The sequence below is a fragment of the Pseudomonas sp. SMV7 genome (assembly GCF_052041995.1).
GTDB lineage: Bacteria > Pseudomonadota > Gammaproteobacteria > Pseudomonadales > Pseudomonadaceae > Aquipseudomonas.
The window spans coordinates 57,010-112,957 of record NZ_JBKGGT010000015.1; the positions used below are offsets into that span (position 1 = coordinate 57,010).

Annotated in this window: 54 protein-coding genes, 4 tRNA genes and 2 pseudogenes (2 of these 60 running past the window's edge); 26 read left to right on the top strand and 34 right to left on the bottom strand. The window is 62.3% G+C overall.

The genetic code is table 11. The features are described 5' to 3' along the window. On the top strand, window positions 1–199 hold the final stretch of the coding sequence (locus ACLEJP_RS18235) for an aldehyde dehydrogenase (NADP(+)) (RefSeq protein WP_440808562.1). The gene continues 1,379 nt to the left of window position 1, outside the view; only the last 199 of its 1,578 coding nucleotides appear in the window; the start codon falls outside the window, past its left edge; its stop codon occupies window positions 197–199. A 2-nt stretch (window positions 200–201) separates the two neighbouring features. After that, window positions 202–1,449, top strand: coding sequence for an NAD(P)/FAD-dependent oxidoreductase (locus tag ACLEJP_RS18240; protein WP_440808565.1), 1,248 nt, complete (start codon window positions 202–204; stop codon window positions 1,447–1,449). A gap of 123 nt (window positions 1,450–1,572) precedes the next feature. On the opposite strand, the gene xenA is transcribed toward ACLEJP_RS18240, so the two are convergent. Beyond that, window positions 1,573–2,664 carry a xenobiotic reductase XenA gene (gene xenA, locus ACLEJP_RS18245; protein WP_440808567.1) on the bottom strand — a complete coding sequence of 364 codons (1,092 nt, stop codon included), beginning with the start codon at window positions 2,662–2,664 and terminating at the stop codon, window positions 1,573–1,575. 50 nt (window positions 2,665–2,714) lie between these two features. On the opposite strand from xenA, the gene ACLEJP_RS18250 reads away from it, so the two are divergent. Further along, window positions 2,715–3,050 carry an ArsR/SmtB family transcription factor gene (locus tag ACLEJP_RS18250; protein WP_440808570.1) on the top strand — a complete coding sequence of 112 codons (336 nt, stop codon included), beginning with the start codon at window positions 2,715–2,717 and terminating at the stop codon, window positions 3,048–3,050. A 167-nt stretch (window positions 3,051–3,217) separates the two neighbouring features. Here the strand turns inward: ACLEJP_RS18250 and mqo are convergent, their stop codons facing one another. After that, window positions 3,218–4,855 (bottom strand): malate dehydrogenase (quinone), encoded by a 1,638-nt coding sequence (gene mqo / locus ACLEJP_RS18255; RefSeq protein WP_225778847.1) that lies wholly within the window; start codon window positions 4,853–4,855, stop codon window positions 3,218–3,220. Between mqo and ACLEJP_RS18260 the strand changes: the two genes are divergently transcribed. Beyond that, window positions 4,848–5,087, top strand: coding sequence for a hypothetical protein (locus ACLEJP_RS18260; protein ID WP_225778848.1), 240 nt, complete (start codon window positions 4,848–4,850; stop codon window positions 5,085–5,087). The genes mqo and ACLEJP_RS18260 overlap by 8 nt on opposite strands. A 96-nt stretch (window positions 5,088–5,183) precedes the next feature. Here ACLEJP_RS18260 and ACLEJP_RS18265 read toward each other — a convergent pair whose 3' ends face one another. Beyond that, the gene (locus ACLEJP_RS18265) at window positions 5,184–5,375 is read right to left on the bottom strand and encodes a YhfL family protein (protein ID WP_046616491.1); all 192 of its coding nucleotides are present in this window, start codon (window positions 5,373–5,375) and stop codon (window positions 5,184–5,186) included. 372 nt (window positions 5,376–5,747) lie between these two features. Between ACLEJP_RS18265 and ACLEJP_RS18270 the strand changes: the two genes are divergently transcribed. From ACLEJP_RS18270 to ACLEJP_RS18300, 7 genes and pseudogenes are all read left to right on the top strand, one after another. Further along, complete coding sequence (locus ACLEJP_RS18270) at window positions 5,748–7,661, top strand: IucA/IucC family protein (RefSeq protein WP_440808573.1); 1,914 nt, start codon at window positions 5,748–5,750, stop codon at window positions 7,659–7,661. Continuing rightward, the gene (locus tag ACLEJP_RS18275; RefSeq protein ID WP_440808576.1) at window positions 7,651–8,868 is read left to right on the top strand and encodes an MFS transporter; all 1,218 of its coding nucleotides are present in this window, start codon (window positions 7,651–7,653) and stop codon (window positions 8,866–8,868) included. Before ACLEJP_RS18270 ends, ACLEJP_RS18275 begins: the two co-directional genes overlap by 11 nt. Before the next feature lie 12 nt (window positions 8,869–8,880). Next, window positions 8,881–10,989 carry a TonB-dependent receptor gene (locus ACLEJP_RS18280; protein WP_440808578.1) on the top strand — a complete coding sequence of 703 codons (2,109 nt, stop codon included), beginning with the start codon at window positions 8,881–8,883 and terminating at the stop codon, window positions 10,987–10,989. Window positions 10,990–11,543: 554 nt separating this feature from the next. Continuing rightward, a pseudogene (locus tag ACLEJP_RS18285) lies at window positions 11,544–11,806 on the top strand (hypothetical protein). Window positions 11,807–11,941: 135 nt separating this feature from the next. Beyond that, window positions 11,942–12,214, top strand: coding sequence for a DUF3077 domain-containing protein (locus ACLEJP_RS18290; RefSeq protein ID WP_440808580.1), 273 nt, complete (start codon window positions 11,942–11,944; stop codon window positions 12,212–12,214). A 126-nt stretch (window positions 12,215–12,340) separates the two neighbouring features. Beyond that, window positions 12,341–12,613, top strand: a complete 273-nt coding sequence (locus ACLEJP_RS18295; RefSeq protein ID WP_440808583.1) for a recombinase family protein — start codon at window positions 12,341–12,343, stop codon at window positions 12,611–12,613. A gap of 262 nt (window positions 12,614–12,875) precedes the next feature. Further along, window positions 12,876–14,369 carry a HEPN domain-containing protein gene (locus ACLEJP_RS18300; RefSeq protein ID WP_440808586.1) on the top strand — a complete coding sequence of 498 codons (1,494 nt, stop codon included), beginning with the start codon at window positions 12,876–12,878 and terminating at the stop codon, window positions 14,367–14,369. Between the two features lie 99 nt (window positions 14,370–14,468). Here the strand turns inward: ACLEJP_RS18300 and ACLEJP_RS18305 are convergent, their stop codons facing one another. The 6 genes from ACLEJP_RS18305 to dapA form a co-directional block, all read right to left on the bottom strand. Continuing rightward, window positions 14,469–15,329, bottom strand: a complete 861-nt coding sequence (locus ACLEJP_RS18305; protein WP_440808588.1) for a hypothetical protein — start codon at window positions 15,327–15,329, stop codon at window positions 14,469–14,471. Between the two features lie 280 nt (window positions 15,330–15,609). Beyond that, window positions 15,610–15,699, bottom strand: a tRNA-Ser gene (locus ACLEJP_RS18310). A gap of 91 nt (window positions 15,700–15,790) precedes the next feature. Further along, complete coding sequence (gene purC, locus ACLEJP_RS18315; RefSeq protein ID WP_004375217.1) at window positions 15,791–16,501, bottom strand: phosphoribosylaminoimidazolesuccinocarboxamide synthase; 711 nt, start codon at window positions 16,499–16,501, stop codon at window positions 15,791–15,793. Between the two features lie 30 nt (window positions 16,502–16,531). Further along, window positions 16,532–17,290 (bottom strand): MBL fold metallo-hydrolase, encoded by a 759-nt coding sequence (locus ACLEJP_RS18320; protein WP_440808590.1) that lies wholly within the window; start codon window positions 17,288–17,290, stop codon window positions 16,532–16,534. Then, a complete protein-coding gene (gene bamC / locus ACLEJP_RS18325) occupies window positions 17,291–18,412 on the bottom strand; it encodes an outer membrane protein assembly factor BamC (RefSeq protein ID WP_440808592.1) in 1,122 nt (373 codons plus the stop codon). A 15-nt stretch (window positions 18,413–18,427) separates the two neighbouring features. Further along, on the bottom strand, window positions 18,428–19,315 hold the full coding sequence (gene dapA / locus ACLEJP_RS18330; protein ID WP_440808594.1) for a 4-hydroxy-tetrahydrodipicolinate synthase: 888 nt from the start codon (window positions 19,313–19,315) through the stop codon (window positions 18,428–18,430). A 259-nt stretch (window positions 19,316–19,574) separates the two neighbouring features. Between dapA and ACLEJP_RS18335 the strand changes: the two genes are divergently transcribed. Continuing rightward, complete coding sequence (locus tag ACLEJP_RS18335; protein ID WP_013973793.1) at window positions 19,575–20,135, top strand: glycine cleavage system protein R; 561 nt, start codon at window positions 19,575–19,577, stop codon at window positions 20,133–20,135. 9 nt (window positions 20,136–20,144) lie between these two features. Continuing rightward, complete coding sequence (locus ACLEJP_RS18340) at window positions 20,145–20,618, top strand: peroxiredoxin (RefSeq protein ID WP_225778855.1); 474 nt, start codon at window positions 20,145–20,147, stop codon at window positions 20,616–20,618. A 117-nt stretch (window positions 20,619–20,735) separates the two neighbouring features. On the opposite strand, the gene ACLEJP_RS18345 is transcribed toward ACLEJP_RS18340, so the two are convergent. Further along, on the bottom strand, window positions 20,736–21,806 hold the full coding sequence (locus ACLEJP_RS18345; protein ID WP_289131102.1) for an AI-2E family transporter: 1,071 nt from the start codon (window positions 21,804–21,806) through the stop codon (window positions 20,736–20,738). A 19-nt stretch (window positions 21,807–21,825) separates the two neighbouring features. After that, window positions 21,826–22,065 (bottom strand): sulfurtransferase TusA family protein, encoded by a 240-nt coding sequence (locus ACLEJP_RS18350; RefSeq protein WP_225778857.1) that lies wholly within the window; start codon window positions 22,063–22,065, stop codon window positions 21,826–21,828. A gap of 122 nt (window positions 22,066–22,187) precedes the next feature. On the opposite strand from ACLEJP_RS18350, the gene ACLEJP_RS18355 reads away from it, so the two are divergent. After that, on the top strand, window positions 22,188–23,624 hold the full coding sequence (locus tag ACLEJP_RS18355; RefSeq protein WP_289131103.1) for a M48 family metalloprotease: 1,437 nt from the start codon (window positions 22,188–22,190) through the stop codon (window positions 23,622–23,624). Between the two features lie 108 nt (window positions 23,625–23,732). Here ACLEJP_RS18355 and nadA read toward each other — a convergent pair whose 3' ends face one another. Together nadA and ACLEJP_RS18365 are read right to left on the bottom strand one after the other, a co-directional pair. Then, window positions 23,733–24,791 carry a quinolinate synthase NadA gene (gene nadA / locus ACLEJP_RS18360; RefSeq protein ID WP_440808599.1) on the bottom strand — a complete coding sequence of 353 codons (1,059 nt, stop codon included), beginning with the start codon at window positions 24,789–24,791 and terminating at the stop codon, window positions 23,733–23,735. A gap of 214 nt (window positions 24,792–25,005) precedes the next feature. Beyond that, window positions 25,006–26,514 (bottom strand): YdgA family protein, encoded by a 1,509-nt coding sequence (locus ACLEJP_RS18365; RefSeq protein WP_440808601.1) that lies wholly within the window; start codon window positions 26,512–26,514, stop codon window positions 25,006–25,008. Window positions 26,515–26,956: 442 nt separating this feature from the next. Between ACLEJP_RS18365 and ACLEJP_RS18370 the strand changes: the two genes are divergently transcribed. The 5 genes and pseudogenes from ACLEJP_RS18370 (at window position 26,957) to ACLEJP_RS18390 (ending at window position 32,335) form a co-directional block, all read left to right on the top strand. Continuing rightward, window positions 26,957–28,309, top strand: a complete 1,353-nt coding sequence (locus ACLEJP_RS18370) for an APC family permease (RefSeq protein WP_440808603.1) — start codon at window positions 26,957–26,959, stop codon at window positions 28,307–28,309. Window positions 28,310–28,594: 285 nt separating this feature from the next. Next, window positions 28,595–29,581: pseudogene (locus ACLEJP_RS18375) on the top strand (PDC sensor domain-containing protein); the annotation flags it as partial. Between the two features lie 102 nt (window positions 29,582–29,683). Continuing rightward, a complete protein-coding gene (locus ACLEJP_RS18380) occupies window positions 29,684–30,439 on the top strand; it encodes a methyl-accepting chemotaxis protein (protein WP_440808668.1) in 756 nt (251 codons plus the stop codon). Window positions 30,440–30,593: 154 nt separating this feature from the next. After that, complete coding sequence (locus ACLEJP_RS18385; RefSeq protein ID WP_440808606.1) at window positions 30,594–31,553, top strand: cation diffusion facilitator family transporter; 960 nt, start codon at window positions 30,594–30,596, stop codon at window positions 31,551–31,553. A 77-nt stretch (window positions 31,554–31,630) separates the two neighbouring features. Then, window positions 31,631–32,335 (top strand): CatB-related O-acetyltransferase, encoded by a 705-nt coding sequence (locus ACLEJP_RS18390; RefSeq protein ID WP_440808609.1) that lies wholly within the window; start codon window positions 31,631–31,633, stop codon window positions 32,333–32,335. Between the two features lie 140 nt (window positions 32,336–32,475). On the opposite strand, the gene ACLEJP_RS18395 is transcribed toward ACLEJP_RS18390, so the two are convergent. The 18 genes from ACLEJP_RS18395 to ACLEJP_RS18480 all read right to left on the bottom strand — a co-directional run bounded on the left by ACLEJP_RS18395 (window position 32,476) and on the right by ACLEJP_RS18480 (window position 46,071). Further along, a tRNA-Lys gene (locus tag ACLEJP_RS18395) sits at window positions 32,476–32,551 on the bottom strand. Window positions 32,552–32,612: 61 nt separating this feature from the next. After that, window positions 32,613–33,287: a 7-cyano-7-deazaguanine synthase QueC gene (gene queC / locus ACLEJP_RS18400; RefSeq protein WP_440808612.1), complete on the bottom strand. Its 675-nt coding sequence runs from the start codon at window positions 33,285–33,287 to the stop codon at window positions 32,613–32,615. 19 nt (window positions 33,288–33,306) lie between these two features. After that, a complete protein-coding gene (queE, locus tag ACLEJP_RS18405) occupies window positions 33,307–33,954 on the bottom strand; it encodes a 7-carboxy-7-deazaguanine synthase QueE (RefSeq protein ID WP_440808615.1) in 648 nt (215 codons plus the stop codon). Between the two features lie 159 nt (window positions 33,955–34,113). Next, window positions 34,114–34,920 (bottom strand): tol-pal system protein YbgF, encoded by an 807-nt coding sequence (ybgF, locus tag ACLEJP_RS18410; RefSeq protein ID WP_440808617.1) that lies wholly within the window; start codon window positions 34,918–34,920, stop codon window positions 34,114–34,116. Between the two features lie 6 nt (window positions 34,921–34,926). After that, window positions 34,927–35,427: a peptidoglycan-associated lipoprotein Pal gene (gene pal / locus ACLEJP_RS18415; protein ID WP_015271469.1), complete on the bottom strand. Its 501-nt coding sequence runs from the start codon at window positions 35,425–35,427 to the stop codon at window positions 34,927–34,929. 53 nt (window positions 35,428–35,480) lie between these two features. Next, entirely contained in the window at window positions 35,481–36,752 is a 1,272-nt protein-coding gene (tolB, locus tag ACLEJP_RS18420; RefSeq protein ID WP_189665511.1) for a Tol-Pal system beta propeller repeat protein TolB, read from the bottom strand. A gap of 26 nt (window positions 36,753–36,778) precedes the next feature. Beyond that, a complete protein-coding gene (tolA, locus tag ACLEJP_RS18425) occupies window positions 36,779–37,888 on the bottom strand; it encodes a cell envelope integrity protein TolA (protein WP_225778867.1) in 1,110 nt (369 codons plus the stop codon). After that, window positions 37,888–38,340, bottom strand: coding sequence for a protein TolR (gene tolR, locus ACLEJP_RS18430; RefSeq protein ID WP_003254760.1), 453 nt, complete (start codon window positions 38,338–38,340; stop codon window positions 37,888–37,890). Before tolR ends, tolA begins: the two co-directional genes overlap by 1 nt. 14 nt (window positions 38,341–38,354) lie before the next feature. Next, window positions 38,355–39,050 carry a protein TolQ gene (tolQ, locus tag ACLEJP_RS18435; RefSeq protein ID WP_114169711.1) on the bottom strand — a complete coding sequence of 232 codons (696 nt, stop codon included), beginning with the start codon at window positions 39,048–39,050 and terminating at the stop codon, window positions 38,355–38,357. A 2-nt stretch (window positions 39,051–39,052) separates the two neighbouring features. Next, entirely contained in the window at window positions 39,053–39,505 is a 453-nt protein-coding gene (gene ybgC / locus ACLEJP_RS18440) for a tol-pal system-associated acyl-CoA thioesterase (RefSeq protein ID WP_440808621.1), read from the bottom strand. Window positions 39,506–39,630: 125 nt separating this feature from the next. Beyond that, window positions 39,631–40,677 (bottom strand): Holliday junction branch migration DNA helicase RuvB, encoded by a 1,047-nt coding sequence (gene ruvB / locus ACLEJP_RS18445; RefSeq protein ID WP_170031562.1) that lies wholly within the window; start codon window positions 40,675–40,677, stop codon window positions 39,631–39,633. Next, window positions 40,674–41,291, bottom strand: a complete 618-nt coding sequence (ruvA, locus tag ACLEJP_RS18450; RefSeq protein ID WP_225778868.1) for a Holliday junction branch migration protein RuvA — start codon at window positions 41,289–41,291, stop codon at window positions 40,674–40,676. Before ruvA ends, ruvB begins: the two co-directional genes overlap by 4 nt. Before the next feature lie 109 nt (window positions 41,292–41,400). After that, on the bottom strand, window positions 41,401–41,925 hold the full coding sequence (gene ruvC / locus ACLEJP_RS18455; RefSeq protein ID WP_004375291.1) for a crossover junction endodeoxyribonuclease RuvC: 525 nt from the start codon (window positions 41,923–41,925) through the stop codon (window positions 41,401–41,403). A gap of 138 nt (window positions 41,926–42,063) precedes the next feature. Beyond that, a complete protein-coding gene (locus ACLEJP_RS18460; protein ID WP_289131114.1) occupies window positions 42,064–42,810 on the bottom strand; it encodes a YebC/PmpR family DNA-binding transcriptional regulator in 747 nt (248 codons plus the stop codon). A gap of 114 nt (window positions 42,811–42,924) precedes the next feature. Beyond that, complete coding sequence (gene aspS / locus ACLEJP_RS18465; RefSeq protein ID WP_061304906.1) at window positions 42,925–44,700, bottom strand: aspartate--tRNA ligase; 1,776 nt, start codon at window positions 44,698–44,700, stop codon at window positions 42,925–42,927. A gap of 93 nt (window positions 44,701–44,793) precedes the next feature. Beyond that, complete coding sequence (locus tag ACLEJP_RS18470; RefSeq protein WP_003254776.1) at window positions 44,794–45,015, bottom strand: FmdB family zinc ribbon protein; 222 nt, start codon at window positions 45,013–45,015, stop codon at window positions 44,794–44,796. A 92-nt stretch (window positions 45,016–45,107) separates the two neighbouring features. Then, window positions 45,108–45,437 carry a ribbon-helix-helix domain-containing protein gene (locus tag ACLEJP_RS18475; RefSeq protein ID WP_440808627.1) on the bottom strand — a complete coding sequence of 110 codons (330 nt, stop codon included), beginning with the start codon at window positions 45,435–45,437 and terminating at the stop codon, window positions 45,108–45,110. 160 nt (window positions 45,438–45,597) lie between these two features. Further along, window positions 45,598–46,071 (bottom strand): Dps family protein, encoded by a 474-nt coding sequence (locus tag ACLEJP_RS18480; RefSeq protein WP_003254783.1) that lies wholly within the window; start codon window positions 46,069–46,071, stop codon window positions 45,598–45,600. A gap of 277 nt (window positions 46,072–46,348) precedes the next feature. Here ACLEJP_RS18480 and ACLEJP_RS18485 point away from each other — a divergent pair, with 277 nt between their 5' ends. After that, window positions 46,349–46,942, top strand: a complete 594-nt coding sequence (locus ACLEJP_RS18485) for a cold shock domain-containing protein membrane protein (RefSeq protein ID WP_440808630.1) — start codon at window positions 46,349–46,351, stop codon at window positions 46,940–46,942. A 77-nt stretch (window positions 46,943–47,019) separates the two neighbouring features. On the opposite strand, the gene ACLEJP_RS18490 is transcribed toward ACLEJP_RS18485, so the two are convergent. After that, complete coding sequence (locus tag ACLEJP_RS18490) at window positions 47,020–47,226, bottom strand: SlyX family protein (RefSeq protein ID WP_440808633.1); 207 nt, start codon at window positions 47,224–47,226, stop codon at window positions 47,020–47,022. Window position 47,227: 1 nt separating this feature from the next. Continuing rightward, entirely contained in the window at window positions 47,228–47,647 is a 420-nt protein-coding gene (locus tag ACLEJP_RS18495; RefSeq protein ID WP_440808635.1) for an HIT family protein, read from the bottom strand. A gap of 688 nt (window positions 47,648–48,335) precedes the next feature. Here ACLEJP_RS18495 and ACLEJP_RS18500 point away from each other — a divergent pair. From ACLEJP_RS18500 to ACLEJP_RS18510, 3 genes are all read left to right on the top strand, one after another. Beyond that, window positions 48,336–49,601, top strand: a complete 1,266-nt coding sequence (locus ACLEJP_RS18500) for an OprD family porin (protein WP_225778874.1) — start codon at window positions 48,336–48,338, stop codon at window positions 49,599–49,601. A gap of 160 nt (window positions 49,602–49,761) precedes the next feature. Further along, window positions 49,762–51,477, top strand: a complete 1,716-nt coding sequence (locus ACLEJP_RS18505) for a proline--tRNA ligase (protein WP_225778875.1) — start codon at window positions 49,762–49,764, stop codon at window positions 51,475–51,477. Window positions 51,478–51,497: 20 nt separating this feature from the next. After that, a complete protein-coding gene (locus ACLEJP_RS18510; RefSeq protein WP_440808637.1) occupies window positions 51,498–52,451 on the top strand; it encodes a hypothetical protein in 954 nt (317 codons plus the stop codon). Between the two features lie 74 nt (window positions 52,452–52,525). On the opposite strand, the gene dinB is transcribed toward ACLEJP_RS18510, so the two are convergent. After that, window positions 52,526–53,584: a DNA polymerase IV gene (gene dinB / locus ACLEJP_RS18515; protein WP_440808671.1), complete on the bottom strand. Its 1,059-nt coding sequence runs from the start codon at window positions 53,582–53,584 to the stop codon at window positions 52,526–52,528. A gap of 220 nt (window positions 53,585–53,804) precedes the next feature. Here dinB and ACLEJP_RS18520 point away from each other — a divergent pair. From ACLEJP_RS18520 to mprF, 3 genes are all read left to right on the top strand, one after another. Beyond that, window positions 53,805–53,881 (top strand) — tRNA-Met (locus tag ACLEJP_RS18520). A gap of 134 nt (window positions 53,882–54,015) precedes the next feature. After that, a tRNA-Met gene (locus ACLEJP_RS18525) sits at window positions 54,016–54,092 on the top strand. A 261-nt stretch (window positions 54,093–54,353) separates the two neighbouring features. Then, window positions 54,354–55,948 carry the 5' portion of a bifunctional lysylphosphatidylglycerol flippase/synthetase MprF gene (gene mprF / locus ACLEJP_RS18530; protein WP_440808640.1) on the top strand. 1,048 nt of this gene lie beyond the right edge of the window, so only the first 1,595 of its 2,643 coding nucleotides appear in the window; the start codon lies at window positions 54,354–54,356; the stop codon falls past the right edge of the window.

Consider the following 55,948-nt stretch of genomic DNA (forward strand, 5'->3'; position numbering starts at 1 on the left):
ATGCGATGCGATGGTCCACGGCGGGCCGTTCCCGGCCACTTCCGATGCCCGTAGCACCTCGGTGGGCACGGCGGCGATCCTGCGTTTCCTGCGCCCGGTGTGCTACCAGGACTTCCCCGACGCCCTGCTGCCGCAGGCGCTGCAGCAGGATAACCCGCTGCACTTGCGGCGCCTGCTCGACGGTAAACGGGAAAGCTGAGCATGCTCGATAACCGTGAAACCGATATCGCCGTGGTCGGCGCTGGCATTGTCGGTGTCGCCTGCGCCCTGCAACTGGCCCGCCAGGGGCGCCGGGTCATGCTGATCGACCGCCAGGCACCCGGCCACGGCGCGTCCTACGGCAACGCCGGGCACCTGGCTACCGAGCAGGTGTTCCCGATTGCCGACCTGTCGATCCTCAAGCGCCTGCCACGCATGCTGCTGGACCCGATGGGCCCGCTGCGCCTGGACTGGAAGTACCTGCCCAAAGCCATGCCCTGGTTCACCCGGCTGCTGCTGAACCTGCGCCCGGCGCCGTTCCAGCGCAGCGTGGCCGGTATCCGCCGGTTGAACGAAGGCAGCCTGGGCGCCTGGCAGCGGCTGCTGGGCTCGATCGGGCGCAGCGCGCTGTTCCGCGAAGATGGCTCGTTGCTGGTGTTCGAGCGGCCCGAATCGCGTCCGGCACTGGAGGCCTTGCGCGCCCGCATGCAACAACAGGCGGTGGCGGTGGACTTCTGGTCGGCGCAAAGCGTGCGCGCAGCGGCGCCACAGCTCAGCTCATCGCTGCTGGGCGGGCTGTTCTTTCCGCGCACCGGGCATTTCATCGACCCTTACCGGGTGGTGTGCGAACTGTTCGAAGCGGCCAGGGCCAGTGGTGTGCGTTTCGTCCAGGCGCAAGTCGAGGGTGGCCAGTTGCACAGCGGCGGGGTCAGCCTGGCCAGCGGCCAGGGGACACTCCGTGCGCGCCAGGTGTTGATCAGCTGCGGCGCGCATTCTGCCCGGCTGACCGCCGCGCTGACCGGCAAGCGTGTGCCGCTGGATACCGAGCGCGGCTATCACTTGATGCTGCCTGGCGAGCAGCAGCGTTTGCCATTTGCGGTCACCTCCCTGGAGCGCAAGTTCATCATGACCCCCATGGCCGAGGGCTTGCGCCTGGCGGGCACGGTCGAGTTCGCCGGGCTGGAGGCACCGCCAAGCATGCAGCGGGCCTGGCAGTTGCACCGCCTGAGCAAGGGCTTGTTCCAACGCGAGTTGAGTGCCGAAGGGGCAACCCCGTGGATGGGCTTTCGGCCTTCGCTGCCGGATTCGTTGCCGGTGATCGACCGGGTGTGCGATGGGCGGGTGCTGCTGGCGTTCGGGCATCAGCACCTGGGGCTGACCCAGGCGGCGCTGACTGCGGAATGGGTGGGAAGGTTGGCTGAGATGGCCGGTGGACCGGAGATGGTGGCTTACCGGTTGGATCGGTTTTAGCCTGTGCTGGCCTCGTCGCGGGTGAACCCGCTCCCACAGGGATCGCACAGGCCTTGAGGGCAGTGGAGACCCTGTGGGAGCGGGTTTACCCGCGAATGGGCTGCAAAGCAGCCCCTTCATGCCTCAGCGATAACGCTCGAGCCAGTGCGCATAAGGCGCCGGCAAGGTCCAGGCGGCTTTCTCCACCCCCAGTTCCTTCGCCGCAAAGTAGGCCCAGTGCGGGTCCGCCAGATGCGCCCGGCCTACCGACACCAGGTCCAGCTGGTTGGCCTGCAGCGCCGCTTCCGCCAGTTGCGGCGTACCAAAGCCCCACGCCGACGTCACCGGCAGCTTCGCCTCACGGCGCACGCGCTCGGCAATCGGGCCCATGAACGCCGGGCCCCACGGAATATGGGTCTCGGGAATGGTGAAGCCGACGCTCACGCTCAGCAGGTCGAGGCCGCCAGCCTTGAAGCGGCGCGCCAGCTCGATCGATTCTTCCAGGGTCTGCTCATCGCGGCCATCGTATTCCAGCACCCCGAAGCGCGCGGTCAGCGGCAGGTTCTCCGGCCACACTTCGCGCACTGCCGCCAGGGTTTCCAGAAGGAAGCGGCTGCGGTTGTCGAAACTGCCACCGTAGGCATCGGTGCGCTTGTTGGAATGTTCAGAGAAGAAGCTTTGCCCCAGGTAACCGTGGGCAAAGTGCAGCTCGATCCACTCGAAACCGGCCTCACGTGCACGCCGCGCGGCATCGACGAAGTCCTGCTTGACCCGGGCGATATCGGCCAGGGTCATCTCCCGCGGCACTTTCGGCAGGTGCGCGCCAAAGGCGATGGCAGACGGGGCGATGGTTTCCCAGCCGCGCGCGTCGTCGGCGGCAATGTGGTCATCACCTTCCCACGGGCGGTTGGCGCTGGCCTTGCGCCCGGCGTGGGCAATCTGGATGCCCGGTACGGCACCGGCGGCCTTGATCGCCTGCACCACCGGCACGAAGGCCTGGGCGTGGGCATCGCTCCAGATACCGGCGCAACCGGGGGTGATGCGCCCTTCCGGCGCCACCGCAGTGGCTTCGACCACCAGCAGGCCGGCACCGCCCCGGGCCAGGCCGGCCAGGTGCACATGGTGCCAATCGTTGATCATGCCGTCCTCGGCCATGTACTGGCACATCGGCGGAATGGCGATGCGGTTGCGCAGGGTGACGTCCTTGAGGGTATAGGGTTCGAACAGAGCGGACATGGGTAATCTCCCGGGCTATGTAATTACGCTTGTTCGATTCTAATCGAACTATGGCAATTAATGATAGCCCCGTTATCATGATGCCCATGCGAGCCTATCAACATCCCAATTCCGAAGACCTGACCCTGGAACGCCTGCTCTATGCCCTGAGCGACCCGGTGCGCCTTGGCATCGTGCGCCACCTGGCGGGCGTGGCCGAAGCCAGCTGCGGCGAGCTGGACGGCGGCCGGCCGAAGTCGAGCATGTCCCACCACTTTCGCGTGCTGCGGGATGCGGGGCTGGTGCATACCCGCAATGTCGGCACCACCCATATGAATTCGCTGCGCAGCGAGATGCTGGGGGAGCGGTTTCCCGGGTTGCTGGACTGCATTCTGCGGCAGCAATGATTTTCCTGTGCCGGCCTCTTCGCGGGTAAACCCGCTCCCACACGGGCCGCGTTGGCCACAGGCTTGGCGCTATCCCTGTGGCAGCGGGCTTGCCCGCGAAAGGGCTCGAACAGGCAACAAAAAAGCCACGAGGTTTCCCCCGTGGCTTCTTTCACAACGATGGCCGCTTACAGCGCCATGTCGTTCTCAGGCTTGCTTTCCGCCGGCTGGCTCGGTGCAACCGTGGTGCCGACGCTGGCGTCGATCACCGGTGGTTTCTCCAGCTGCAGCACTTCTGCGGTGTAGTTCCACTCTTTCTGCGTGGCGGCTGCCGAGTCGTTCAGCTTGGTGCCGTAGCTCGGCACGATCTGCTTGATCTTGGCCTGCCACTCAGGGGTAGCGACCTTCTCCTTGAACACGGTTTCCAGCACGTTCAGCATGATCGGCGCTGCAGTCGAAGCACCTGGCGAAGCGCCCAGCAGGCCGGCAATGGTACGGTCTTCGGAAGCGACCACTTCAGTGCCCAGCTTCAGCACACCACCCTTGTCTGCGTCACGCTTGATGATCTGCACGCGCTGGCCGGCCTGCCACAGCTTCCAGTCTTCCTTCTTGGCGTTCGGGAAGTAGGTGCGCAGGGCTTCGAAGCGGTCATCGTCAGACAGCATCAGCTGGCCAGCGAGGTACTCGACCAGCGGGTACTGGTCGATACCGACCTTGGTCATCGGCCACACGTTGTGCGGGGTGGTGGTGCTCAGCAGGTCCAGGTACGAGCCGTTCTTCAGGAACTTGGTCGAGAAGGTGGCGAACGGGCCAAACAGGATCACCCGCTTGCCGTCCAGCACACGGGTGTCCAGGTGCGGTACCGACATGGGTGGCGCGCCGGTCGAGGCGATGCCGTAGGCCTTGGCCATGTGCTGCATGGCGATGCTCGGGTTCTCGGTCACCAGGAACGAGCCACCCACCGGGAAGCCTGCGTATTCCTTGGCTTCAGGAATGCCCGACTTCTGCAGCAGCTTGAGTGCACCACCGCCGGCACCGATGAACAGGAACTTGGCGTCGGTGGCCGACTCGGTACCGTCCTTCAGGTTCTTGTACTCGACGTGCCAGGAGCCGTCCTTGTTGCGGGTGATGTCCTGCACTTCGCTGGACAGCTTCAGGTCGAAGTTTTCCTGGGTTTTCAGGTGGCCGACGAACTGGCGGGTGATCTCGCCGAAGTTGACGTCGGTGCCGATCGGCGTCCAGGTCACGGCCAGCTTCTGGTTCGGGTCGCGGCCTTCCATCATCAGCGGGACCCACTTGGCGATCTGCGCGTGGTCCTCGGAGTACTGCATCGGGCGGAACAGCGGGCTGGCCTGCAGCGCGTCGTAACGCTTCTTGAGGAACTTGATGTTGTCATCGCCCCACACGAAGCTCATGTGCGGCGTGGTGTTGATGAACGAGTGCGGGTTCTTCAGCACGCCCTGGCGCACCTGCCAGGCCCAGAACTGGCGGGAGATCTGGAAGGCTTCGTTGATTTCGATGGCCTTGCTGATGTTGACGTTGCCGTCCTTGTCTTCCGGGGTGTAGTTCAGCTCGGCCAGCGCGGAGTGGCCGGTACCGGCGTTGTTCCAGCCGTTGGAGCTTTCTTCGGCCACGCCGTCCAGGCGCTCGACCATTTCCATCGACCAGCTTGGCTCCAGCTCGTGCAGCCACACGGCCAGGGTGGAGCTCATGATGCCGCCGCCGACCAGCAGCACGTCTACTTTCTTGGTTTCTGCGGCGTACGCGTGCATGCAGCTTGCAGCGACTGCCAGGCCCAGCAAGGTCTTGCCAGCTTTCTTGAACATTGATCAATTCCAGTCAGGAGAACGGAGGGCGGGCCTGTGGCTGGCCCAGGTGACGCGTGTTCTTCAGCGCAGGCTTGTTGTGTTCATTATTCAGCAGCCAGAGAACCAGAAAACGACCCGGCCTTTTGTCGAATTGACCGACAGCGCTGAATCGTTTTTCTGGATTGTAACCGAATTGCCAGCACAAACAAATTGCCGCCCGGCGCGTCAACGCGGCGGGTTGCCCCAGTGACGGATTGCCGCGCTGGAAAACAAAAACCCCCGGCCATGTGCATGACCGGGGGCCTTGGATCACGCCGCAAGCGGCGCGATCAGGGTACCGCCAAGATTACTGCTGCTGAGGCAGTTTATCGATCGGGCCGCAGCCACCGATGATCTTGGAGATGGAAACCGAAGGGTGGAACAGGTAGTCGTAGCTGCAGTTTTTCGGCTGGTTGTAAACCTGGCCAGTGCAACCCGACAGCAGGGCAACACCCGAAACGACAGCAACGGCTACGGTAGCCTTGAACAGCTTTTTCATACTAAATCCTTTATATGAATCATCTTCGGCCATCATTCTGATGGCGCGCGGATCATACAGAACCCGGCCATTGGATCCAAGTATCACGTGGCCTTCTTTGCGGGCGTGTCCGCGAAGTGGCCGTCATACACACCCGGGGAACCAAGGATGATCCACACGGTGTATGCGGCACAGCCAACCGGTATGAAGTTGATAAAACAGTCAAGTAAATGCCATGTAATGGCCAGCACGTAAATACCCTTTGGGCCAACTAAGCCTGGTTGTTGAAGTGCGGAAAAATATTACACGAATAAAACTGATAATCTCTTGCATTTGCATCTTTGCCTTTGTAGTCTCTGCCCGCCGCTCAAACTTCCACGACAAGGATTTCGTATGTTCGCCCTCTCCAAAGCCTCGGAGCAGCTGCTGCTGTCTCGCTGGGCGCAGGCCCTGTGCACGCCACAATTCGAAGCCCGATCCATTACCCTCTCGCACTTGCAGGCCGCACTAGAGCCGGCTCGCAACCGCAGCCTGCAACGCCTGACCCAGGCGCTGCTCAGAGAGGGCCTGGTTCGTAACAGCGCCTCGCTGTCCTTGCCGACCCCGCGTATCGATCTCCCCGGGGGAGCATCGAGCGTCAGCTTCGACTACCTGCGCCCCGGCGGCATGAATAGCTGGGATCTGCGCGGTCATGTTTACCTTCACCGCACAAACGCGGCGGATCACCGCATCGCCTGGCCATCAGAACTCCTGGCAGCCTTGAGTGGCGCCTTCGAACAGGCCCCCAGCCAGGCCGTGATCGAAAGGCTGGCCGTCGAACTGGACGACAGCCTGATCAATGACACGCTGTGCCTGGCCTATCACGACCACTGGTCACGATACCTGGCAGAGCAAAACGGTACTGCAGGCCTGTTGGCCAGCCTGCAACGCATGGACGCGCCGTTCAACCCGTCAATACTTCTGGAACAATGGGGCACACTCGGGCACCCGTGGCATCCCAACTACAAGACCAAGTTGGGATTGAATACCGACCAGGTTGTCAACTATTCGCCTGAGTTCTGCGCAACACTTGATATTCAGCTGTATGCACTTCATCGCCAGTACGCCCATGTGGAAAAGTTGCCTGGCACCGAAGACTACTGGCCCTGGTGGACCGAACACTTCCCTGAAGCCGCGCGGCAACTCGAACAGCATCTGACGGCCTGCGGCCTGGCCATTGACGACTACCTGCCCTTGCCCGTGCACCCCTGGCAAGCCGAAGAGGCATTGGCTCAGGATTTCACCGGGGAAATGTCGGATCGCCTGTTGATCAAGACCGATATCGTCGCCTTCAACGCGGCCCCGACCATGTCCTTCCGGACCGTGCTGCCGCAAGCCAGCCGCACCGCCCCGATGGTCAAGTTGCCGGTTTCGCTGCGACTCACCAGCGTGCAGCGCACGGTATCGCCACGCTCGGCACGCATGGGCCCACGGATCAGCCACCTGCTGCTGCAGATTCTCGAGCGTGAACCCGCCCTTGCCGCGCTGCTGGACATCGTGCCGGAGCGCATCGGCATCCACTACACCCCCGACCCGGCGAACGATGATCACGCCCGTCACCTCGGCACCTTGTACCGCGACAACCCCTGGAGCCGGCTGGCGGAGGGTGAAATCGCGATCCCCGTGGGCAGCCTGTTCGCCACGGACGAAGCGCAGAACCCCTTGTTGCGCCAATGGGTGAAGCTCACCACCGGCCGTGACGACCGTGCGGCCATGGTGGAATTCTTCACCCGCTATATCGGTATCGCCGTCCCCGCCCTGCTCGGCATGTACCTCAAGTACGGTGTGGCGTTCGAAGCCCACCAGCAGAACAGCTTCATGGTCATGGGCACCGATGGCGCGCCGGCACGCCTGCTGATTCGCGACTTCGGCGATATCCGCATCGACCGTGCGAGCCTCCACGCCCACGGCCTCGATCTGGTTTTGCATGACCCGAAGATGACCCTGTTCGACGACGACGCCTTCGTCCGCGACAAGCTGCTGCACACCACCTTCATGTGCCACCTGGGTGAACTGGTGCTGCTCTGTGCGCGTCACTGGGAGGCAGCGGAAGCCGACCTCTGGGCGCTGCTCGCCCGCCAGGTCGAACACTGCTTCGCGTCGCTCGAATCGCAGGTGCGCCCCGAGCGCTGGGCGCAGGAGCGTGAAGCCTTGCTCGAACTGGACTGGCCGGCCAAGTCGTTCATGCGCATGCGCCTGATCGACGGCCACGCCGACATCGTCGGGCGCCTGGCCAACCCCCTGCGAGCAGGTGCCGATGAACGCTAATGCATTCGCCTTGCGACTGCTGATCGTCATCCAGCTGCTGTCGATGGGCGCCATGGAAATGAGCGGCCCCTTCTGGCCGCTGCAGATCCAGGCGCTGGCAGGTGACATCGGCAGCAACCTGACCGCCGTACTGTCTACGGCGGTCTACGCCGGGCCCATGGTGGCGGCGATGTTGCTGACCCCCTTCTGGGGGCGGCTGGGTGACCGTACCGGCCACAAGCCCATGATCCTGCGGGCATTGCTGGCCCTGGCTGTTTGCCAGGGCCTGGCAGCGGTCATCAGCAATGCCTGGGGACTGGTCGCCATCCGCATCGCCCAAGGTGCACTGGCCGGCTTTCTCGCTGCGGCCCAGGCCTATGCGCTGCACTGGTGCGATGCCTCCTCGCGTGGCCGCACCCTGGCTCACCTGCAGTCGGCCACCGCTGTGGGGTCGTTGCTGGGCCCGGCACTGGGCGGATGGCTGATCGACAGTTCCGGCTTCGCCCTGCTCTGCTTCAGCGCCACCGGCATCTGTCTGGCCTGTGCCTTGGCCGCCCTCTGGCTGCCAGCGGACCCACCGCATCATCGGCCGTCGAAACAACCGGGCAGTCATGCCGAGGCCCTGCCCAGGCGCTGGCTCGGCGGGATCCTGCTGGTCATCGTGCTGATCCAGGCCGCCAAGATCATGCCGCAGCCGTTCTATGCCCTGTATGTCTCGCAAGTGCTCGCGGCACCCAGCTGGCTGATCGGCGCAACCTATGGCGCCAGTGCGCTGACCCTGGCGCTCTCGGCGCCGCTGTGGGGGCGGCTGTTCGATCGCCTGCAACCCGCACGCACCCTGAGGGTGATCGAGCTGGTCGCCTGGTTGTGCGCAGCCACCCTGGCCGCGACGGCCCTGGTCGGAGAATGGCCGGCCTTCCTGGCCACCCGGCTGATCTGGGGTGCCTGGCAAGGCGCCTTGCTACCGGTGGCCTACATGCTGATCGCCTCGACGGTCAGTCAGCAGCACCAAGGCTTCGCCATGGGCCTGGGCAACAGCGCGGCCAAGGCCGGCGCCTTGCTCGGCACCGTGCTCGGTGGCGTCGCCATGGCCATCGCCGGCCTGCACCATGCCTTCTGGTTCGTCGCCCTGGCCTACCTGGGTGCCGCGCTGTTCATCGGCATCATACGGCGCAGCCACAACGCGTCAGCTTCGTTCTTTTCTGCCACCCCTTCAAATAACACTTAGAAAAGCCCTGCCATGAAACCCTCTCGACTTTCGCTGTTGATTTCCTTGACTGCCGCCTTCGGCCCGCAGGCCTGGGCCGAAGAGACACCGCACGACGATGCCGTGCAGTTGCAAGCGACGGTGACCTCCGCCACCCGTGTCGAATCGACGATCGCGTCCATTCCGGGCTCGGTGCAGGTCATCGACGCACCTCAGATCCGCGAACAGATGGGTGCCGGCCGCCGGGTTGCCGACATCCTCGGACAACTCATCCCCGGCCTTGCCCCGTCCAGCGGCGGCATGAGCAACTACGGCCAGACCCTGCGTGGTCGCAACATGCTGGTATTGATCGACGGGGTGTCGCAGAACGCCACCCGTGACAACTTCCGCCAGCTCAACAGCATCTCGCCCGACAGCATCGAGCGCATCGAAGTCATCTCCGGGGCCAGCAGTGTGTATGGCGCCGGCGCCTCCGGCGGGATGATCAACATCATCACCAAGCGCAACCAGGGCCAGGACCTCGCCTTCACCAGCAAGCTGGGGATGACGACAGGCGACAACTTCAGCCACAAGGGCTTCGCGTACGAAGGTTTCCAGAGCGCAACAGGCCGCCAGGGCCCGGTGGACTGGTACCTGTCCGGCGCGTACACCCAGCGCAACGACCAGTTCGATGCCGACGGCAAGCGCATCCCCCAGGACACGTCGCAAGGGTCGAACATGGACACCGACACCTACGACCTGCAGGGGCGCTTCGGCTTCGAGCTCGATGACGACAAGAAGCTGACCCTCGGCCTGCAGGACTACAAGGACGAGCAGGACACGGCCTACACCAAGGACCCGCGCAACACCCGCGAAGCGGTCGCGGTGAAAGGCCTGGAACTGGATGACCAGCCCTCGACGCACAACCGCGCCGCCAACCTCAACTACACGGACCAGGACTTCTTCGGCCAGGGCCTGAACATCGAAAGCTACTGGCGAAAATCCGAAGCCCTGTTCTTCCCGGATATTTCACGCGGGCGGGCCGGCGTTTCGGCCACCGACAGCGAAACCACCGTCTACGGCGTACGCACGGCCATCGATACACCACTGCCAGACATCGGGCCGGCCACCGGCAGCCTGGTGTGGGGTGCGGACTACAGCCACGAATTCGCCCGCCAGCGCGGTGATCAGTACACCGTCAACGGCCTGAACTACCAGAAGACCGGCACCACCTACGAGCTGGGCCCGGACCTGGAAACCACCACCCGCGCGCTGTTCGCGCAAATGGCCTGGGATGTGGGCGACTGGACCTTCCGTGGCGGGGTGCGGCGTGAATGGATCGAAAGCAAGGTCGAAGACAGCATCGCCTATGGTGAGATCGTCCAGACCGGCAACCGGGCCACGTTGCCAGGCGGTACCCTCAAGTACGACGACACCCTGTACAACCTCGGCGCGGTCTACCACGTCACCGAGAACCAGGACCTGTTCGCCAATTTCAGCCAGGGCTTCTCGCTGCCGGATATCCAGCGCTTCCTGCGCGACGTGAACAGCAGCTACAACATCCAGAACCTGAATGCGCAAGCGATCAAGGTCGACAGCTATGAACTTGGCTGGCGCGGCAACTGGAACCCGCTGCAAGCGCAGGTGACGGTGTACAACAATACCTCGGATGTCACCCAGTTCTTCGACGCCAACGACCGCGTGCTGCGCCTGATCAACCAGAAGGAGCGTGTGCGCGGCATCGAGAGCAGCCTGACCTGGTACATGACCGAGCGCTGGTCGGTGGGCGGTACCTACGCCTACGCCAAGGGTGAAACCGAACAGAACGGCAAATGGATCGACCTGCCGGCAACCCGCATCGCCCCCGCCAAGACCACGCTGTTCGTCGGCTATGCCAACGATGACTACAGCGTGCGCCTGCAAGGCATGCAGGTTGCCGATTACGATGCCGCCGCCAAGGACAACAACGGCCGCGAAATCGACGGTTACACCTTGGTCGACCTGATCGGCACCCTGAATCTTCCCAAGGGCCGCCTGGAGGGGAGCATCCACAACCTGACCAACCGCAGCTACGAAACGCTGCTGACGCAAGCCAGCGGCAGAGCGCCGTTCCCCAACGCTGAGGGCCGTACATTCAGCGTGGCATACACCTTGGACTGGTAACGGCATGGCCACGATTCAGACAACAAGAGTGCGCTCTGTTCGTGGCCCGTCAATCCGTGCAGCTCAAACCCACTGCCCCGGGTTCGATCATGATGCGGGCCCATTTACCGGCTGAGCCGCGTACCTGGCACTAGCAGGTCTGGCCTCTTCGCGGGCACGCCCGCTCCCACAGGGTTGTCACTGCCCTCAAGCACTGGACAGTACCTGTGGCAGCAGCCTTGTGCTGCGAAAGCGCCGCGCAGCGACCCCGTCCTACAACCCAAACTCAGAATCATCCCCTTCCATGTAGGCAATTTCCCAAACATACTGGCAAACCACTCAAACTGTTGCGACGGATTGGGTCGCGCCCTAGTCTCGCCTTGTCGTTGCCAAATCAACGACCGGCTTTGACAGGCCGATTACTCAAGTTTCCGTTGCAGCGCTTTGTGGCAGCTGTGCATGGGGCACATTCGTGTGCGCCGGGTTCCTTGGGTACCGGTCTGTCAACCCATGTATAACTGCCTCCATTCGTTTGACAGCGTTGCCAGGCGGCTCCATTTACCCAAGGAGCTTTCATGCGCAAGATAGTCCCCGATCCACCCCACTCCCTCGATTCCACCCGGGCGCTACAGGACACCCTGATCCAATCCTCAGAGTACGTACTCTGCGCGCTGGTCGTCGCTCGCCAGTCCGTGCAACTCAAACCCACAGCCCCAAGTTCGATCGTGATGCAGGCCGTGATCCATGAAATGGAGGCGTACAGGGCCTGGTCGAGTCGGCGTTGATGCAATTGCAAATGCAGGCCCATTTACCGGCTGAGCCACGCACCTTGCACTAGCAGGCCTGGCCTCTTCGCGGGCACGCCCGCTCCCACAGGGGTAATCATTGCACTCAAGTACTGCGCCGTACCTGTGGGAGCGGGCGCGCCCGCGAAGAGGCCGGCCCAGACACTCAAGACTAAGGGTGAAAAACAATGCCCACCGACGACACGAAACAACCCACCACAGTCGGCAAGACCTGCTTCTACCAAGGCGAAAACAACACCCACCCGCTGTTCCGCATCGCCCCCGGCATCCCCTGCCAGGACGCCCGCGAGCAGGCCTCCGAACTGATGGGCTACGTCCGCGACCTGATCATTACCGGCCTGATGGACGGCGACCAGAAACTGATCTGGGCATCGCATTACCTCAGTGCGATGGCGAAAGCGCTGCTCGATGATGCAGAGTTGGGGATGATGAAAAAGTAAGAAACCAGGAAGGCCCCTGGAGACGTGAACATCCAGGGGGCCTCTACCGCATTCAATGCCTGACGGATCAACACAGAGTCATCAAACGAGCGAAGGAATTCCTGATGCTGTACGAGGTAAACAATGATGAACGAAGAATTCACCCCCGAGGACATGCCAATCCTTGAGCTGGACTTGAGCAATCAGCAGGCAGACGACCGTGCAGCACTGGTAAAGGACGCCATTGAACTGTGTGTACTCAAGGGTGCGGGCAGCCTTCAGGCCGTGGCTAATTGCCTGATCGAACGCAACATTCCCACTGCCCGAGGTGGCCAATGGTCGCCAACAGCAGTAATGCGTGTGATGCAGCGTCTGGGCTTGGAACTGACTAAGACCGCCAGTACCCCTGTCAGCTTGTAGGAAGCGATTCCAGCAGCGTTAGGGGGCGATAGGTCCGCCCCCCTGATATTCGAGAAAGATAGTCTAAAACCGCCCTCCTACGGCCCCGCCGGATTAAACCTCGACCCACATTTGGTCATATGTGACCGATTACCTCCAACATATTTATCCGGATCCACAGATGGTGCTAAGTTGCACCCTCACGCCGTTAGAAAGCTAGCTCGTTGATCCGCCTCGAATCGTTATGGGTGGCTCAAGGAGTCTCAAATTTAGGAGTTGTAGGATGTCAGGGCCGGAAAAAATATTTTGCTGTTTTACTTTAGAACAGAAGCAATATCTTGGCGAGCTCATTCTAAGTGGTGAGGACTCATCTTTGATGCTCCATAGTCGGCATCAGATACCTTACACCCCCGAACCACACGCCCTGTTTGGCGAGACTGTAGACTATCAAAAGATAAGCCTCTTCGACTGCATCGGCGATCCATCCTTCCCCGAAGGGATGCATCCAAAATTTATTTACAAACGAACTTGTTTTCCTCACTACGCGGCCATCGGCTCACGACATATTGAAGAGCATGAACCACTATTTGGATCGGTCTCATTCTGTACGGATGACTTAGGACTAATATTTGCTAATAGAGGGACATTTGGTTCAGCTCATCCCGCACCAGAAGATTTGCAAAACCTACTAGACAAAACCTTTGATGCAAGGGTAGTGACCGTAAATCATAATCCGCTCATCTTCTATTTCTCAGGGAGTAAAGATGATATTGATGTAGACATCTCAGAGGGTAAGTTTTCCACATTCCAGGGATTCGGAACCAAGATCAGCGACCACGAGGGGATTCAGTGCACCCCGGAATCGACAGCGACATTTAAGTTTGGAAGCATCAAAACATTAAGTGGGGTTATTGACGAGCTTGTGGCCTTGTTGTTGTTTTTGAGCGTTGTTGCTGGGCGCCAACAAAGCATCACGAAAGTTACTGCCGAAATCTTTGATCCAAAACTGGAGGCCAGTTCAGGAGCACATGAGAAAGTCGATATATACTGGAGCTTAGCCCCAACTACAGGAAAGAATGGCGCCAGCAACATTCGAGACATGCCGGTAACACCACAGATTGATAGTCATCAGTTCTACCAAATCTTTAACTGCTGGATGCAGAGACATAAAGAATGGTTGCCCTCTAGGCTACGGATTCTTAACTCGCAAAACGTTGGGCGCCACTACGACGAAAACAGGCTGGTGGCTGCCGCAAACGCCTTCGACATCCTTCCAGACTCCACGTACCCTGAGACAGGAGAGTTATCACCTTCCGCCAAAGAAGCTAGGCTGAAGTGCAAGGCGATCATGAAAGAGCTAGACTCAGGCCCAGAGCGTGAGCAGATAATGAATACGCTGGCTTTCTGGGGCGGTAAAAATCTTAGACTAAAAGTACTAAGTCGCTCTCGGATAGTTCGTGACGCACTGGGCGAAAACTTAGAGGATCTGGACGCCGTGCTAATAGTTGCGGTTCTCGCGAGAAATTATTTTGTACACGGCACCAACAAATTCGGGTGGGAGAATTATAGCGATCTTATTACCTTCTTCACCGATGCTCTTGAGTTTGTATTCGTCGCATCCGACCTCATAGAATGCGGTTGGAACGCAGCCGACTGGTCAGATAGATGCAGAGGTTACTCACACCCACTCGCCACCTTCATGAGAAGCTATAACAGCGATTTAGCCAAATTCAGATTAGCGGAAGCGGCAGCGAAAGGGGCTCAGGGTATTAGTTAGATCCAGTGCGGCGCTGATATGTCCCGCACAGTTCAACGTGCGGGGCTACACCTGCTGTTACGCTAGAGCGAAGTCCTTATAAGCCTCTCAAAGTAACGGCTATTTGCCCTGATGGCTTTTAGAGTCACCCAACTCTGCCTGCAATCCTTTCATTGCATCGCTGTATTCAGCCTCCATAACTGCCCAACTGCGTTCGAGTCTCCGCTCCATGTCTGCAACGTCGCAGAATAAGCTCAGTTCATTACGGATGCACGCGGTTAGTTTGAGCTGAATCTTAGAAAGCTCTTTCATTCTCGGTAGTAAGTCTCTGTTGAATTCAAGCAGCCGCTCATTGCGTTGATCATGTGCTGCCGCCCGAGCATCAGCGTACTCTTGTGACTGATTGCTAAACCACTCATAAGATCGTTGCAGTGCTTGGAAAACCACTATGTCTTGACGAGCTTCTTCAGTGAAGCTATGCATTTGCTGCAATATTCTAGAGGCATCTGCAAATGACTTATTGTAAAGGTCGTCATTGATTTGAATGTCAGACTGTGCATCCTGCAATGGCACCATTTTTGGCAATATGCTCAAGATTAGGATGCCATAGGCCTGACTTAAGTCTTCTGCTACTTTGGCCGTTTCAGGCTCAGCAACAATCTTCAGCTTTTCCATAGAAGCAGTAATCGTGTGCAGCTCAGCATTCACATCTGTTTTGGTCAGATCTCGACTCGCGATTGTGCTCATGTGGATGTATGTAGAAGATATGTCTTCGATCGCCTTTAGGTAAACTTCCTTACGTAAATTGCTAATCTTGTCTTTAGCTTTTTCGCTAGCGTCGTGCTTAAGTTGCATTTCGAGGCGTTTATCACTGCTGTGGTTCGAGATCAACACCCCTGCAAGGGCGCTCGAAGCGGCGACAATACCCGACCACACCGCAGACGGGATTAATCCTAGGTACTCAACGAATTCAAGCGACATCAATGCCCCTCGCCCTATGACGTTATTTGGTTTCCGCCAAGTTATCACTAGCCATCACCCGTTCACAGACGGTGGCAGTGTTACGAGCGAAGGTCGACTACCCACCGTGAGAGGCTAGTCGAAGACTGCGGTGTGATCATCCAAGCACCACCTGTACGCGTATGGGGTATTTAGCATCTAAGGCAGTGGCACAAGCTGAGGATGGTTACGTACAAATGCTACGTACAATCCAAGAACGAAAAAGCCCCGCAGACGTTAATCTGCGGGGCTTCATCTTGTATGGCGGAGAGATAGGGATTTGAACCCTAGGTACTGTTGCCAGTACAACGGATTTCGAATCCGTCCCGTTCGACCACTCCGGCATCTCTCCAATGCCGCGCATCATACCAGCGTTCTTTCGAAAGGCAAATCTTTTTTTCAAAAAAATCGCGTGGTATCAGGCGCTTGCGTGAACGTAGCGCTTACAGCGGCACGCCCAGGCGCTTGGCAACTTCTTCGTAGGCTTCGATCACGTCGCCCAGGCCCTGGCGGAAGCGGTCCTTGTCCATCTTCTTGCGGGTTTCCTTGTCCCACAGGCGGCAGCCGTCCGGGCTGAACTCGTCGCCCAGCACGATCTGGCCGTGGAATACACCGAACTCCAGCTTGAAGTCGACCAGCAGCAGGCCGGCGTCATCGAACAGCTTGCTCAGCACTTCGTTGACCTTGAGCGACAGCTTTTTCATTTCTGCCAGTTGCTCGGCGGTGCCCCAGCCGAACGCGACAACGTGGGATTCGTTGATGAAGGGGTCGCCCTTCTCATCGTTCTTCAGGAACAGTTCGAAGGTGGACGGCTCCAGCTTGATGCCCTCCTCCACGCCCAGGCGCTTGACCAGGCTGCCGGCGGCGTAGTTGCGCACCACGCACTCGACCGGGATCATGTCCAGCTTCTTCACCAGGCACTCGTTGTCGCCCAGCAGCTTGTCGAACTGGGTCGGCACGCCGGCTTCTTCCAGTTTCTGCATGATGAAGGCGTTGAACTTGTTGTTCACCATGCCTTTGCGGTCGAGCTGTTCGATGCGCTTGCCGTCGAATGCCGACGTGTCGTTGCGGAACAGCAGGATCAAGCGGTCGGCGTCGTCGGTCTTGTAAACCGATTTGGCCTTGCCGCGGTAGAGTTCGTCGCGTTTTTCCATGATTGGGCTCCGCTTGCTTGAGGTGTTGGGCTAGGCGATTTCACGCCAGTCGAGCCCGTGTTCCTGATTCGCCACCTGGAGCCAGTCCGGGTCGCACCCAAGGGTGTCGACAAAGCACTGGCGCGCCAGATGTGGCAGGTTGTTCTTGCTGCTGAGGTGGGCCAGCACCAGGTGTTGCAGGTTGCTCCAGCCCAACTCGTGCACCAGGCGCGCGGCCTGGTGATTGTTCAAATGCCCTTGCATGCCACCCACCCGCCGCTTCAGGAAGGCCGGGTAGTGCCCGCGCGCCAGCAGGTCGCTACAGTGGTTGGCCTCGATCAACAGAGCATCCAGCCCTTGGTAGCGCTCCAGCAGCCGCGTGTCGTACGAGCCCAGGTCGGTCAGCATGCCGAAGCGCCGCTGGCCATCGCTGATCACGTACTGCAGCGGCTCGTAGGCATCGTGCTCGACCCGCGCCGCAGTCACTTCCAGGCTGCCGATCGGCAGGCTTTCGCCGCAAGCGAGAAAACCGGCCACCTCCACCGGTTTGCGCATGCCGCGCAAGGTCCCTTGGCTGAGGTAGACCGGTACATTGTAGCGCCGCGACAGCAAGCCGACCCCATGCACGTGGTCGGCATGTTCGTGGGTAACCAATACCGCACTGAGCTGGGCCGGCGACACGCCGAGCAGCGCCAGGCGCCGCTCGGTCTCGCGCAGGGAAAAGCCGCAATCGACCAGGATGAAGGTGTCACCACTGGCGATCAGCGTGCCGTTTCCCTGGCTGCCGCTTCCGAGTACCGCGAAGCGCACTTAGCCCAGGTGATCCTGGATGGCGCTGAGTACGCGGCGGGCAACATCGGCCGGGGCCACGGTGTTGATGTTCTTCTCGACCGTGACCTGCACGCTCTCACCGACCTTGCTCAGGCGTACCTGATAACGCTCGGCACGGGCTTCACGCTCTTCCTTGGTCGGTTCGCTGCCAAACATGCGGCCGAAGAAACCAGGCTCGTTCTGCTTGTCTTCCGGCTTTTCCGACAGGTTGATGTAGTACAGGCCCAGGCTGCGGTTGATGTCCTCGACGCGCCATTCGCCGCCCTGCTCCAGGGCACGGCCCACGCTGGACCAGGCGCGGTCCAGGTCGGCACCCAGGTACAGCACCGGGTTGCCACTGCCGTCTTCGCTCAGGCTGACGCGGCTGGGGGCGTCGAAGTCGCGCGCGGCCAGCAGCGATACCGAACCGCCCTTCTCGGCACTGCGGTTCATGCTGGCGAGCATTTCGTCGACCAGCAGGGCATCGGCCCCGGTATTGCTGGAGGTAGACGGGAATGCAGGCTCGGCCGTGCTGCCAGCCGGGCGCTCGACGCTGACCACGTACACCTCGGAGGTGTTGCGCTGCACGCCAGGCTCCATGCGAACGCGCACGCGCACTTCGCTGTCACTGCTGCTGGCCGTGCTGGCCAGGCGCTGGCCGAGGGAGGCCGAGAGTTCATCGAAACGCTGCCAGGTGGTGTTGAACTCACCGGTCTGCGGACGCTCTTCGGCGATGCGGAAGCCGTTGTCCTCGAAGAACTGACGCGCCACCGGCCACACCTCGGCCGGCGAGTGCTGGGCCAGCACCCAACGGCTGCTGCCGCTGCGCTGCAGGCTGTAGTCGGTGACCTGGGCGGCGCCACCGGTCAACGGTTGCGGGCGCGGCACTTCGAACTCGCCAGTGGCGTTGTCGTCGGCAACGTTACGCGGAATCGGCAGCAGCGGGTCAAGGCGCTTGACGTTGCTGGCGTCCGGCGGCAGCTGCATCGGCGCGGTCGGGTGCGCCTGCAGGTAATCGCTGCCGCGGTCGCGGAAATAGCCATCCTCGCCCCACAGCCAGCCACACCCACTGGTGCTGGAGATGATCAGGGCAAGGGCGGAAAGACCAGCCAGTCGCTTCATGCGGTGTACTTCCTCTTAAACCAGTACGCCGGACTGGCGCAAGGCAGTACGGACTTTTTCGTGGCAGCCTTCGCTCAGCCAGGTCAGTGGCAGGCGAATGCCCTTGTGCATCAGGCCCATTTCGACGAGTGCCCATTTCACCGGGATCGGGTTGGACTCGCAGAACAGGTCTTTGTGCAGCGGCATGAGTTTTTCGTTGATTGCGCGGGCCTTCTCGGCATTGCCCGCAAGGGCGGCCTCGCACAGGTCGGCCATTTCGCGCGGGGCGACGTTGGCGGTAACGGAAATGTTGCCCTTGCCGCCCATCAGGATCAGCTCGACGGCGGTCGGGTCGTCACCGGACAGGACGATGAAATCGCGGTCGACGCCATCGAGGATGGCCTTGGCGCGGGCCAGGTCGCCGGTGGCTTCCTTGATGCCGATGATGTTCTTGACCTTCGACAGGCGGACCACGGTCTCGGCCTGCATGTCGCAGGAGGTGCGGCCGGGTACGTTGTAGAGGATCTGCGGGATGTCGACGGCTTCGGCAATGTGCTTGAAGTGCTGGTACAGGCCTTCCTGGGTCGGCTTGTTGTAGTACGGCACGACCAGCAGGCAGGCGTCGGCACCAGCGCTCTTGGCGTTCTGCGTCAGGTGCACGGCTTCGGCAGTGGAGTTGGCACCGGTGCCGGCAATGACCGGGACGCGGCGGCTGCTGCGCTTGACACGCTCGACCACGTGCTTGATGACCAGGATGTGTTCTTCGACATCCAGCGTGGCCGACTCGCCGGTGGTGCCGACAGCGACGATCGCGTGGGTGCCGTTTTCCAGGTGGAAGTCTACAAGTTTGTCGAGGCTGTCCCAGTCAAGACGCCCTTGTGCATCCATGGGAGTGACCAACGCCACCATACTGCCCGCAATCATGTAACTGCTCCTGCCGGAAAAAGAGAGCGGTAATGGTACTGGGGGCATCGGCCTTGCACAAGCGAAGCAGGCGGGCGGAGCATTCCCCTCGGCGCCTTATTTCGCTACCCTTGATGCTTTGATCGGTGCAGCGCGGCCCGCCGGGCCGTCGACCTTGCTCCCCGCCAGCGTCCACGACCTCGCATGCGAGCCCAGGGGCCTGCCGACAGGAGGCTTTCGCCCGTCCTGTGCCGACCGCTCATCGCTTTAGGAATGCTGCATGTCCACCCCCACCGTCCGCGAACAATTCCTTGTCATCAGTGCCCTGGGCCCGAACCCCATGGAACTGGCCAACGTCCTCAGCCGCGCTGCGTTCGAGAACCGCTGCGCGGTGGTCACCTCGCGCCTGAGCCGCCATGGCGAGACCAGCGCCCTGGTACTGCAGGTGGGTGGCAGCTGGGATGCCCTGGCACGCCTCGAAGCCATGCTGCCGGGCCTGGGCAAGAAGCACGGCCTGACCCTCGACGTGGTGCGCAGCGCCGACCAGGAAGTGCGCCCGCAGGCCCTGCCCTATGTGGCCTACGTCAGCGCCGCCTACCGCCCGGACATCATCAACGAGCTGTGCCAGTTCTTCCTCGACCACCGCGTCGAGCTGGAAGCCATGACCTGCGATACCTACCTGGCGCCACAAACCGGCAGCAGCATGCTCAATGCCCAGTTCACCGTGATCCTGCCGGCCGGCACCCAGATCAGCTGGCTGCGTGACCAGTTCCTCGACTTCGCCGACGCGCTGAACCTGGATGCGCTGATCGAGCCCTGGCGCCCACAGAACCCCATGTAAGGAGCCACCATGGCCGTAGCACTCGACCAACCGGTCGCCGATTTCCAGGCCCAGGCTACCAGCGGGCAAACCGTGAGCCTGGGCGAACTCAAGGGCCGCCAGGTGGTGGTGTACTTCTACCCGAAGGACAGCACGCCGGGCTGCACCACCGAAGGCCAGGGTTTCCGTGACCAGCATGACGCCTTTGCCGCGGCCAACACCGTGGTGTTCGGTGTGTCGCGCGACGGCATCAAGTCGCATGAGAACTTCAAGGCCAAGCAAGGCTTCCCGTTCGAGCTGATCAGCGACAAGGACGAGGCGCTGTGCCAGCTGTTCGACGTGATCAAGCTGAAGAAGCTGTATGGCAAGGAATACCTGGGCGTCGACCGCAGCACCTTCCTGATCGACAAGGACGGTGTGCTGCGCCAGGAATGGCGTGGGGTGAAGGTGCCGGGGCATGTGGATGCCGTGTTGGCTGCTGCCCAGGCCTTGAACAAGGCTTGAGATTGCTGTGGGCTGCTTTTGCAGCCCTTTGCGGGCACGCCCGCTCCCACAGAAATCGAGCCGGAACCTGTGGGAGCGGGCGTGCCCGCGAAGGGCCGCAAAGCGGCCCCAATTACATCAAAGCATCGGCGAAACACTCGGCTCCTGCCGCGGCCAGGCATCCAGCACGGCCTTGATCAAGGTCGCCAGCGGGATCGCGAAGAAGATCCCCCAGAACCCCCACAGCCCGCCAAACAGCAATACCGCGCAAATGATCGCCACCGGGTGCAGGCTCACCGCCTCGGAGAACAGCAGCGGCACCAGCACGTTGCCGTCCAGCGCCTGGATGATCGCGTACACCGTCATCAGGTAGATGAACTGGTCACCCCAACCCCACTGGAACAAGGCAATCAGGGTGACCGGCACGGTGACCACCACCGCCCCCACGTACGGCACCACCACCGACAGCCCCACCAGCAGGGCCAGCAACGCGGCGTAGTTGAGCCCGAGGCTGATGAAGGCGATATAAGTGGCAATGCCGCAGATCAGGATTTCGATGCCCTTGCCGCGGATATAGTTGGCAATCTGCCGGTTCATCTCGCTGCCCACGCGGTTCAGCAGGGTGCGCTGGCGCGGCAGGTAGCCGCTGACCCAGCGGCCGATCAGTTCGCGGTCCTTAAGGAAGAAAAACACCAGGATCGGCACCAGCACCAGGTAGATCATGGCGTTGACCAGCAACGGCAGGCTGGACAGCGAGAAGGTCAGTGCCCATTGGCCGAACTTGCCGATCTCCCCGCGCACCGACTCGATGGCGTGCAGCACCTGCTCGTCCGATACCAGGTGCGGGTAACGCTCGGGCAATAGCAACAGCAGCGACTGCCACTTGCCGAGCATGCCCGGCAGCTCGTTGAACAGGGTGATCAACTGGTGCCACAGCAGCGGCACCAGCACCAGCATGAACACCGCCAGCGCACCGATGAACAGGGCGAACACCAGCATCACCGCCAACCGGCTCGGTACCCGCAGGCGCTCCAGGGCATTGACCAGCCCCTGCATGAGGAACGCCAGCACCATGCCCGCCAGCACCGGCGCGAGCATGCCGCCCAAGGTCAGTACTGCAGTGAAAGCCAGGAACAGCAAGACCGCCAGCACCACCGCTTCCTCATCCGAGAAGTAGCGCTGCATCCAGTCGCGAAGCACTTTGAACATTGACGATCCTTGGAAAGACTCAGGCCTTGCGTAGCCAGTAAGTGTAGGTGCCAGCCTCGGCCGTCTCCTGCAGCAGGGTATGACCGGCCAGGCGGGCGAAAGTGCGGAAGTCGCGCTGTGAACCGGCGTCGGTGGCGATTACCTTGAGCACCGCGCCGCTGGCCAGGCGGTTGAGCTCCATCTTGGCCTTCAGCAGCGGCAACGGGCAATTCAGCCCGCTGGCGTCCAGCTCGGCGTCACAGGTCAGGGTGTCACTCATTGCGGGGCTCTCCAAAGGCATCGCCAGGCTGCTTCTCGATCAGGTCGGCTAGGATAGCGCCACTGGTCGCCAACGTGTGAGCCCGCTACAGTAGGTATCTTTGACCGACGCGAGTTTCATGCATGAATCTACTGCGCCCTACCCTGCTGACGCTGGCCTGCCTGATGGCCCTCCCCGGCCATGCTGACGACCTGCCATCACTGGGCGACGCCAGTTCCGCGATCGTTTCGCCACAACAGGAGCACCAGCTTGGCCGTGCCTGGCTGAGCCTGCTGCGTGGCCAGGTCAACCAGCTGAACGATCCGCAGCTCAAGGATTATGTCGAAACCAGCGTGTACCGGTTGGCCGAGACCAGCCAGCTACAGGACCGGCGCCTGGAATTCATCCTCATCGACAGCCGTGAACTGAACGCCTTCGCTGCCCCGGGCGGCATTGTCGGGGTCAACGGCGGGCTGTTCCTCAACGCCCAGACCGAAGGCGAGTACGCCTCGGTACTGGCCCACGAACTGGCGCACTTGTCGCAACGCCACTTCGCCCGCGGCGTCGAGGCCCAGCAGCGCATGCAGCTGCCGATGATGGCGGCGCTGCTGGCCGGTATCGTGCTGGCGGCGGGCGGCGGTGGCGATGCCGGTATCGGCGTGATCGCCGGCACCCAGGCGGCGGCGATCCAGGAACAGCGCCGCTTCTCGCGGCAGAACGAACAAGAAGCCGACCGCATCGGCATCCAGAACCTGGAAAAGGCCGGTTACGACCCGCGCAACATGCCGACCATGTTCGAGCGCCTGGCGCGGCAGTACCGCTATGACGCCAAGCCACCGGAATTCCTGCTGACCCACCCGGTGACCGAGTCGCGTATCGCCGACACCCGCAACCGTGCCGAGCAGGCACCCAAGGGCGGTGTCGAGGACAGCATGCGCTACCAGCTGATCCGTGCCCGGGTGGCACTGACCTACGAAGGCACCCCGGGGCTGGCGGCCAAGCGTTTCCGCGCCCAGCTCGACGAAGACCCGAAGCTGGACGCCGCGCGCTACGGCCTGGCCCTGGCGCAGATCAAGGGCGGCCAGCTCAACGAAGCGCGTGAGCTACTCAAGCCACTGCTGGCCAAGGCGCCCAACGACATCACCTACAACCTGGCGCAAATCGACCTGGACATCACCAACAACCGCCTGGCCGATGCCCAGCAGCGGGCCGAGCGCATGCAGGGGCTGTACCCGGGCAACTACCCGCTGAAGCAGGTACGTGCCGATTTGCTGGTGAAGCAGAACAAGCCAGCCGAGGCCGAAAAGGTGTTGGACGAACTGGTGAAGAGCCGCCCGGATGACCCGGACGTGTGGTACGACATGGCGGAAGTGCGTGGCTTGTCGGGCAATACCATCGGCTTGCACCGCGCGCGGGCTGAATACTTCACGCTGGTGGGGGATTTCGACCAGGCGATCCAGCAGCTGGATTACGCCAAGCGTCGGGCTGGCGGCAACTTCCCGCTGGCAGCGCAGATTGACCAGCGTCAGCGCGAGATCATGGAGCAGCAGCGCATGGTGCGGGAGATGATGGGGCGCTGAGGGCCATTCGCGGGCAGGCCCGCCCCCACAGCTCCTGCACCGCCCTTACAAGCGCTGCGGTACCTGTGGGAGCGGGCCTGCCCGCGAAGAAAGCGACGCGGTCTGGCGTCAGGCGTTACCGGACAACTTCAGGCGTGCCGCCTGGGTAAAGTCCAGCATGCGGTTCAGCGGCTTGATCGCCTTCGGCACCAGCGCCGGGTCGACGAAGATCTCGTTGGTGCCCTTGCGCAGGCAATCCAGCACCCGCTCCAGGGTATTCATCGCCATCCACGGGCAGTGCGCACAGCTGCGGCAGGCCGCGCCGTTACCGGCAGTCGGGGCCTCGACGAACGCCTTGTCCGGGCACAGCTGCTGCATCTTGTAGAAGATGCCGCGGTCGGTGGCGACGATGAAGGTCTTGTTCGGCAGGGTCTGGGCAGCCTTGATCAGCTGGCTGGTGGAGCCGACCGCGTCGGCCAGTTCGATCACCGCCTCGGGCGACTCCGGGTGCACCAGGATCGCTGCATCCGGATACAGCGCTTTCATGTCGGCCAGCTGGCGCGACTTGAACTCTTCGTGAACGATGCAGGCACCGTCCCACAGCAGCATGTCGGCACCGGTTTGCTTCTGGATATAGCGGCCCAGATGCTGGTCGGGGCCCCAGATGATGGTTTCGCCGTTGTCCATCAGGCTTTCGACGATTTCCAGCGCGCAGCTTGAAGTCACCACCCAGTCGGCACGGGCTTTCACCGCCGCAGAGGTGTTGGCGTAGACCACCACGGTGCGCTCGGGGTGCTGGTCGCAGAAGGCCGAGAACTCTTCCACCGGGCAGCCCAGGTCGAGCGAGCAGGTAGCCTCCAGGGTCGGCATCAGCACGCGCTTTTCCGGGGTGAGGATCTTGGCGGTCTCGCCCATGAAACGCACACCGGCAACCACTACGGTTTGCGCCGGGTGGTTCTTGCCGAAGCGGGCCATTTCCAGCGAGTCGGACACGCAGCCGCCGGTTTCTTCGGCCAGCGCCTGGATGACCGGGTCGCAGTAGTAATGGGCGACCAGCACGGCGTTCTGCGCCTTGAGCTCGGCAGCGATGGCCGCACGGTATTCGGCCTCCTGCTCGGCTGTCAGCGGGTTGGGCTGCTTGGCGTCGAGGTGGGCCTGAACCAACAGGCGTTCGGAAATCTGGGTCATGATCGCTGGACCTGCAGGCGCGTGCGCGCGTCAAATCGAGTGTATCACCCGGCCCTGACAGATCGGCTAAGGGTGCCGGACGGCACGCAGGCCGCCACGGCCCTCTGCGGGCGCGGATTATTATCGGAGGCCGAAGGCTACAGATAATCCGGCGATTTCTAAAGCGGTTTTTGTGTTGCCTGTGCCGGCGACCAGGCCGGCACAGGAGAAGCGATCAACCCTGCGGCGACAGCGCGCCCAGGTGCGAGGCCATGAGCATGGCGAACTCTTCCACGGTCATCTTCTGGCCGTTGAAGTCGACCATGCCGTCGGCATAGTGCAGGCTGCTCACCACATCGGTGCCCTGCACCGTGGCCATGCCGCTCTGCAGCGCCATCATGCCGACCATTTCCCCGGCCTGGCTCGATTGCAAGGCGATGGCCTGGGCGTCGGTCTGGCCATCGAGCAGCGCCTGCAAGGTCGCCAGGTCACCGATCATCGGCTTGGACAGCGACAGCTTGCTCTTCACCTCGGTGATCAGTTGCTTGCCGAGCTGATCGGGTGGCAGGTCGAAGCTCGCCGGGGCGGCAAAGCCCATCGACAGGTCGAAGCGGCTTTCGCCATTGGCAGTCTTGAACGACAGGTTTTCCACCGCCACCCGCGGCTTGGCGGCCAGCAGCTTCTGCAGGTCGGCCTGGAACCGGGCTTTTTCTGCCTCGTCCATCTGGATTTCCGGCATCGGCTCGCCGGCAGCCGCAGCCGCCTCGAACTCCGGCAGGTGCGACTGGTACCACGCCGACAGCGCCTGCAGCGCCGGCGCATTGAGCGAAGAGACGCTTACCGCCATCTGCGCCTTGCCCACCGCCCGGTCATCCCAGCGGATATCCTCTACCTTGTATTCCACGCGGCCACCGACAGTGTCCGCCCCTTCCAGGGTTTGCCGGATATTCTGCTGCAGGCCCTTGACCAGCAGCACCTGCTGCTTGGGCCCCAGGGTGACCTTGGTTTCGGCCAGCGCCAGGTCGACGTTGCCGACATAGATGGCCTCGTGCCCGGTAGCCGACAACTGGCCATCGATCTTCAGGCCCGTGAGTTCGACGGTGGCTGGCGGCTGGTCATCGCTTACCAGCTTCATCAGCAAACGGTCGGCCTGGCCGCTGAAGGTCGAGGCCTTGCCTTGCTGGTCACCACTGACCCGCAGCTGCATGCCAGAGAAGTCGAGGCGGCTGCCGTCCGCTTCATCAAGCTTGACCGGGGCAAACTGGACCAGGCTGGTGACATTGCCGTCGTAACCCAGGCTGGTCTGTGCAGTGACCGGAGCCTGCTCGCCCGCTGCCGCAAACCACGGCGCGGTGGTGTCGTCTTTCTGCAGCGTGCTGCTGCTGACCGCCAGCACCGGCATCAGCTGCAGCGCCTTGACCCGCGACCAGGGGAACGGGCCGTGCTCGATCTGGTCGGTCACGCCCACGTCGAAGCTCACCACTTCGCCATCGCCCAGGCGGATATCCCGGGCCTTGAGCCGGTACTGGGCGGTACTGCTGAAGAAACGTTGCTCCAGCGACACCCGCTCGATACTCATGCTGCCACCGGTGCTTGCCAGGGCCTTCTTGAGTTCGGTGTTGCTGCGCAGCAGGGCGTTGTCCAGCTCTGCGGGCAGCTGCTTGCCGGTGTACCAGGCGCCAACGGGAATTGCGACGGCGATGGCGATAGCCAGGCCGGAAAGGATGCCAACTGATTTCTTCATGAATGGAACCGATTTGTCCGTAAGGGGTTCGTAGGCGGCCCAGTGCCGCTGGACGGCAAGAGTACCACCGCAGCCCGCGCCTGGCGCTGGCCCAACGCGATAAATCCGGTTTTTGGGAAACGCCTGACAGGCCCTGCAAGGCAGGCTGTTGATTGTAAATTTTTACGAACACGCAGATTGATCAAAACCGCAAAAAAACGCGCACAAACCGAACAAAACCCAGGTTTGATCGATAGATATTTCAGTTACGTAACATCTTGTCATGTTTAACTTGACACCAACCTACGCATCGTTTTTTATTTTCACCACTTTGCGCGTTTCCCCGCGCCTCCCGCCGCTCCGACAAAAAAGGTGAACAACATGGAGCCCACCCGCTCGCCCTTGCCGCATGCGCAATACCCCGTGCCCGCCGTTTACGCCCAGTCGCAGGAGCCATGCCAGCATGCAGCCTGACTTCAGCGCTTCCGGCAACCCGCAACTGCGCAAAACCCTGCGCCTCTGGCACGTGATCATCATCGGCCTGGCCTACCTGACGCCAATGACCGTGTTCGACACCTTTGGCATCGTCTCCGGGATTACCGCCGGCCACGTACCCAGCGCCTACATCCTGGCGCTGGCGGGGATCCTGTTCACTGCCATCAGCTACGGCACCCTGGTCAGACGTTTCCCGCAATCAGGTTCGGCCTACACCTACACCCAACGCGCGATCAACCCACACGTGGGCTTTCTGGTCGGCTGGTCGTCGTTGCTCGACTACCTGCTGTTGCCGATGGTCAACGCACTGCTGGCGAAGCTGTACCTTTCGGCCATGTTCCCGGAAGTACCGGAGTGGATGTGGGTGGCCGGTTTCGTCACCCTGATCAGCCTGATCAACATGCGCAGCGTGAACCTGGTGGCGCACTTCAACCTGCTGTTCGTGGCGGTGCAGGTGGCGATCATCGCGGTGTTCATCTACCTGTGCGTGCGCGGCCTGGACGCGGGTGAAGGGCTGGGTACCGCGTGGAGCCTGCTGCCGTTCGCCGACGACCAGACCCAGCTCAGCGCCCTGGCGGCCGGTGCGACCATCCTGTGCTTCTCGTTCCTCGGCTTCGATGCGGTCACTTGCCTGTCCGAAGAAACCCGCGACCCAAGCAAGACCATCCCGCGGGCAATCTTCCTCACCGCCCTGATCGGTGGCGCGGTGTTCATCACCGTGTCGTACTTCATCCAGGCCTACTTCCCGACCATGGCACGCTTCCACGACCACGAAGCGGCACTGCCGGAAATCGCCCTGTATGTCGGTGGCAAGCTGTTCCAGTCGATTTTTATCGCCTGCACGGTGATCAATACCATCGCCTCGGGACTGGCCTCGCAGACCAGCGTGTCGCGCCTGCTGTACGTGATGGGCCGTGACAACGTGATCCCGGCCAGCCTGTTCGCCCGCCTGCACTCGCGTTACAAGACGCCGGTGCTGAACATTGCCGTGGTCGGGCTGATTTCGCTGTCGGCGATCTTCTTCGACCTGGTCACCGCCACGTCGATCATCAACTTCGGCGCCCTGGTCGCATTCAGCTTCGTCAACCTGTCGGTGATCAACCACTGCTACCTGCGCGAAGGCAAGCGCCAGGGCCTGGCCAACCAGCTGACGTACCTGGTCGCACCGACCATCGGCTTCTGCATCATCGTCTCGCTGTGGCTGGACCTGAATGCCAACTCGTTGCTGTTCGGCGGGGTCTGGGCCGTGCTCGGCGTGCTGTACCTGGCCTGGCTGACCAAAGCCTTCAGGGACTCGCCGCCCAACTACATTGCTGAATGACCCACGCTGCCGCCAACGCCCGCGCCTGTTCGCGGGCGTTGCATTTGATCGAAAAGGAAAGCCCTGATGCCGCTGCGTCGCCTCTCCATCCAGTGGAAAATCACCCTGCTTGCCGGCTTGTGCCTGCTGGCCATCGTCGCCCTGCTGGTGACAACCTCGCTGGCCCAGGCCCGGCGCAGCGCGGAACTGGTCAACCTGGCCAACACCGAAATGCTCGACAACAGCGCGCGCCAGCGCCTGCAAGCCCTTGCCGAAACCCAGGCGCTGCGTACCCAGCGCTATTTCATGGACGCCTATCAGTACGCCAATGGCTTCGCCCGCCTGGTGCAGGTACTCAAGGCCCGCGGCGGCAGCGACCTGCGTAGCGAACTGACGCGCCAGGCCCGTGCCAGCCTGGCCGACAACCCGGCTGTGATCGGCCTGTACCTGGTGTTCCAGCCCGACGCCCTCGGCCAGGACAGCCAGTATGTCGGCCAGGAGGCGACGGGCAGCAATGACAGCGGGCGCTTCTCGCTGTACTGGTCGCAGCCCAGCCCCGGCACCCTTGAGCTCGAAGCCATGCCGGAATCGATGCTCGGCGACGCCGGTATCGGCAGCAATGGCGTGGCGAAGAACCGCTGGCTGACCTGCCCGCAGGAGACTGCCAGCGCCTGCGTGCTGGAGCCCTACCTCGACGACGTGAATGGCCGCCAGGTGCTGATGACCAGCATTGCTCTGCCGCTGCTGGAGCACGGCAAGGTGGTCGGCGTGGTCGGCCTGGACATCGGCCTGAGCAACCTGCAGCAACTGAGCCTGGATGGCCGCCGGGAGCTGTTCGACGGCCAGGGCCAGGTCAGTATCGCCAGCGCCAGCGGCCTGCTGGCCGGCAACAGCCGTGACGCCAGCACACTCGGCAAGCCCATGGACAAGGCGGTAGCCGACGGCCTGTTGCGCGTGGCGCACCCCTTCACACCGATCCCCGGCACCGCCAACTGGCAGGTGTTGCTGGAAGTACCGGAAAGCGTGCTGCAGGCTCCCGCCGCCGCCCTCAACCAGCGCCTGGACCAGCATAACCAGAGCGCCAACCTCATCAGCCTGCTGGTCGGCCTGGGCGCTGCGGTCGCCGGCTTGCTGCTGATAGGGTTGACCGCACGCGGCGTTTCCCGGCCGATCCTGGCGGTGGCCGCGCGCCTGAAAGACATCGCCAGCGGCGAAGGCGACCTCACCCGGCGCCTGGACTACGCCCGCCAGGACGAACTGGGCCAGCTCAGCGGCTGGTTCAACCGCTTCCTCGACAAGCTGCAACCGGTGATTGCCCAGGTCAAGGGTTCACTGCAGCAGGCCCGCGACACCGCCGACCAGTCGGCGGCCATTGCCAGCCAGACCAGCAACGGCATGCAGCAACAGCACCGCGAGATCGAACAGGTGGCCACCGCCGCCAACGAAATGAGCGCCACCGCCCTGGATGTCGCCCATAACGCCGCGCAGGCGGCGCAGGCCGCACGCGCCGCCGACCAGGCCAGCCGCGAAGGCCTGCAATTGATCGACAGCACGCGTCAGGGCATCGACCGCCTGGCCGCCGGCATGGACACCGCCATGGGCGAGGCGCGCGCGCTGGAGGATCGCAGCGGGCAGATCGGCTCGGTACTGGAAGTGATCCGCAGCATCGCCGAACAGACCAACCTGCTGGCCCTCAATGCCGCCATCGAGGCCGCCCGCGCCGGCGAAGCCGGGCGTGGCTTTGCCGTGGTCGCCGATGAAGTGCGCGGCCTGGCCCAGCGCACGCAGACATCGGTGGAAGAAATTCGCCAGGTCATCGAAGGTTTGCAGCAAGGCACCCAGGATGTGGTGGACGCCATGCACCAAGGCCAACGCCAGGCCCAGGCCAGCGCCCTGGGAATGGAGCAGGCACTGCCAGCCCTGCAGCGCATCGGCGAAGCGGTGGCGGTGATCAGCGACATGAACCTGCAGATTGCCTCGGCGGCCGAAGAGCAGAGCGCAGTGGCCGAGGAAGTGAACCGCAACGTGGCGGGCATTCGCGACGTGACCGAATCGCTGGCCGGCCAGGCCGACGAATCGGCGCGGATCAGCCAGGCCCTGAACCGGCTGGCCAACCAGCAGCAGGCGCTGATGGAGCAGTTCCGCGTCTAACCTGTCAGGGCCACTGCGCCTTTTCGCGGGCTTGCCCGCTCCCACAGGTTTTGTACCGACACCGAAGGCGGCACCGGACCTGTGGGAGCGGGCGAGCCCGCGAAGAGGCCCTGACAGGCGATACAGAATCAATGTTTTTTACCGAGCACATCTTATGCAAACCGCAACCCGCTCCACCTTCTTCGACCTCACCAGCGAACAGGGCCTGCTACGTACCTCGATCGCCGTGACCCTGTTCATCGCCCTTATCGGCATCGCCTTCGGCCTGGCTTCTGGCTCGTTCTCCATCGTCTTCGATGGCGTCTACTCGCTGGTCGACGCCAGCATGAGCGGGCTGTCACTGGTGGTGGTCAGGCTGATCACCGCGCATACCACCAGCGTGCAGATGTCGCGCAAGCTGCGCGAGCGCTTCACCATGGGGTTCTGGCACCTTGAGCCGATGGTGCTGGCGCTTAATGGCATCCTCCTGAGCAGCGTGGCCATCTATGCACTGATCAACGCCGTCAGCAGCCTGCTGCAAGGCGGGCGCCACCTGGAGTTCGGCATCGCCATGGTCTACGCGCTGCTGACCGTCATCGCCTGCGTGACCATCGCCGTGGTCGAGGCCCGCGCCAACCGCAAGCTGGGCTCGGATTTCGTGCGCATGGACGTCAAAGGCTGGGTGATGTCGGCCAGCATCACCGCCGCCCTGCTGATCGCCTTCTGCTTTGGCTACGCCGTGCAAGGCACGCAATGGGAGTGGGTGTCGCCGTACATCGACCCGGCGGTGCTGGCGCTGGTGTGCCTGGTGATCGTGCCGCTGCCGATGGCGGTGGTGCGCCAGGCGCTTTCGGAAATCTTCCTGGTGACACCGGGCGACCTCAAGCTGCATGTGGATGAAGTGGCCAAGGCCTTCGTCGCCCGCCACGGGCTGCAGTCGTACCGCGCCTATGTGGCCAAGGTCGGGCGCTCGCGGGAAATCGAGCTGTACTTCATCGTGCCGAAGAGCATGGCGGCGAAAAGCATCGATGAATGGGATGCGTGGCGCAACGAGATCGGGGATGCGGTGGGCGGCGAAGGGCCGGACCGCTGGCTGACGGTGGTGTTTACCGGCGACCCGGAGTGGGCCGAGTGAAACGCAGTGCTGCCAAAGGCCGATCATGATCCTGGGCCATTTGCTATGATCGCGCAAAACTTGGCGGAGCCGGACGCATGCTTAACCCCCTGAAAATCATCAAGGAAAATCGCTACAAGAGGTTGGTCAGGGCATCAGGCGGAAAGCTTGCAGGCGGCACCGACACCTTCAGCAAGGGCGCGCAAGCCCACATCGAGGCCCCGGTCCAGCTCGGGCATATTCGTATCGAGGCGAGCAACCTGAGCATCGGCGCCCACACCTACATACGCAGTGACTGCACGCTGTCGAAGGTAGCCTCGATCGGGCGGTTCTGCTCCATCGGGTCTGGCTGCACCCTCGGCCAGGAAAAGAACACGCACCCCTCGGCCTGGGTGAGCACCCACCCGTTCCAGTACGAAAACAATCGGCTTCGCTACGATCCGCAGGTTTCCTACGCCAACATTGGCCATGACGTATGGATAGGGGCTGACGCCACCGTGCTTGAAGGCGTGACGGTGGGTACAGGCGCGATCATCGCCACGCGGGCGCTGGTTACACGAGACGTGCCACCTTATGCGATCGTGGGCGGCAATCCGGCCAGGATCATCCGCTTTCGCCACCCCGATGACCTGATCGAACGGCTGCTGGCGAGCAAATGGTGGGAGCTGGAACTCGACACGCTCAAATCACTGCCGCTCGACCACCCTTCGCAGTTTCTGGAGGCCCTCGAAGCCCTCGGGCCGAAAGCGGCTGCCAGCTACAAGACACTGAGGCTGAATAAACGCGGCGCGACCCAACTGTAGGTCGGCGGGCTGCGTAGCAGCCCTATCGCGACACCAGGCCGCTCCTGCAGGCGGGCGCGGCAAGCGACTGACCGAATCCAGCCAATGGAAACGAAAAAGCCCGCCACCGTTGCCGGTAGCGGGCTTTGACGTACTGCATATGGTGGGTCGTGTAGGATTCGAACCTACGACCAATTGGTTAAAAGCCAACTGCTCTACCAACTGAGCTAACGACCCGTTGGATGGCGCGTATAATACTGATTTCTAACGGGAAATCAACACCCCACCACAACTTTTTTTAAAAATATCGCGTCGGGTCTGCCACACCGGCTGCCTTGAAGCCGTCGGCACGCAGGCGGCAGCTGTCACATTTGCCGCAGGCACGGCCGTCATCGTCGGCCTGGTAGCAGGAAACAGTCAGGCTGTAATCCACACCGCGCGCGATACCAGCCTGCACGATCTGCGCCTTGCTCATGTCCTGCAGCGGTGCCTGGATGCGGAAGCCCTGCCCTTCGACACCGGCCTTGGTCGCCAGGTTGGCCATGCGCTCGAAGGCTTCGACGAATTCGGGGCGGCAATCCGGGTAGCCGGAATAATCTACGGCATTGACACCAATGAAGATGTCACGGGCTTCCAGCACTTCTGCCCAGCCCAGGGCCAGGGACAGGAACACGGTGTTGCGCGCCGGCACGTAGGTGACCGGGATGCCTTCACTCGGGGCTTCTGGTACGTCGATGCTGCTATCGGTCAATGCCGAACCGCCAATACCATCGAGGTTCAGGCCAATCACCTTGTGCTCGACCACACCCAGGTCGCGGGCGACCCGGGCAGCGGCGTTGAGCTCGGCGCGGTGACGCTGACCATAGTCGAAACTCATGGTGTAGCAGCTGTAGCCTTCGGCCTTGGCCATGGCGACCACGGTGGCCGAATCCAGGCCACCGGACAACAGGATTACTGCGCGTTTGTCGGTCATGTGTGTACTTGCTCCTCAGTCAACGTCCGGGTTCGTCGTTCCACAGCAGCTTGTGCAGTTGCAGCTGCAAACGCACAGGCAGGTTGTCGGCGACGATCCAGTCAGCCAGGTCGCTGGCCTTCACCTGGTGGTAGCTGGGCGAAAACAGTACCTCACCGGCACGCTCGGCCAGGTTGTACTGGATCAGCTTGGAAACCGCCCAGTCGTAGTCTTCACGGGAACAGATGACGAACTTGACCTGGTCGTTGCGGGTCAGCAGCTCGATGTTCTCGTAGCGGTTACGGTGCGACTCCGCGGAGCCAGGGGTCTTCAGGTCGAGCACGCGGCTGACGCGGGTGTCGGTGCCGGAAATATCCAGCGCACCGCTGGTTTCCAGGGAAACCTCATAACCGGCGTCGCACAGGCGCTGCAACAACGGCAAGGCATTGGGCTGGGCCAACGGCTCGCCGCCGGTGACGCAGACGTAGCGCGGCTTGTAGCTGGCGACCTGCTCAAGGAGCGAATCAAGGGTGCGAAGGTGGCCGCCGTTGAAGGCATAGGCACTGTCGCAGTACTGGCAACGCAGGGGGCAACCGGTGAGCCGCACGAATACCGTGGGCAACCCAGCCGTTCGCGTTTCACCCTGCAAAGAGTAAAAGACTTCGGTGATGCGTAATGTGTCTTGCATGCTCGCCACGGGCGTGACAGCTAAACAGGCTGTCCGCCTCCGTCAGGCACTGTCGCGGACTCGACATAGCGTTATCCGCAACAGCGTGTTTACGAAAAAAGGGCAATGATTCTAACGAAAAAACCCGCGACAGGCGCGGGTTATTTCAAACGGGACAGCTCAGAGCTTCTGCAGGTCACGCTGGGCCAGCTGCGCGGCGGAAGTGCCGGGGTACTGGCTGATGACCTGCTGCAGAATGCCCCTGACCTTGTCGGTGTGCCCCATGCGGCGTTCGACGTCAGCCAGCTTGTACAGCGAATCCGGCACCTTGCTGTGCTTCGGATACTTCTGGCTGACCTGGGCGAAGGCCTGGCTGGCGGCGGGCAGGTCGCCCTTGGCCAGGTTGACCTCACCCAGCCAGTACTGGGCGTTGCCGGCGTACTGGCTATTGGGGTACTTGCGCAGGAAGGCGCCGAAGGCCTGGCTGGCCTTGTCGAAGTCTTTCTGCTTGATCAGGTCGAAAGCGGCATCGTAGTAGAGCTTTTCTTTCGCCGGATCACCGGGCTCGCTACTGGCGGCCGGTTGTTGTGCAGCAGCCCCCGCTGCTGCATCGGGGGCGGCATTCGAGACACCACCACCGGAGGAATTGTCAGGGGTCGCGGCAGGCGCGGCGCCACTGTTGATGCGACGGTCCAGGTCCTGGTAACGCTCCAGGTTTTCCTGCTTCATGCGCGACACATCGTTTTGCAGCTCTTCGATGATGCCTTGCTGGCGGGAAAGCTGATCCTGCATCTGTTGCAGCTGCATGAACAGCTGGCCCTGTGCAGAGGCAGGGGCCGAAGCCCCTGACCCGGCATAGGCGCCGCTCGTGCCATAACCCGCAGGCGGATAACTGCCTGCGTTGTCATCAACTACAGGAACCTCAGCCCAGGCCGCGAGCGGCAGGCTGAGTGCGAGGACGGTTACTACACGGCGGCCCATACGCATGAGAACTTACTTACGCAGTTCTACGCGACGGTTCTGAGCCCAGGACTGCTCGTCATTGCCAGTGGCAACCGGACGCTCTTCACCGTAGGAAACCAGTTCCAGCTGAGCAGGGGAAACGCCCTGCAGAACCAGGTAGCGCTGGACGGCCTTGGCACGACGCTCACCCAGAGCCATGTTGTACTCGCGGGTGCCGCGCTCGTCGGTGTTGCCTTCCAGAACAACGCGGTTGCCGTTGGCTTTCAGGTCCTTGGCGTGAACGTCCAGAGCGCGCATGGCTTCTGGCTTCAGGTCCGAGCTGTCGTATTCGAAGTAGAAGGTGGTGATTGCGCGCAGAGCAGCTTCTTCGCTCAGGGAGCCGTCAACAGCACCAGCGTTGGCACCGTAGCCAGCGTTCGGGTCTACAGCAGCGCCTTCGCCTGCGTTGTCACCGCCCTTCGAGGAGCAACCTACAGCTACGGCCATGGCCAGAGCCAGCGCAGCAAATTTACCAAACTTCAGCATTTCCATCGTGAAACTCCTAATGAAACCCCAGTGTGTTAAGCAAAAGTATTACGCCGCAATCAGTTCAGGTAAGGGGACCAGGACGGTTCTCTGACTTCGCCTTGAGCGGTAGGAAGTGGGAGCCTCACGCGTCCATTCAGCGACACGAGCATCAAGACTCCCCGGCCCTGCTGGCGGGTGGCGTAGATTAGCATGGTGCCGTTTGGCGCAACAGTGGGAGACTCATCAAGACTTGTCTCGGAGAGAATCTTTACACTTCCGCGCTGCAAATCCTGGGCCGCCACCTTGAAGTTGGTGAAGCCCTGCTGGCGATGGATCATCACCAGGGTCTTTTCGTCAGCCGACAGTTTCGGGTTGGCGTTGTAGTTACCGACGAAGGTTACACGCTCGGCGCCACCGCCACCGACCGACTGCTTGTAGATCTGCGGCTTGCCGCCACGGTCGGAGGTGAAGTACAGGGTGTTGCCATCCTTGCCCCAGAACGGTTCGGTGTTGATGCCCGGGCCTGCAGTGACACGGCTGATCTGGCGCGACGCCACGTTCATCACGTAGATGTCCGGGTTGCCGTCCTTCGACAGCACGAACGCCAGGCGAGTACCGTCCGGCGACCAGGCTGGCGCACCGTTCAGGCCTTCGAAGTTGGTGACCTGCTCGCGGCGGCCAGTGTCGATGTGCTGGATGAAGATGCGTGGGCGCTTCTGCTCGAACGAGACATAGGCGATACGCTTGCCATCCGGTGCAAAGCGTGGCGACAGGATCGGTTCACGCGATTGCAGCAGGGTCACTGCACGAGCACCGTCGTAGTCCGAACGCTGCAGGGTGTAGCGGGTGTTGTTGGTGGAGAAACGCTCGGCCGTCACGTACAGCATGCGGGTGGAGAACGCCCCCTTGATGCCGGTGAGCTTCTCGAACGACTGGTCGGAAATGTAGTGGGCCATGTCGCGCAGCTGGTCGACACTGCCCGCCACGCTGCCGGTCAGCACTTGCTGCTCGGTGGCGACGTTGAACAGTGCGTACTGCACCTGCAGGCGACCGCCCGACGGCACGATGCTGCCGACCATCACATACTGCGCACCCAGTGCTTTCCAGTCACGGAAGATCACTTCGCTGGCCTGCGACGGCTGGCTGATCATGTTCTGCCGCGGAATCGGCGAGTAGTAGCCAGAGTTGCGCAGGTCGTTGCCGATGATGTCGGCCATGTCTTCCGGCAGCACGCTGCCGCCCTGCAGACCGAACGGCACTACCGCGATGGGGGTGGCCCGGTCGCTGCCGCTGGTGACCAGGATGTTCTTTTCCTCTGCCACGGCCATGCCTGCCACGCAGCACAGCATGACCAGCAGCCCTCTCAGACGTTTAATCACAACGCTAGATCCTCAGGTGTAAATGTCATCTTGAACGAACGATATTGGTTGAAATCGCTCGGCTTCATACCCTGCATTTCGGTCAGGCGACCGATGTTCTTCACCGCAGCCACCGCCGAACTGTCGTACGGGCCGTCACCACTGGACCGGGCCACGCTGACGTTGGTGATGGTACCGTCCGGCAACATGTTGATCTGCAGGACCACCGTCATGCCCTTGCGCGCGGAAGGCGGACGTGCCCAGCCCTCGGCCGCGCGCAAACGGATCAGGTCGTCGAAGTCGCCGGCCACCTGGTCACCCTGCTCGTCGGCCAGCGCCTGCTGCCGTTCGGTGGTGTCGGACAACAGCTCGGCCAGGGCCTGGGCTTTCTTGTCTTCCGCCGCCTTGCGGGCCGCTTCCTGTGCCTTTTTCTTCTGGGCGTCTGCAGCGGCCTTCTTCTTGGCCTCTTCAGCTGCCTTTTTCTTCGCTTCCTCGGCGGCCGCTTTCTTCTTGGCGTCCTCGGCTGCTTTCTTCTTGGCCTCTTCGGCCGCCTTTTTCTTGGCGTCCTCGGCGGCTTGTTTCTTCGCCTCTTCAGCGGCCTCTTTCTTGGCCTCTTCTTCGGCTTTTTTCTTGGCTTCTTCCTCGGCCTTCTTCTTGGCGATGTCGGCCTGCTGCTTCTCGGCGGCTTTCTTCGCCTCTTCGGCCTTCTTGGCTTCAGCGGCTTTCTTGGCCTCGGCAGCCTTGGCGGCTTCGGCAGCGGCCTCGGCCTTCTTGGCTTCGGCAGCCTCGCGGGCCTCTTCGGCCTTTTGAGCGGCGTCGGCTTTCTTTTGTTCCGCGGCCTTCACGGCCTCCTGCTCGATCTTCTTCTGTTCCAGCTGCTCGACCTCGGTCTGGCGCGAAGCGGTCTTCTTCGCTTCCCCGGCAATCTTCTGATTGGTCTGGGTGGTCGCCTGGCTCTTGGACTTGAGCTGGTACAGGGTAGCCTGGACGATCGGCTTGGAGGGCGGCAGCTCGGGCGTCATGGCAAAACTGACGAACAGCAGGGCGAACACCAGCACATGCAGGCCGATGGCCCAGACGCTGGGCCAGAAGTAGCTTTCCGAGGCGGATGGCTCTCGCTGTTGCATCAGGGCGCCTCGGTAATCAGGCCAACGTTACCGACACCGGCCTTCTGCAACCCGCCCATGGCACCCATGACCGCGCCATAGTCGACAGCCTTGTCGCCACGAATGAACACCTGGGTCTGCTTGCCCTGGTCACGGCCGGCGGCAATGATCTTGGTCACGGCGTCGGTCATTGCAGGCAAGGTCATGGCCTTGTCCATCTGCTTGTCGGTATCGACTTCGCTGCCGAGGTTCCAGTAATAGGTCTTGTCGGCCTTGATGGAGATGGTGAGGATCTGGACGTTGTTGTCCTGCGGCAAGGCTTCGCTGGAAACCTTGGGCAGGTCGACCTTGACGCCCTGGTTGAGCATCGGCGCCGTCACCATGAAGATGACCAGCAGCACCAGCATCACGTCGATGTAGGGCACCACGTTCATCTCGGCGACGGGCTTGCGTTTGTGGCGAACTCGGGCCATGGGCTTCTACCTGATTACTCTTCGCTGGTGTGCACTTTGCGGTGCAGGATCGCCTGGAACTCGTCGGCGAAGGTGTAGTAACGACCGATCAGCACTTCACTACGGGCCGAGAAGCGGTTGTAGGCGATGACCGCCGGGATTGCCGCGAACAGGCCGATGGCAGTGGCGATCAGCGCTTCGGCGATACCCGGGGCGACCGTGGCCAGGGTGGCCTGCTGGGCGCTGGCCAGGCCGCGGAAGGAGTTCATGATGCCCCACACGGTACCGAACAGGCCGATGTACGGGCTGGTCGAACCGACGGTGGCGAGGAACGGCAGGCTCTGCTCGAGTTTTTCTTCCTCGCGCGAGATGGCCACGCGCATGGCCCGGGCAACGCCCTCCATGACCGCGTCCGGGTCAACCCCCGGCTGCTGGCGCAGGCGCGAGAATTCCTTGAAACCGGCGCGGAACACTTGCTCGACACCGGAATCCGGGTCCGGGTTGCTGCCTGCCTGGCGATACAGCTTGGACAGGTCGATGCCCGACCAGAAGCGCTCCTCGAAGGCATCCAGCGCACGACGACCGGCGCGCAGCATGGTGCTGCGCTGGAAGATCATGATCCATGATGTGACCGAGGCGGCCACCAGGGTCAGCATTACCAGCTGTACCACCACGCTGGCATTGCTGACCAGACTCCACATGGAGGTATGGTCGACGACGTTAGCTTCCACGCTTATTCTCCTGCGTTCGATTGATTACCCGAGCCGTCCGCCGCAAAGGCGTCGCGCAGCTCCGGGGGTATGGCTCGGGGTTTGAAAGTGTCGGCGCGCACGGCGGCCACCAGGAACTGCCCTTCGCAGAGCAGCGTTTCATCCTTTTCCCGCCAGACCTGCTGCACGAAGCGCAGGCTGGCGCGATTGAGTTCAGTCACATGCGCGGTGACCCGCAGCGCGTCGTCCAGGCGCGCCGGCGCGTGGTAACGCGCTTCGCTGGAATGGACCACGAACAACAGGTTTTCCCCGGCCAGCTGCGCCTGGGAAAAGCCCAGGTGGCGCAGACGCTCGGTGCGCGCACGCTCCATGAATTTCAGGTAGTTGACGTAATACACCACGCCACCGGCATCGGTATCTTCGTAATAGACGCGACAACGGTGTGCGAACGGTTCCAGGCCATTTTGCGCGCGCATACTCTAGTGCTTACTCCTCAGCTTGCCAATCCGCTGTGGCAACTGTTTTTTCTTCATTAATGTCTTATTGCCAGCGCACCCTCGGCGTGCCAGCGCTAGGACCACGAAAAGCCATTTTCGATCTGTCAGTCATCGCCTGTTTCGGAAAAATCCCCACCCTCCCCCAGGCGCCCGGGCACATTCAGGCCGAAGTGCAGGTAGGCATGCCGGGTGACCACGCGGCCACGCGGGGTACGCATGATGTAGCCTTGCTGGATCAGGTACGGTTCGAGCACATCCTCGATGGTGTGGCGCTCTTCGCTGATGGCGGCAGCCAGGTTGTCGACCCCCACCGGGCCCCCGTCGAACTTCTCGATCATGGTCAGCAGCAGACGGCGGTCGGAATGGTCGAAACCGCGCTCGTCGACGTCCAGCAGGTTGAGCGCCATGTCGGCCACGGCCTTGGTGATCTGCCCCTTGCCGCGCACCTCGGCGTAGTCGCGCACGCGGCGCAGCAGGCGGTTGGCAATACGCGGAGTACCACGGGCCCGGCGGGCGATCTCGTAGGCCCCCTGGTCCTCGATGGCCAGACCGAGGATGCCGGCCGAGCGACTGACGATGGTGGCCAGGTCCCTGTCGCTGTAGAACTCCAGGCGCTGGACGATACCGAAGCGGTCACGCAGCGGGTTGGTCAGCATGCCGGCACGGGTGGTGGCCCCGACCAGGGTGAACGGTGGCAGGTCGAGCTTGATCGAGCGGGCCGCCGGCCCTTCGCCGATCATGATGTCCAGCTGGAAGTCTTCCATGGCCGGGTACAGCACTTCTTCGACGACCGGTGACAGCCGGTGGATCTCGTCGATGAACAGCACGTCGTGCGGCTCGAGGTTGGTCAGCATGGCCGCCAGGTCGCCCGGACGCTCGAGGATCGGCCCCGAAGTGCTCTTGACCGACACGCCCATTTCCTGGGCGATGATGTTGGCCAGGGTGGTCTTGCCAAGGCCCGGCGGGCCGAAGATCAGGGTATGGTCAAGTGACTCGCTGCGGCCACGGGCGGCCTGGATGAACAGCGCCATCTGCTCGCGCACCACCGGCTGGCCGATGTACTCGTCCAGCCGCAGCGGGCGGATCGCACGGTCCTGGACTTCTTCACGGTCGCGGCCACTGGCGGCGATCAGGCGGTCGGCTTCGATCACTTGGTAATCATCCCTTTCAGGCTGCGGCGGATCAGCTCTTCACTGCTCAGGCCGGCCTTGTCCTTGATCGCCGCGATCGCCTTGCTGGCTTCCTGCGGCTTGTAGCCCAGCGAGACCAGGGCGCTGACCGCATCCGCCTCGGCCGTGGAGGTGCTGCTGACCGGCAACGGCCCATCGGAAACCAGGGTGAACATGGCCGGCGAGGTTTCCCAGGCCTTGAAACGGTCCTTGAGTTCGACCAGCAGGCGTTCGGCGGTCTTCTTGCCGACCCCCGGCACGCGTACCAGCGCCGACGTGTCCTGGGCCTGCACGCAGCGCACCAGCTCGTCGACTTCCAGGCCGGACATCAACGCCAGCGCCAGCTTCGGCCCCACGCCATTGAGGCGGATGAGCTCACGGAACAGCTCGCGCTCGCGCTTTTCGGCAAAACCGTAGAGCAGGTGGGCGTCTTCGCGCACCACCAGGTGGGTGTGCACGGTGACGCTTTCGCCCACCTTGGGCAGACGGTACAGCGTGGTCATGGGCACTTCCAGCTCGTAACCCACGCCGTTGACGTCGATAATCAGGTGCGGCGGCTGTTTCTCCGCCAGGGTGCCGCGCAAACGTCCAATCACGTTCCGATCCTTCCTCTCGGGGAGCCGGTCAAAGACCGCTCAACCCTATCAGCAAATGCAGCGGGCGCATGCATCACCCGCACAAAATGTGTATCAGGGCATGAAGCGCCTACAGACGCAAGCGCCCGCCGCGTCGCCGCGCCGTGGCCAGGCCATGCGGCACCAGGCTGGAACGGGTATGCGCGTGGCACAGGGCGATGGCCAGGGCGTCGGAGGCGTCGATCTGCGGCTTTTGCGTCAATTTCAGCAGGTGCATGACCATCATCATCACCTGTTCCTTGTTGGCCCCGCCGGTGCCGGCTACCGCCTGCTTGACCTGGGTGGCACTGTATTCGGCGATTTCCAGGCCGGCTTCGGCGGCAGCGACGATGGCCGCGCCACGCGCCTGGCCGAGCTTCAGCGCCGAGTCGGCGTTACGCGCCATGAACACCCGCTCGATGCCCATGGTCACCGGCCCGTGCTGGGCGATGATTTCGCCCACGCCACGGAAAACGATCTGCAACCGCTCATGCAACTCGCCGCTGCCGGTGCGAATGCAGCCCGACGCCACGTACTCGCAACCGCGGGCGGTCTGGCGCACCACGCCATAACCGGTGATGCGCGAGCCGGGGTCGATACCAAGAATCAGAGTCATAGCGCCTGCGTGTTCAAATGGACCGGCCTATTCGCGGGCAAGCCCGCTCCCACAGGGGACGCGCCAGGCCTGAACCTGGTGCGCTCCCGGTGGGAGCGGGCTTGCCCGCGAATAGGCCCGAAAGGCCAAGCAAAAATCTTAGCCGAGTTTTTCCATGACCTCGTCGGAGATCTGGGCATTGGAATAGACGTTCTGCACGTCATCCAGGTCTTCGAGCATGTCGATCAGCTTGAGCACTTTCTCGGCGCCGTCCTGGTCAAGTTCGGCACTGGTGGTGGGCTGCATGACGATTTCTGCGTCAGCGGCCTTGAACCCCGCCTCTTCCAGGGCGTTGCGCACGGCGTAGAAGCTGTTGAACGAGGTGAACACGTCGAACGAGCCATCGTCGTTGGCCACCACGTCATCGGCATCGGCTTCCATCGCCGCTTCCATCAGGGCGTCCTCTTCCACGCCCGGCGCGAAGCTGATCTGCCCCTTGCGCTCGAACAGGTAGGCCACCGAACCGTCGGTGCCGAGGTTGCCGCCACACTTGGTGAACGCATGGCGCACGGCGGCCGCGGTGCGGTTGCGGTTGTCGGTCATGGCCTCGACCATGATCGCCACACCGCCCGGGCCATAGCCTTCGTAGCTGAGTTCTTCGACGTTGTCGCTTTCGTTGGTACCAGCACCACGGGCCACGGCGCGATCGATGATGTCCCGGCTCATGTTGGCGCCCAGGGCCTTGTCCAGCGCCAGGCGCAGGCGCGGGTTGGAGGCCGGGTCAGGGCCGCCCTGCTTGGCAGCGACCGTCAGTTCGCGGATCCACTTGGTGAAGATCTTGCCTCTCTTGGCATCCTGGCGCTCTTTGCGGTGCTTGATGTTCGCCCACTTGGAATGACCAGCCATAACGACTCCGAATCCTTTGAATCACAAACAGCCCCGCCCCTGTACGGGGCGGGACGGGAAATTGCCTGCGTCGAAACGCTAAGGCGCATCCCTGTGGATGCGCCCGAGGACCGCTTACTCGACCTTGGTCTGTTCGCGCAGTCGGATGTGCAGCTCGCGCAGGGCCTTGGCGTCGACCAGGCCAGGGGCCTGGGTCATGACGCACGCGGCGCTCTGGGTTTTCGGGAAGGCGATCACTTCACGGATCGACTGGGCGCCGGTCATCAGCATGACCAGGCGGTCCAGGCCGAAGGCCAGGCCACCGTGAGGCGGCGCACCGAACTTCAGGGCGTCGAGCAGGAAGCCGAACTTCTCTTCCTGTTCTGCCGCTTCGATGCCCAGCAGGCGGAACACGGCCTGTTGCATCTCCTTACGGTGGATACGGATCGAACCGCCACCCAGTTCGGTACCGTTCAGGACCATGTCATAGGCACGCGACAGGGCTGCGGCCGGGTTGGCCTCGAGCTCTTCGGGGGTGCACTTCGGCGCGGTGAACGGGTGGTGCAGCGCAGTGAAGCTGCCGTCTTCGTTCTCTTCGAACATCGGGAAGTCGACCACCCACATCGGCGCCCACTCGCAGGTCAGCAGCTCGAAGTCGTGGCCCAGGCGGATACGCAGCGCGCCCAGGGCTTCGCTGACCACCTTGAACTTGTCGGCACCGAAGAACACGATGTCGCCGTCAACGGCACCAACGCGGTCGAGGATGGTATTGAGGTTGGCCTCGGGGATGTTCTTGACGATCGGCGACTGCAGGCCTTCGACGCCCTTGGCGCGCTCGTTGACCTTGATGTAGGCCAGGCCCTTGGCACCGTAGATGCCGACGAACTTGGTGTACTCGTCGATCTTGCTGCGCGGCATGCTGGCACCGCCTGGCAGGCGCAGGGCGGTAACGCGGCACTTCGGATCGTTGGCCGGGCCGGCGAACACCTTGAAGTCCACGTCCTTCAGCTGGTCGGCAACGTCGACCAGTTCCAGCGGGATGCGCAGGTCCGGCTTGTCGGAGCCGTAGCGGCGCATGGCTTCTTCGAAGGTCATGTGCGGGAATTCGCCGAATTCCAGGTCCAGCACTTCCTTGAACAGCTTGCGGATCATGCTTTCGGTCAGGCCCATGATCTCGCTTTCATCGAGGAAGCTGGTCTCGATGTCGATCTGGGTGAATTCCGGCTGGCGGTCGGCGCGCAGGTCTTCGTCACGGAAGCACTTGGCGATCTGGTAGTAGCGGTCGAAGCCGGCGACCATCAGCAGCTGCTTGAACAGCTGCGGCGACTGCGGCAGGGCGAAGAAGCTGCCGGCGTGGGTACGGCTTGGCACCAGGTAGTCACGCGCGCCTTCCGGGGTGGCGCGGGTCAGGATCGGCGTCTCGACATCGAGGAAGCCGTTCTCGTCGAGGAAGCGACGGATGCTGCTGGTGATGCGCGAGCGCAGGCGCAGCTTGTCGGCCATTTCCGGACGACGCAGGTCGATGAAGCGATAACGCAGGCGGGTCTCCTCGCCAACGTCGGAGTATTCGTTGAGCGGGAACGGTGGGGTTTCCGCTTCGTTGAGAACGTTCAGCTGGTAGCCGAGAATCTCGATGGCACCGGACGCCATGTTGGCATTCACCGCACCCTCAGGGCGCTTGCGCACCTTGCCGGTGATCTGCACGACGTACTCGCTGCGCACGCGGTCGGCAGCGGCGAAGGTTTCGGCGCGATCCGGGTCGAACACGACCTGGGCCATGCCTTCGCGGTCACGGATGTCGAGGAAGATCACCCCGCCGTGGTCGCGGCGACGATGGACCCAGCCGCAAAGGGTGACTTCCTGGCCGTCCAGGCTCTCGTTCAGTTGGCCGCAATAATGGCTGCGCATCATGATGGTGGTTTCGCTTCTCGTGATTCGTGTATTCGGTGGAGGCCTTGGCCGCCCGGAGGGCTAATACTGCAAGACCCGGTCACAGCATTCAACTCAGTCGGCCTTGTCGCCGCCTGCCAGATTCTTTTTCGCCCCGGTCTTGAAGTCGGTTTCGTACCAACCATTACCGCTCAGGCGGAAGCCTGGCACCGACAGCAGCTTCTTCAGTGCCGGCGCCTGGCAGGCCGGGCAATCGGTCAGCGGCGCGGCGCTGATCTTCTGCAGCACTTCCATGCGGTGCTCGCAGGATGCACATTGATAGTCATAAAGGGGCATGGGTGTCTCTCGTCAACCATAACGCTGGCTGCCGGGGCAGCAAAAAGCGGGATTATATATGGTTAGCAAGCACTGCGCAGCCCGCCAGGCGATCAGCGCACAGTGGGCGGGTCCTGCAGCCAGGCGACACAGATCACCCGGATCAGCCCGCTGAAGTTGCGCACTCCACCTTGGCGCAGGTGCACTTCGCGGTCCACGTAGGACAGCACCGCGCTGACCGAGCAGCGGTTGGCCACGGCGATGCGCTCGAGGATGCCCCAATAGACGGCCTCCAGGCGCAGGCAGGTGGAAAAACCGTTGAGCCGTACCGAACGCGACACCGGCTGGGTCTGCTGCATGTCGAAATCCGCCTTGAACGGATCGACACACGCTTTACCGGGCCAGCGCCCCTGGCCAGCCACACGCTTGCTCACTTGCATCATGCGCCACTCCTCCTCGTCACAGGTAGCAGGTGGCCTATGAAGCGCTTATGAGCGCGGTCAGAGCAGCGGCAAAATCTTCCTGATCAGAATCCACGGCGGATGTGCGCCAGGCAGGAGCAGCCCATCGCGACACAAGGCCGCTCCTGCACACAGGGCAAGATTACTTGCCGTCGAGCAGCACCCGCAGCATCCAGGCAGTCTTCTCATGCACCTGCATGCGCTGGGTCAGCAGGTCGGCGGTTGGTTCGTCACTGACCTTGTCCACCACCGGGAAGATGCTGCGCGCGGTGCGCACCACGGCTTCCTGGCCCTGGACCAGTTGGCGGATCATCTCGTCTGCCGGGGGTACCCCCTCTTCCTCCTTGATCGAGGAATGCCGCGCATAGAACGCATAAGACCCCGGCGCCGGGAAGCCCAGGGCCCGGATGCGTTCGGCGATCGAGTCGACCGCCAGCGCCAGTTCGTTGTACTGCTCTTCGAACATCAGGTGCAGGGTGCGGAACGACGGACCGGTGACGTTCCAGTGAAAGTTATGGGTTTTCAGATACAGCACATAGGTATCCGACAACAGGCGGGACAGCCCATCGACGATGGACTTGCGATCTTCTTCACTGATACCGATATCAATTGCCATGAAGTTCCCCTTTCCATAAGGCTTGAGACTCAAGCGGGTGCCGACCACTTTAGCAACACTTGACGCAGGGCGCATGCGACATGGCGCAGCACAGCGCCCGGCGGCCTGTGGTTTGAGTAGCCTGCGGCTTTACTGTTAAATAGGCAGCGTGCCACCCGTGCGGACTGACATTGCCGGGTGCATAGGCCGGCCTGTCACGTGTTCGCGCGCCACACCTCAATGCGCACCGTGCCGCCGGCTCTTCCTGTGACCAGCCTTATCAACTGTGAGCCAACCCATGTTCAAGATCGTCCATCTGGTGACGGGCGTGGCAGCCTTGCTGCTATCGCTCATACCCAGCCTGAAAACCGATGCAAGTCCTTTCCTGGAACAACCTGACGCGGTCTACCTGGCCCTGTTCGGTCTGCTCAACCTGATTATCGCCCCGGTGGTGCCGCTGTACTACCGCGGCGCCCGCCAGCAGCTGCAATACCTGGCTTGCGCCTTGCTGGTGGTGGCGGTGGTGCTGCAGACCCTGACGGTGCTGGCACGCCCGGAAATGGGCAGCCTGGCCGCGCTGGTCTGCGCAGCCCTGGCCGTGGCGGCACACCTGGCCGCAGGCCTTGCCCGCAGCCCCCGCAAGGCACGCACCAACCAGTCGGCAACGCAGGAATCCGGCAACCGTGATACCGGTACCGTCAAGTGGTTCAACACGTCCAAAGGCTTCGGCTTCATCTCCCGCGATTCGGGTGATGACATCTTCGTGCACTTTCGCGCCATTCGCGGTGAAGGCCACCGCATCCTGGTCGAGGGCCAGCGCGTGGAGTTCTCGGTGATGCACCGCGACAAGGGCCTGCAGGCCGAAGACGTGGTCGCTGTCACCCGCCGCTGATCAACTGCGACGGCCACTGCCTGTGGAGGCGGGCTCGCCCGCCCCACAGGATTGCTGTTCATCCAGCGCTACCGGCTTCAATAATGAGGCGGCGGCGCCTCCTCCCCGTCATTGCCGTACTGGCCAACTATCTCTTCGTAACGCTTGATCAGCTCGGCCATCTGCAATTGCAGCCGCTCGATCACCCGCGCCTGCTCGACCACCACATCATTCAGCGCCTGGATGGTGTCATCCTGGAACGCCTGCCGGGTTTCCAGCTCGACCATTCGCATTTCCAACGACATATCAGGCCTCTACATACCCATCGAGTTTCAAATCACGCAGGCGCTGGCGTACGGCTTGCACTTGCTCGTCGGTATAAGCCACTGCCGGGCACTTGCCCCACACCGGCGCAGGCCAGGCGGCGTCGTCGCGCTGGCGCACGATTACGTGCATGTGCAACTGGCTGACCACATTGCCGAGGGTGGCAACGTTCATCTTGTCAGCCTGGTAACTCGCCTTCAATGCCTCGGCCAGGCGGGTGGTTTCCTGCCACAACTGCTGCTGCTGCGCCGCATCCAGTTCGAACAGCTCGCTGATACCGGCGCACTTGGGCACCAGGATGAACCACGGGTAGTTGGCGTCCTTGCTCAGCAGCAACTGGCACAGCGCAAACTCACCCAGCACCAGGGCATCCTGCTGCAAACGCGAATCGAGGACGAACACGGCAAATCTCCTTCAGGTAAAACCCACCCGCCACACGCGGAATACAGGCCTGGAAGGATACCTTGCACGTTCCCGGTAACACAGCGCTACTTTTCGCACCAAAATGAGGCCTACCGTGCCCCACCCACCACACTGACCACCCCACAAATGACTCTGGTTGAACTAGTTGCGGTAACACATTGACTTTCATGGCAGCTTTTTTATTTTTAATGATTCTCGACTGCAGCATGAGCAGAGCCAGCCCCGCCCCGTATTTACGGCGCTTTCCGACCCTCGGTAGCGAGTTTTGTGAAAATTTCATGAAGTGTTGCGTATTTTGAGCACGCTTGTTGCATTCCCTTCACGCCAAGTCGGCACGACATCTGCTATGGCAGGTGGACGCGACAAATGACAACAGCGGCATTGGTTACCAGGGAGTTTCCCGCGCCGAATTGCATCGCCCGATGTGAGACGACTACGGAAACAACGCTGGCGTTGTACGGCCCATAACCGGGGCGTGATTTGCGACATGGAGACACCTGAAAGCGACATGGCAAAAAAGTTCCGTAAAGGATGCTTATAGCCATATCGCCAACAACAGTCAGCGTGCTATACATTTTCGCCGACATAACAAGAAAGAGCTGCGCCATATAACTAGAACAGATGGTTGCAGCGGTACTCTTCCTAAAAACCAAAGGAGCAAATCACGATGCGCGTGATGAAGTGGAGCATGATCGCCCTGGCCGTTGCGGCAGGGACCTCGCAGTTGGCTTTGGCCTCGTCGCAGGACGAGTCCAAAGGTTTCATCGAAGACAGCAAGCTGAACGTCAAGACCCGCATGCTGTACTTCAGCCGTGATTTCCGTAACAACGAAGGCGGCCAGAGCCGTCGCGAAGAAACCGGCCTGGGCTTCCTCGGCACCTTCGAGTCCGGCTTCACCCAAGGCACCGTGGGTGTGGGTGTCGACGCCATCGGCATGCTTGGCCTGAAGCTGGACAGCGGCAAGGGCCGCGCGGGTACCGGCCTGTTCCCGACCGGCTCCGACGGCCGTTCGCAGGACGACTACTCCAAGGGCGGCGGCGCGGTCAAGTTCCGCATCTCCGACACCGTGCTGAAAGTGGGTGACCAGTTCACCGCACTGCCGGTCTTCGCCACCGACGACAGCCGCCTGCTGCCAGAAATCGCCCAGGGCACCCTGATCACCAGCAACGAGATCAAGGGCCTGACCCTGCACGCTGGTCACTTCACCAGCCTGACCGCCCAGGAGCAGACCAACCGTGACAGCTTCCGCCTGAAGGAAGCCAACGTGGTCGGCGGTACCTACGCCTTCACCGATACCCTCAGCACCAGCCTGTACTACTCGAAGGTCGAAGACTACTGGCGCAAGTACTACGCCAACGTCAACTGGGCGCTGCCGATTTCCGACAAGCAAGGCCTGGTGTTCGACTTCAACATCTATGACACCAAGAGCGAAGGCTCGGCCGAGTACCGCGCCTTCGATGGCGACAAGCTGGACAACCGCGCGTTCAGCCTGTCGGGCGCCTACAACATCGGCGCCCACACCTTCACCCTGGCCTACCAGAAAGTCACCGGCGACGGCGACTATGGCTACGGCGTCGACGGTGGCGGCACCATCTTCCTGGCCAACTCCGTGGCTCGCTCCGACTTCAACGCCGAAGACGAGAAGTCCTGGCAGGCTCGCTACGACCTGAACTTTGCCGAATACGGCATTCCAGGCCTGACCTTCATGACCCGTTATGTACGCGGTACCGACGCCAACGTCGCCGGCACCAGCAACGGCAAGGAATGGGAACGCGACGTCGACATCAAGTACGTACTGCAGGAAGGCCCGGCGAAAGACCTGAGCTTCCGCGTGCGTCAGGCTACCTACCGCTCTTCCGATGGCGTCTACTACGATTCCCCATCGATCGACGAACTGCGCCTGATCGTGGAGTACCCGCTGAGCATCCTGTAAGCCTGGCTTGCAGTGCCCCGCAACTGAAAAAGCCCGGCAATCACGCCGGGCTTTTTCTTGGCTGACAAGCGCCACGCCCTGGGGCATCCTGTACGCCTGCGTTTCACCCCCGTACAATGCGGGGTCATTTCAATGTCTTAGGCAATCGACACGGCTCACCATGCGCACCAGTCAATATTTGCTCGCCACCCAGAAAGAAACCCCTGCCGACGCAGTGGTCATCAGCCATCAGCTCATGCTGCGTGCCGGCATGATCCGCAAACTGGCCTCCGGCCTGTATACCTGGCTGCCGATGGGCTTGCGGGTAATGCGCAAGGTCGAGGCCGTGGTGCGTGAGGAAATGAACGCCGCCGGCGCCCTGGAAGTGCTGATGCCCAGCATCCAGCCCGCCGAACTGTGGCAGGAATCCGGCCGCTGGGAACAGTACGGCCCCGAGCTGCTGCGCCTGAAGGACCGCCATCAGCGCGACTTCTGCGTCGGCCCGACCCACGAAGAAGTGATTACCGACCTGGCCCGCAACGAGCTGTCCAGCTATAAACAGCTGCCGCTCAACATGTACCAGATCCAGACCAAGTTCCGTGACGAGATCCGCCCGCGCTTCGGCCTGATGCGCGGCCGCGAGTTCATCATGAAGGACGCCTACTCGTTCCATGCCGACCAGGCTTCCCTGCAGGAAACCTACGACCGCATGCACCAGGCGTATACCAATATCTTCACCCGCCTGGGCCTGGACTTCCGCCCGGTGCAGGCCGACACCGGCTCCATCGGTGGCAGCTACTCGCATGAATTCCACGTGCTGGCCGAGTCCGGCGAAGACGACGTGATCTTCAGCGACAGCTCCGACTATGCCGCCAACATCGAGAAGGCCGAGGCCATCCCACGGGAAACCGTGCGCCCTGCGCCTACCGAGGAGCTGCGCCTGGTCGACACGCCGAACGCCAAGACCATCGCCCAGCTGGTGGAAAACTTCGGCCTGCCGATCGAGAAAACCGTCAAGACCCTGATCGTGCACGGCGCAGAACCAGGCAAGCTGGTTGCGCTGATCGTGCGCGGCGACCACGAACTCAACGAAATCAAGGCCGCCAAGCTGGAACAGGTAGCCGACCCGCTGGTCATGGCCAGCGACGCCGAACTGCGCGAGGCCATCGGTGCCGGCGCCGGTTCGCTCGGCCCGTTGAACCTGCCGCTGGAAATCATCATCGACCGCTCGGTTGCCCTGATGAGCGACTTCGGCATTGGCGCCAACATCGACGACAAGCACTACTTCGGCGTGAACTGGGAGCGCGACCTGCCGGTGCCACAGGTGGCCGACCTGCGTAACGTGGTCGAAGGCGACCCGAGCCCGGACGGCCAGGGCACCCTGGTGATCAAGCGCGGTATCGAAGTGGGCCACATCTTCCAGCTGGGCACCAAGTACAGCGAGGCGCTGAAGTGCCAGGTACTGGGTGAGAACGGCAAGCCGGTCACCCTGGCCATGGGTTGCTACGGTATCGGCGTGTCCCGCGTGGTCGCCGCTGCCATCGAGCAGAACCATGACGACAAGGGCATCATCTGGAATGACGCCCTGGCCCCGTTCCAGATCGCCCTGGTACCGCTGCGCTACGAAACCGACGTGGTCCGCGAGGCGACCGACAAGCTGTACGCCGAATTGACCGCCGCCGGTTACGAGGTGCTGCTGGACGACCGCGACAAGAAGACCAGCCCCGGCATCAAGTTTGCCGACATGGAGCTGATCGGCATCCCGCACCGCATCGTCGTCAGCGATCGCGGCCTGGCCGAAGGCAACCTGGAATACAAGCACCGCACCGAGCAGGACGCCCAGGCATTGCCGCTGGCCGAGGTGCTGACCTTCCTGCAGGCACGCGTTCGCCGCTGATAACCAATGCACGAGTGATCATGTACAAGCGAAGTACCTTTACCCTGGGGGGCGCCGCACTGTGCGGCGCCCTGCTCGTCAGCGGCTGCGCCAACCAGATGTCCCAGCGCAGCGACCATGAGGAGCGCGTCGAGCGCAAACTGCTCGAACACACCCTGCAGATCGATGTCGGCGAGCCGAAGGTGATGGAGCTTCCGCAACGACGTGTGCGCGTGCATGAGCAGCAGCGCTTCGAAGTCACCGAGTTCGAAGTTACCCGGCGCTATGACCGCTACACGCCCTACCAGCCCTGGCGGGAGATCTACGAGATCCCGCTGGGGGCTGTGGCCGTGGTGGCAGGCGTCGGTGCCAACGTGGTCAATGTCTTCGCCCTGGGCAACCTGCCGGAAAGCATTACCCACGACTGGCTCAGCTACGGTGTGGACGGGCTCAACCCGTTCATGAACGTGCCGTCCAACGGCCGTGCCCAGCAGAACCTGGCCGGGATCAGCGAGGTGCAGAAGGGCAAGCGCGAAGAGTCCACCAGCGTGCCCTGGAGCGAGCGTCTGGTCGAGGTCAAGGCTGGCAAGACCACCCACGAGCTGACGACCGACAGGAACGGCGTGCTGCGCCTGAACCTGCTCGACAGCCCGTTCTCCGAGCAGAATCTCAACCACATCGGCACCCTGCACCTGCAGGTGGTGGACGAGGACAACGCCGTTCGTGGCGATGCCAGCCTGCTGGTCAGCGCCAGCCTGCGCAACAAGCTGCTCGAAGCCCACGAACTGATCTTCGATGACCTTGAGGACGACGACGTCAGCCAGTGGGTGCACCGGGTCAAGCGCTTGTCTGAACTGGGCCTGGAAGAGGAAGCCAGTGAAATGGAACAGAGCCTGATCGAACTGACCCGCAACGATCCGGAGCTGCAGCAAGAGTTTCTGCAGTCGCTGACCAAGGCCACTGGCCGGCTGGTGGCCGACCCGGGCGCGCAGTAACCCGCATCACGCAATACCTTGCAGGAGCGGCCTTGTGTCGCTCCTGCAGGGGCCGCGTTGAATTGGCGGGCCATCTATTGAGGCGGGAACAGCTCCAGCTGCTCATGTGCCCCACGCAAATCGCGCAACCTCACCCCCACCCCCAGCAAGCGCACCGGCTTGCCGCCACGGGCAAAGGCCTGCCCCAGCAACTGCCGATAACTGTCCAGGTCCCGACCGGCCCCCGCCTGCTCCAGGGTGGTCTGGCTGAAGTCATGGAACTTGACCTTGACGAAGGGTTTCTCCGGCCGGTAACTGCTGTCCATACGGGCAATGCGCTGGTTCAGGCTCTCCAGCAGCTCGGGCAGCCGTGCCAGGCAGCTGGCCAGGTCCGGCAAGTCGGTGTCGTAGGTGTTTTCCACACTGACCGACTGGCGCCGGCTGTCATTGTGTACCGCACGCTCATCGATACCGCGCGCCAGCCCCCACAAACGTTCGCCAAAGCTGCCGAACTCGCGCACCAGGGCCAGACGCGACCAGTCGCGCAGCTCAAGGCAGGTCTCGATTCCCAGCCGCGCCAACTTGTCTGCGGTTACCTTGCCCACTCCGTGCAACCTGGCCACCGGCAAGGCGGCAACGAACGCCTCGACTTCGCCTGGGGTTATCACGAACAGGCCATTGGGCTTGCGCCAGTCACTGGCGACCTTGGCCAGGAACTTGTTGGGTGCCACGCCAGCCGAGACGGTGATATGCAGGGTGCGGGCGACACGCCGGCGGATATCCTCGGCAATGCGCGTAGCGCTGCCCGAATACCACTGGCTGTCGGTCACATCCAGGTACGCCTCGTCCAGTGACAGCGGCTCGATCAGCTCGGTGTAGTCTCGGAAGATCGTGTGGATTTCCCGCGAGGCCTCTCGGTAGGCCTCGAAGCGCGGCTTGACGATCAGCAGGTCGGGGCACAGCTTCAGCGCATGCCGCGAAGACATGGCCGAACGCACCCCGTAGGCACGCGCCTCATAGTTGCAAGTGGCGATCACCCCACGCTGGTCAGGCAAGCCCCCTACGGCCATGGGCCGCCCGGCCAGGCGCGGGTCGTCACGCATCTCGATCGCGGCGTAAAAGCAATCGCAGTCAACGTGAATGATCTTGCGCAAGGACATGGATGCTCATCAGCACTGTAAATTCATACAGATAGTATCGCATGCGACTCGCGGTGTGCAGCCGCTAGCCCGCTGCGCGCGATGATCGGGCTGAAAGCCCCGCCGCGCCTGAGCTGAACCGCATTATCCGAACGCTAAGAGTTTGAACGGGAAAGGTTTTTTTATAAAGATGCTTGACAGCCACGGTTAAATCCGTAGAATTCGGTCTCACAGGCGCGGGATGGAGCAGCCTGGTAGCTCGTCGGGCTCATAACCCGAAGGTCGTCGGTTCAAATCCGGCTCCCGCAACCAGATTCGAGAAAAGGCCACTGTTTACGCAGTGGCCTTTTTCTTTTGCCTCGAATAAAGCGTTGGAAGAAATATCAAAAAAATCAACGACTAGCGCTTGACAGCCATTCTGGAAACTGTAGAATGCGCCCCACTGACGCGGGATGGAGCAGCCTGGTAGCTCGTCGGGCTCATAACCCGAAGGTCGTCGGTTCAAATCCGGCTCCCGCAACCATATTCGTCAGAACAAACCCCGCCTGTGTAACAGCAGCGCGGGGTTTGTTGCTTTTCCCTTTCCTGCTTTTCGTCGCCCCGTATTTACCCGCCTTGCACTCAACCCGCGCGCTTGAGAGCTCGTCCCGTGGATGAACTATCTTTAACCCGGCCAGGCCGCTGCAAGCGGCTGAGGCCGGAGTAACATTGGATACGTTTTTCTAAGGGACTTTCACTTGGCCACACCTTCCCCTCACCTCGCGCTGCATGCCCGGGGCAATCCATGACTTCGCACAACCCCGACAACCCGGCAGCACTCGCCTCGGCACTGCCCGGTGCGGTGCAACGCCTGCCCTTGCTCGAACGCCTGAGCCGCTATCGCCAGCCCATCGGCCTGATCGTGACCCTGGTGTTGTTCACCATGGCCTTGATCGCCTGCCGCCACCTGCTGAGCGAGCTGGACATCTATGCCTTGCACGATGCCATGCTCAGCGTACCGGCCCAGTCATTGCTGGGCGCCTTGCTGGCAACCGTGCTCGGTTTCGTGATCCTGCTGGGTTACGAATGGTCGGCCAGCCGCTATGCCGGTGTGCAATTGCCAGCGCGCAGCCTGGTGCTGGGCGGCTTCAGCGCCTTTGCCATTGGCAACGCCATCGGCCTGTCGATGCTGTCCGGCGGCTCGGTGCGCTACCGCCTGTATGCACGCCAGGGGGTGGGCGCAGGCGAAGTGGCACGGATGACCGTGTTCGCCAGCCTGTCACTGGGCTGCGCGCTGCCGCCCCTGGCTGCCCTGGCGACCCTGAGCGACCTGCCGGCGGCCTCGGCCGCGCTGGGCCTGGCGCCTGGCTTGCTGGCGGCCATCGCCACAGCGGTGCTGGTGCTGTGTGGGGTGATGGTGGTTGGCCTGTACCGCCGTCGCCTGGCCGAGCAACCGATTGCCGACAACCTGCTGGTACAACTGGGCCGCCGCACACTGCGCCTGCCGGGCGCTCGCCTGGCCGCCCTGCAATTGCTGATTACCGCACTGGATGTCGCCGCTGCGGCTACCGTGCTGTATCTGCTACTGCCCTCAGCACCACCGTTCGGCGCCTTTGTCCTGGTGTACCTGCTGGCCCTGGCCGCAGGCGTGCTCAGCCATGTGCCGGGCGGCGTCGGGGTGTTCGAAGCGATCCTGCTGGCCGCCTTTGCCGACCAGCTTGGCGCGGCCCCGTTGGCGGCGGCCCTGCTGCTGTATCGGCTGATCTACGTAGTGCTGCCGCTGCTGCTGGCCTGCGTGTTGCTGCTGACCAACGAAGCCAGGCGCCTGCTGTTCGCACAACAGGCCATCAAGGCGGCTTCCGGCCTGGCGGCACCGATCCTGTCGATTCTGGTGTTCCTGTCCGGGGTGGTACTGCTGTTCTCCGGGGTCACGCCCGAGATCGACACGCGTCTGGAGCACATGGGTTTCCTGGTGCCACACCGTCTGATCGATGCCTCGCACTTCGGCGCCAGCCTGATCGGGGTAGTCTGCCTGCTGCTGGCCCAGGGCCTGCGCCGGCGCCTGTCCGCCGCCTGGCTGCTGACCACCGTGCTGTTGCTGGTGGGCGCCCTGCTGTCGCTACTGAAGGGATTCGACTGGGAAGAAGCCTGCCTGCTGACCTTCACCGCCGTCCTGCTCGCCCTGTTCCGCCGCTCCTTCTACCGCCCCAGCCGCTTGCTGGAGCTGCCGTTCTCGCCAGTGTTCCTGGTGGCCAGCGCCTGCGTGGTCGGGGCATCGGTATGGCTGCTGCTGTTCGCCTACCAGGATGTGCCCTACAGCCATCAGCTGTGGTGGCAGTTCACCCTTGATGCCGACGCCCCGCGTGGCCTGCGCGCCGCCATGGGCAGCGCCTTGCTGCT

Bases quoted from the DNA above. Each gene is read 5' to 3' on its own strand.
- ybgC (WP_440808621.1), bottom strand. From the start codon at position 39,505: ATGCGCGCGCAAAATGGCCTGGAACCGTTCGCACACCGTTGTCGCGTC.
- ACLEJP_RS18305 (WP_440808588.1), bottom strand. From the start codon at position 15,329: ATGTCGCTTGAATTCGTTGAGTACCTAGGATTAATCCCGTCTGCGGTG.
- ybgF (WP_440808617.1), bottom strand. From the start codon at position 34,920: ATGCGTATGGGCCGCCGTGTAGTAACCGTCCTCGCACTCAGCCTGCCG.
- ACLEJP_RS18385 (WP_440808606.1), top strand. From the start codon at position 30,594: ATGCAAACCGCAACCCGCTCCACCTTCTTCGACCTCACCAGCGAACAG.
- tolB (WP_189665511.1), bottom strand. From the start codon at position 36,752: ATGCTGTGCTGCGTGGCAGGCATGGCCGTGGCAGAGGAAAAGAACATC.
- ACLEJP_RS18460 (WP_289131114.1), bottom strand. From the start codon at position 42,810: ATGGCTGGTCATTCCAAGTGGGCGAACATCAAGCACCGCAAAGAGCGC.
- ACLEJP_RS18290 (WP_440808580.1), top strand. From the start codon at position 11,942: ATGCCCACCGACGACACGAAACAACCCACCACAGTCGGCAAGACCTGC.
- ACLEJP_RS18365 (WP_440808601.1), bottom strand. From the start codon at position 26,514: ATGAAGAAATCAGTTGGCATCCTTTCCGGCCTGGCTATCGCCATCGCC.
- dapA (WP_440808594.1), bottom strand. From the start codon at position 19,315: ATGATTGCGGGCAGTATGGTGGCGTTGGTCACTCCCATGGATGCACAA.
- ACLEJP_RS18485 (WP_440808630.1), top strand. From the start codon at position 46,349: ATGTTCAAGATCGTCCATCTGGTGACGGGCGTGGCAGCCTTGCTGCTA.
- ACLEJP_RS18300 (WP_440808586.1), top strand. From the start codon at position 12,876: ATGTCAGGGCCGGAAAAAATATTTTGCTGTTTTACTTTAGAACAGAAG.
- ACLEJP_RS18470 (WP_003254776.1), bottom strand. From the start codon at position 45,015: ATGCCCCTTTATGACTATCAATGTGCATCCTGCGAGCACCGCATGGAA.
- ACLEJP_RS18240 (WP_440808565.1), top strand. From the start codon at position 202: ATGCTCGATAACCGTGAAACCGATATCGCCGTGGTCGGCGCTGGCATT.
- ACLEJP_RS18355 (WP_289131103.1), top strand. From the start codon at position 22,188: ATGAATCTACTGCGCCCTACCCTGCTGACGCTGGCCTGCCTGATGGCC.
- ACLEJP_RS18280 (WP_440808578.1), top strand. From the start codon at position 8,881: ATGAAACCCTCTCGACTTTCGCTGTTGATTTCCTTGACTGCCGCCTTC.
- ACLEJP_RS18380 (WP_440808668.1), top strand. From the start codon at position 29,684: ATGCAGCAACAGCACCGCGAGATCGAACAGGTGGCCACCGCCGCCAAC.
- tolA (WP_225778867.1), bottom strand. From the start codon at position 37,888: ATGCAACAGCGAGAGCCATCCGCCTCGGAAAGCTACTTCTGGCCCAGC.
- ACLEJP_RS18500 (WP_225778874.1), top strand. From the start codon at position 48,336: ATGCGCGTGATGAAGTGGAGCATGATCGCCCTGGCCGTTGCGGCAGGG.
- aspS (WP_061304906.1), bottom strand. From the start codon at position 44,700: ATGATGCGCAGCCATTATTGCGGCCAACTGAACGAGAGCCTGGACGGC.
- ACLEJP_RS18335 (WP_013973793.1), top strand. From the start codon at position 19,575: ATGTCCACCCCCACCGTCCGCGAACAATTCCTTGTCATCAGTGCCCTG.
- tolR (WP_003254760.1), bottom strand. From the start codon at position 38,340: ATGGCCCGAGTTCGCCACAAACGCAAGCCCGTCGCCGAGATGAACGTG.
- ACLEJP_RS18475 (WP_440808627.1), bottom strand. From the start codon at position 45,437: ATGATGCAAGTGAGCAAGCGTGTGGCTGGCCAGGGGCGCTGGCCCGGT.
- bamC (WP_440808592.1), bottom strand. From the start codon at position 18,412: ATGAAGCGACTGGCTGGTCTTTCCGCCCTTGCCCTGATCATCTCCAGC.
- purC (WP_004375217.1), bottom strand. From the start codon at position 16,501: ATGGAAAAACGCGACGAACTCTACCGCGGCAAGGCCAAATCGGTTTAC.
- ruvC (WP_004375291.1), bottom strand. From the start codon at position 41,925: ATGACTCTGATTCTTGGTATCGACCCCGGCTCGCGCATCACCGGTTAT.
- pal (WP_015271469.1), bottom strand. From the start codon at position 35,427: ATGGAAATGCTGAAGTTTGGTAAATTTGCTGCGCTGGCTCTGGCCATG.
- queC (WP_440808612.1), bottom strand. From the start codon at position 33,287: ATGACCGACAAACGCGCAGTAATCCTGTTGTCCGGTGGCCTGGATTCG.
- ACLEJP_RS18480 (WP_003254783.1), bottom strand. From the start codon at position 46,071: ATGGCAATTGATATCGGTATCAGTGAAGAAGATCGCAAGTCCATCGTC.
- mqo (WP_225778847.1), bottom strand. From the start codon at position 4,855: ATGTTCAAGAAAGCTGGCAAGACCTTGCTGGGCCTGGCAGTCGCTGCA.
- ACLEJP_RS18350 (WP_225778857.1), bottom strand. From the start codon at position 22,065: ATGAGTGACACCCTGACCTGTGACGCCGAGCTGGACGCCAGCGGGCTG.
- ACLEJP_RS18345 (WP_289131102.1), bottom strand. From the start codon at position 21,806: ATGTTCAAAGTGCTTCGCGACTGGATGCAGCGCTACTTCTCGGATGAG.
- ACLEJP_RS18340 (WP_225778855.1), top strand. From the start codon at position 20,145: ATGGCCGTAGCACTCGACCAACCGGTCGCCGATTTCCAGGCCCAGGCT.
- ACLEJP_RS18275 (WP_440808576.1), top strand. From the start codon at position 7,651: ATGAACGCTAATGCATTCGCCTTGCGACTGCTGATCGTCATCCAGCTG.
- nadA (WP_440808599.1), bottom strand. From the start codon at position 24,791: ATGACCCAGATTTCCGAACGCCTGTTGGTTCAGGCCCACCTCGACGCC.
- xenA (WP_440808567.1), bottom strand. From the start codon at position 2,664: ATGTCCGCTCTGTTCGAACCCTATACCCTCAAGGACGTCACCCTGCGC.
- ACLEJP_RS18295 (WP_440808583.1), top strand. From the start codon at position 12,341: ATGAACGAAGAATTCACCCCCGAGGACATGCCAATCCTTGAGCTGGAC.
- ACLEJP_RS18510 (WP_440808637.1), top strand. From the start codon at position 51,498: ATGTACAAGCGAAGTACCTTTACCCTGGGGGGCGCCGCACTGTGCGGC.
- ACLEJP_RS18370 (WP_440808603.1), top strand. From the start codon at position 26,957: ATGCAGCCTGACTTCAGCGCTTCCGGCAACCCGCAACTGCGCAAAACC.
- ACLEJP_RS18265 (WP_046616491.1), bottom strand. From the start codon at position 5,375: ATGAAAAAGCTGTTCAAGGCTACCGTAGCCGTTGCTGTCGTTTCGGGT.
- queE (WP_440808615.1), bottom strand. From the start codon at position 33,954: ATGCAAGACACATTACGCATCACCGAAGTCTTTTACTCTTTGCAGGGT.
- ACLEJP_RS18490 (WP_440808633.1), bottom strand. From the start codon at position 47,226: ATGTCGTTGGAAATGCGAATGGTCGAGCTGGAAACCCGGCAGGCGTTC.
- ACLEJP_RS18505 (WP_225778875.1), top strand. From the start codon at position 49,762: ATGCGCACCAGTCAATATTTGCTCGCCACCCAGAAAGAAACCCCTGCC.
- ACLEJP_RS18250 (WP_440808570.1), top strand. From the start codon at position 2,715: ATGGCAATTAATGATAGCCCCGTTATCATGATGCCCATGCGAGCCTAT.
- ACLEJP_RS18390 (WP_440808609.1), top strand. From the start codon at position 31,631: ATGCTTAACCCCCTGAAAATCATCAAGGAAAATCGCTACAAGAGGTTG.
- ACLEJP_RS18270 (WP_440808573.1), top strand. From the start codon at position 5,748: ATGTTCGCCCTCTCCAAAGCCTCGGAGCAGCTGCTGCTGTCTCGCTGG.